This window comes from Paenibacillus sp. FSL R5-0527, from assembly GCF_038008055.1.
GTDB lineage: Bacteria > Bacillota > Bacilli > Paenibacillales > Paenibacillaceae > Fontibacillus > Fontibacillus macerans.
The window spans coordinates 576,714-634,384 of record NZ_JBBOYI010000001.1 but is presented as its reverse complement, the minus strand read 5'-3'; the positions used below and the strand labels follow the sequence as shown (position 1 = coordinate 634,384).

Here is a 57,671-nt window from a genome sequence, read left to right as displayed (position 1 = left end):
TTATTATTCGCAAAACAGGCCCAACGCCTAAAAAATACCCACGCAAAGCAGGAACTCCGATCAAGTCTCCGCTTGTATAAATTGTTTCACCCTCTTAGCAAAATGTTCCACGTGAAACATCTCGTTAAGAGGGGTTCTTTTCTGCAATATTCTTTTAAGTTCTAAAAAGAAGAGAATAGGATTATAGAGGAAAAAGTGGTAGAATAGATATATCGGGGTTGCGTTGAGATCATTCTACATAGATTAGCGCCTATTTCGCCGTTCAGGCTTTATTTGGGCGTTTTGTGGTTCGTGGTGATCTTAACCTTTAAGTATATGTCCAAAAAGTCAGAATTTCAGCACGAAGATTATGCTTATGATGTTTGTTTCTTCAAAACGTTCTTTCTTACATCTTCAAAAGAAGGCTTTTTGAACAACCTCTTAAAAAGCAATTGATTGTAGATTGTACTGCTTTTCCATCCCCATAACGGGATGCTACCCGTAAGGCTTGGCCTTATGTCACTATGAAACTAGGTGGTAATTGACGGAATGAAAGAACAATTTTCTAAATTGTTTGGTTTAACCGAACGGAGCAGCGGTGATGAAGTAAAGCAAATCCCGGTGGGGGAAATTGTCGGCAGTCCTTATCAGCCCCGGACCATTTTTGACGATGAGAAGATCGATGAATTATGCCAAACGATTAAAACTCACGGCGTCATTCAGCCGATTGTCGTTCGCCAGCGGAATGACAAGTATGAAATCATTGCCGGGGAACGGCGCTGGCGCGCGGTCAAAAAATTAGGGTTGGAGACGATTCCGGCCATTTTGCGCGATTTCAACGATTCCCAGGCCGCTTCGATTGCGTTGATCGAGAATCTGCAGCGGGAAGGTCTAACTTCGATTGAAGAAGCTATGGCATACCAAAATTTGATCGATCTTCATCAATTGACACAGGAAAGCCTGGCGCAAAGATTAGGGAAAAGTCAGTCGACCATCGCCAATAAAATTCGTTTGCTTCAGCTTCCGGAAGAAGTGAAAACGGCGCTCATGGAACGGAAAATTACGGAACGTCATGCGCGCGCTTTACTGTCCTTGGACTCCGAGGAACTGCAACTGAAAGTCCTGGCTGAAATAATCAGTAAGGAATTGAATGTGAAACAAACCGAAGCCAGAATTGCCTTTTATAAGGAAGTTTCGAAAAACAAAAAATCGGCTTCCAGGCGGATTTCATTTACGAAGGACGTCAGACTGGCGCTGAATACGATTCGCCAATCGATCGATATGGTTACCGGTTCAGGATTGCAAATTAAAACGGAAGAAAAAGATCACGAAGATCATTATGAAATCGTCATTCAAATCCCTAAGCGTTCCTAGAATGCTTGCTGACCCTTACCGCGAGGTTTGATGGTCAGCTTCTTTTTCGCAAATTCAGCCACATGCTCATGGAATGGAACGCACTTCCTCGCCAATTCATTCGATTGGATCAATCTGTTTCTGTTCCATAAACCAGCTCACGGTTTTAGGAAATCAACACTCGGGTTAGAAATACTTCCGAGGGGCTTTTTGGTCTTTTTGTAGCTGCAACTTGGCGAATTCAAACATCTATATGAACTACAAGAAGATTCTTCTATTATATTGAGGTGAACTGGATTGTCTAAAATCATTGCCATAGCGAACCAAAAGGGAGGCGTCGGAAAAACGACGACTTCTGTTAATTTGGGAGCTGGACTTGCTGCGATTGGAAAAAAGGTGCTGCTGATCGATATTGATCCGCAGGGGAATACGACCAGCGGCGTTGGCATCAATAAAGCGGACGTAGCCAACTGTATCTACGACGTCCTTATTAATGAAGTACATCCTAAAGAAGCGATTGCGCATACCGAAATCGAAAATTTAGATATTATCCCTGCGACGATTCAGTTAGCCGGCGCAGAGATTGAGCTTGTGCCTACGATTTCCCGCGAAGTCCGTTTGAAGAAATCGCTTCAGCCGGTTCGCAGCTTGTACGATTACATTCTCATCGATTGCCCGCCGTCTCTCGGCATTTTGACGATTAATTCGTTAACGGCCGCCGACTCCGTGCTTATCCCGATTCAGTGCGAATATTATGCTTTGGAAGGGCTAAGCCAGCTTTTGAACACGGTTCGTCTGGTACAAAAACATTTGAATACATCACTGCAAATCGAAGGCGTGTTGTTGACCATGTTCGATGCGCGCACCAACCTTGGCATTCAGGTGATTGAAGAGGTTAAAAAATATTTTCAGCAAAAGGTATACAAAACGGTTATTCCGCGCAATGTCCGGTTGAGTGAGGCGCCTTCTCATGGACAATCGATTATTACTTATGATCCACGCTCTAAGGGTGCGGAAGTATATTTAGAGTTGGCAAAGGAAGTGGTCTCTTATGAGTAGCAAACGATTGGGGAAAGGATTGGACGCTCTCATACCGTCGCTTTCTATTCAAGACGATGACAAAGTCATTGAGATTCCTCTCAACCAGCTTCGTGCCAATCCGTATCAACCACGCAAATCTTTCGACGAAGAAGCGATTCGGGAACTGGCTGAATCCATTCGCCAGCACGGTGTGATTCAGCCGATTATCGTGCGCAGTGTGCTGAAAGGTTATGAAATCATTGCCGGCGAACGGCGGTTCCGGGCTTCGCAATTCTGCGGGAACACGACGATTCCGGCGGTAGTAAGAACTTTTTCCGACCAGCAGGTTATGGAAATCGCGCTCATTGAAAACTTGCAGCGGGAAAACCTGAATGCGATGGAAATCGCGGTAGCTTATCAGGGGTTGATGGATCAGTTCCAGTTGACCCAAGAGGAGTTGTCCCTGAAGGTAGGAAAATCCCGCTCCCATATCGCCAACTTTTTACGGCTGTTGACCTTGCCGGATGAAGTCAAAGATTATGTTTCACGTGGAACATTGTCGATGGGACATGCGCGTGCATTAGTTGGATTAAAGGACCCGGCAACGATCAAACAGTTGGCCAAACAATGTATTGATCATGAGTGGAGCGTTCGCGACCTGGAGGAAGCTGTTCAGCAGCTTGATCGCAAAAAACAGGAAAAACCAAAAAGCACCAACAAAAAGCGGGATCCTTATATCGAAGAAGTAGAGGAAACTTTGCGTGAACGGTATAAGACGACCGTTAAAATCAAAGCGAACAAGGAAAAAGGAAAAATCGAGATCAATTATTATAGCTTGCAGGACTTGCAAAGAATCCTTGATATGTTGAGTTAACCGGGCGATGACATATTCATCTTTTCTGTGAAGCGGCTTGCTTTGAAGGGAAGAGGGGTATGTCATTCTTGGTCTGGCGGAAAAGACTTGGGGAGGATGTGGGAGACATATGAGAGACAATCCGGTGGTATACCTGGATCATGCAGCCACATCTTGGCCAAAACCTCCTGGGGTAGGAGAAGCCGTGTTGGAAATACTAACTGGACCAGCTGCCAATGCGGGGCGCGGAAACCATAGTATGGCGCTGCAAGCGGGGCGGGTAATGTACAAAACACGAGCTCAGCTTGCAACTTTGTTTCATATCTCAAATCCCAATGACATTGCATTCACCTCCAACGCAACCTCGGCCTTGAACATGGCAATCAAAGGATGGGTCAAACCGGGGGATCATGTCATCGCCACGATGGTCGAACATAACTCGGTGAGAAGGCCGCTTGAATATTTACGGCGAACTCAAGGCGTGGCTGTAGACTATGCAAAAGTAAATTCCCGGGGCGAAATCGACCTTGATCAAGTCCGGTCCATGTTTCGTTCCAATACAAGACTGGTCGTGTGTACGCATAGTTCAAACCTGCTAGGATGCATTTTGCCCGTAAAGGAGTTAAGCGCCATAGCTCATGAACTAGGGGCGATACTGCTGCTTGACGCTTCGCAAACGGCCGGATCCTATCCGATCGACGTCCAGGATTTGGGGATTGATATGCTGGCGTTTCCCGGACATAAGGGGCTTTTGGGACCGCAAGGGACCGGGGGACTATACATCGATCCGGATGTTGACTTGGAACCTTTGCTGCACGGCGGCACAGGGAGTCAATCGGAGGAGCCCGAGCAGCCGGCGGTTCGGCCGGACCGCTATGAGGCCGGAACGGGCAACGCGCCGGGGATTGCCGGTCTTGGAGCTGGAGTTGGTTATGTGCTTAAAGAAGGAGTCCAAAATCTATTCCGCAGGGAATGGGCTTTAACGCAAAAATTAATGGAGCAACTGCTCGCCGTAAAAGGCATATCCTTATTGGGCCCGGAGCTGGGGAAGCCGCGTACGGGGATCGTGGCGTTTACGATTGCTGGACATGAAGCCTCCGAGCTGGCTTTTACACTGGACCGGGAATTCGGTATCGCCGTGCGGGCCGGTTATCATTGTACGCCGCTTGGACATGAGACGGCTGGAACATTGGAAGGCGGAGCGGTTCGGGTCAGCGTGGGGTACAATACGACAAATGCCGATGTCGAGGCGCTCATTGCGGCGTTGACATCGATCACAAAGTCATCATAGGCATAGGGGAGTAGACATTAGCATGCGGGATTGGAATGATCTCATCTTCGACCAGTTGTTTTTGGTCGTTGGCGTATTTATCATTTTGTTGGTTTGGTTGTTCGTTTGGAACTTGATACAAGGCAGTAAGCTGCGGAAAATGAGAAAAAAATACGATTTGATGATGAAGGGAACCGGCGTTGAAGATCTGGAGAGCCTGCTAATTGATTTGAAAATGCAGCAGGACAAAATCGAAGATGTTCAGGAAACTCAGGCTCGGCAGCTTGACGAATTACAGCGGCTGATGCCGAAGCAAAAAGCGAAAATCGGAATTAAACGCTACAATGCATTCGGTGAACGCGGAAACGACCTGAGCTTCTCGATTGCGTTTATTAACGAGGAACAGGACGGAGTTGTTCTTACCGGGCTTTACAACCGCGACGGCTCCTATGTATATGCCAAATCTTTGTCGAAGGGCGAATCAACGCATGCGTTATCCACGGAAGAACGGGAAGCTATTGCTCTCGCCGCGATAAAGGAGTAAGGTTCCGGTTCCATTCTTTGATTGCGGTGTAAACGCAATTGGCAATGATGTCCGCTAGCCGCATCACAAGACTAAGCCGTGTGTTTTGCAATACAAAATACTCCATGAAGCCGCCGACATTGACGATGCCCGTGAGATGGATATCGCCGACCGGCGGCAGTTCTTTATTTACCCCCGCGCCGGGGCGGAGCGGCCCTTGCACGACCTGGATCGATCCGACGCTCGACGTTTGGCCAAGGCAGGCGTCAATGCCGATAATAAACGGGTCGGCGAAAGTCCGGTCGATGAGTTCGAGCGTGTCTTTGAGATTCATGGCATGAACGGGTTCATCGAGCGTCCCGAATAGATGGAATTCCGGGCTATTATATTTTGCGAGAGAAGTGCCTACCAGGGGGCCAAGGCAGTCTCCGGTCGAACGGTCTGTCCCAATGCAGATGATGACGATCTCCTGTCCGGGAGTGATTTCGGCAAAATGCAGAAGCAGACGATGAATGATGGCGGAATGAATCCCTGGTTCCGTATGGGCGATTTTTAAATACGGCATTGGTTGGCCTGAGATTGACGGTTGTAGCTGTGACATGGAATCTCCCTTTCCTCGAGTAAAATAACGTCAAAGACAGCTCGTAGATTTAGTAGATAGTATATGGAAGAAACGGGGATTATATACTCGGACTAAAGTCATGATTCAAAAAAGGGGGGACGACGGTGGGGGAAGCGTGGCTGGTGATGGCTTTTGATTCAACCCAGCAGGCGTTGCGAGCCGAAATGCTGTTGGAATATGCCGAGGTAGACATCGACCTGTGTCCGACGCCCAAGGAGATAACCGCAGGCTGCGCCTTATCGATTCGATTTCCGTCAGAGGCTTTGGAAAAAGTGAAGAGGATCATTCGCAGCGAAACGGTGGAAATTCGGGGCATTTACTCGCCGCGGCCGATGGGCTATGATAGCATAGAGCTATAATCCGTCAGGGATTGTGCGAAAGGATGATAGATGCAATGTGGTTGGAGATGGCAACGGATGAAATGCTGAATGCCGCCGTTACCTGGAAGGATAAGGTTTGGAACTGGTTTGCGGATATGGATATGTGGCAAGGCGTGCTGATTTCCGCATTAAAAATACTGCTTATTTTTATCTTAACCCGCTTATTTGTAAAAGTGATCTACCGTTTGATCGACCGCTCCTTGGAGCGAAGGGAAAAGAACCGGCTGCAAATGAACCCCCGCAGACTGGTGACCGTAGGGGAGTTAATGAAAAATGTAACGTCCATTACGGCGAATTTTATTTTGTTGATGCTGGTGCTGGGGGAAATCGGTTTTGAATTGGGACCGTTATTGGCCGGCGCCGGTGTATTGGGATTGGCGATCGGGTTTGGCGCACAGGCTTTGGTTAAAGATGTGATCTCTGGCTTTTTCATTATATTGGAGGATCAATTCGCGGTGGGAGACGTCATTCAGACCGGCAGCTATAAAGGAACGGTGGAGATGATCGGCCTGCGTTCAACGCGGCTGGTCAGTTGGACCGGCGAGGTGCACATTATTCCGAACGGTTCGATCATCAATGTGACGAACTATTCGATCGGAAACGCGTTGGCCGTTGTCGATTTGACGTTTAGCCAAACCCGCCGGCTGGAGGAGAGCATGGAGCTGCTGAAAGCCGCGATGGAGAAGCTAAAGCAGAGCCATCCGGAGTTTTCCCAGGCGCCAAACGTGCTTGGCATCCAATCCATGTCCTCCAGTGAATACGTCATTCGGATCGCCGCGGAATGTCCGCCGTCGAAACGTACGGAGGTGGAACGGCTGATTCAAACCTTCGCCAAGGAGGCTTTGGAGGATGCGGAGATGGGGAGAGGGACTGCAGTAAGCCGATAAGTTGGCAGAGTTAAGGCAAGGAACTAATGCATGCAGAAAGGAGCAGGGCCATGGAGCGAAAATCTTTTCAATTGGGCGATATTGTACAAATGAAAAAAAATCATCCGTGCGGGAGCAACGAAATGGAAATCATCCGCATGGGGATGGATATCCGTATTAAATGCGTAGGCTGCAAGCACAGCGTGCTGGTGCCTCGCGCCAAGTTCGAAAAAAACATGCGCAAGGTGCTGCGTTCTGCGGCGGCAGAGCAGGAGACGGGGCAGCAGCCTCCTGAGCAGACGGATTAAGGGCCTTCGGAAGCATAGGGTTACACGTGTAAACCAAATCGTAGAACAGTTCACCCGGCTGCCCGTAGGCATCCGGTTAATCATTAGTTCAACTTATAGAGCTCCCGGCAGAGGTGATTCGACGTTTATGGCGCTGAATGCGCCTCTTTTTTACATAATTTGAACAAAAGGCTCGCATTTCCTTAATATATCGGCAGTATGCTAAGTTCAGAACGGGGAAGAGGTGAGAAGCATGAGTGGCTACCCAATTATCGCCTCCATTACTCAAGACATCATGATCTCTGCTGCAGTTGACGGTAAAGTCGAGCGCGTTATTTTGATGGCGGGCAACATTATGACGCTGGATGAGATCGTCAAGCAATTGCGCAAAAAGAACAAACAGATTTATGTCCACGTCGAAATGGTGGGTGGGATCGGCCGGGATGCCTCGGTGATCGAGTATTTAGCCGAAATGTTCGCCATCGACGGCATTGTCACGACGAAAAGCAACATGGTCGTCGCGGCCAAGCAGGTTGGTATCAAGTCGATTCAACGGGTATTTGCAATCGATTCGGCAGCAGTGGAAACGGCGATTCGCATGATCCAGCATTGCGAGCCGGATGAGGTGGAACTCATGCCCGGACTTATGCCGCGTATTATCCGCGAGTTCAAGCAGAGGATCGGCCAGCCGTTGATAGCGGGAGGGCTAATCCGCAATCAGGAGGAGATTGACACGGCCTTCCGAAGCGGAGCCAGTTATGTGTCGATCGGGAATCCCGATTTCTGGAACGATTTTGCTATCGGCAGCATGCCGAAGCAGCCTTCGTCCCAAAAGTGAATGATGCCTAAGAGTGGAGACGCCTCGGAAAACCCAAAAGCAGCCTTCCTTGCTTAGATGTGCACGGTGTAGGTTGTTTTTTTGTTTTCGGCGGTTTTTGCTGTTTTGGCTGAGGATGGGATTTACATAATTTGGATGTTGTTTGTTTTGCGTTATTCTATTGCATTGGTACAAGATCTATGATATAATAAAATTCGCTGTGGAGAGGTACCCAAGAGGCCCAAGGGGGTTGACTCGAAATCAACTAGGCGTCGCAAGGCGTGCGTGGGTTCGAATCCCACCCTCTCCGCCATAATTATTTAAATATAAGGTAATGAACCGAACTCCTTACGTATAAAGTAAGGGGTTTTTATTTATAAAATTCAACATTTATAGAGACAAAATCAGCTTAGCCGCTGTTGCTTGGCTCGAACAGTTAATTGTAAATCATACAACTAACTTTACATCAATTTATCTGATTATTCGTTTAATTGCATTTCATGCAACTGCTTCGTGTCTTTTTGCCTTTCCTTCGGAAGATAGGCGAGTAATTGCAGGTTTTGCACTTAATCAAGCGTTGTATCAGCATTTCCGGATAAGTAACTGTATACTTTACAACTATTCCCTTAGAACAAAAGAGTACTGAAGAAGAAAGTAGGCACGTATTTCAAGTTGCGAAAGTTGAGATAAAAATAACCCGGAAATTTTTTTCCGGGTTGTCCTACATTTAATTAACCTTGAAACGTGGAGTGTTGAGATGCAGTGTTTGGTTTTTGGGCAGCACTGACCATGAGCAGAATCCCTGTAATAATGTGCATGATCATGCCTACTACAGGAATCCAGCCGATAACCGAGGTTACGATCCCCAGTACCGAACCATAGATGGGTTCATTGTTCTTCTTGGAAAGAACCAGGGTAATAATATGTAGGATGAACATAACAAACAACGGAGTCCAGTATAAACCAAGAATAATAGCTCCGCCCAGGACCGGAATCCCCAGGAAAATTTCAAAGGCCCCCGTAATCCATTTTAAAATGCGAGATGAACTCATTGACAATCCCTCCTGAAATTTGGAACTAGTTCATTGTGGCTATAAAAAACAAAAGAAAAAGGACCCTTGCAGGCCCTTATTGGTTGACGGTGAACTAACTTTTAGAAATCTTTTCACACAAGCCAGAGAAATCATTCGATACTGCCTTAGTATACGTAGGTCTTCGAAGAGAGGGCTTTTCCAACCTGTACTCTTACGCTTTCTTGACTTCAAAGTCAGTTGACCAATCCGTTCATTCGGAGCGAACGGTCCTACATTCCGGAGCTCCAGTATGACGCTAACGGTTGTGATTGAGCTTATTTAGCCGAAAAAGCAGGACTTCAATTTCTAACGGTTGTAATCGCGCTTATTTGGGCAAAAAAGACTCAAATCCGCAGAAATACGGCAAATAAGCTCTGTCGCAACCGTTAAAATTATTTTCCCCTACATTTTAGCGAAATAACGTCGTTCACAACCGTTAGAATGACGACCCCGCTATTTTGAAACGATAAAACGCCAGACTGGCAGAATCTCACTGCAGCTTGGCGTTTTTATGCATTCACACAACTTGTTATCACGCAACTTGTTATCTAAGGAGCTAGCAGGAGGGAGGTCGCGACAAAAAAACGCAAACCCTAAAGCCCCAACCTCCAAAATTAAAGAAGGACCCTTGCGGGCCCTTCCTGGTTGACGGCGAACTGGATTTTTGGAAATCTTTTCACACGAGCCAGAGAACCATTCGATACTGCCTTAGCATACGCGGATTGGAGAAGAGGGGTCTTACCCAACCCGCGCTCTTACGCTTCTACAAGCAGTGACAAGATACTCCTGATGGTTTGTTTCCTGCGGATTGATCCAACGGAACCACACCTCTCTTGCTCGCCGTCTGAGTATATTATGTGCGGGTGGCCGGTTTTTATACGGAGAAAAAAATTGGAAATTCGTGATTAATGAACGCGTGCTTTTTCTTCCTTTTTCCACTTCCGGTTTTTGTTCGTGGTTTCCGGGAATTTGTCGCCCTTTTCAAGAGTTATCCGCTTGGGGTTTTCAATTTGCGTATGGAAGCTGCGCGCTTCGCCGACCTCAACGTATACGCCGGGGTTCGGAGCCCGTTGCCCTTCTTCAAATTCGGTTTGTTCACCCATTGCCGCTTGCCGCCTCCTTTAAGTTCCTTTGAGGAATTTTATGAAACGTTCTTAGGTTATGTGGCGGAATTCTAATTTAAACCCAAAGTCCGATTTACAAATTATAGAAAAAATAGTACTATAAGCAAGGAAACTGGAATATTAAATTGAGTTTCCGTGTGGGTAGAAAATAATTGGTGAATGGAGGGAGGCAGGCTGCGGGAACGGATAATCGAAACAGCTTCTCAGCTTATTGGCCGGCATGGTCTGCGGAGGTTTACGCTTGACGATTTGGCCGCACAGCTTGGCATCAGCAAGAAAACCATATATAAGTACTTTTCGGGCAAGGACGAAATTATTTCTGTCTTTTTCGATGAGGTGTTGGGGAGTGATCGAACCAGTGCGCTTCAGGAAATGGATAAAGCTAAGGAATGGCGGGATCGGTTCCGGGCTGCCGTATTTTCCTACCATAAATATAAATTGCCTTTGCCCGTTATCGAAGAAGCCCGCCAGATCTATCCCCGGGAATGGGAAAAGGTCGAGGCCTACCGCCGCTTTAAAGTGCGGCTGCTTACCGATTTATTGAACGGGGCAGTGCGGCAAGGATTGCTGAGACCGACGATTCGTCCGGAAATTCTCATTTTTATGATCGAGAAGACGAGTTCCATCATCTATGAGCACCAGTTTCTCCATGATCATGGTCTGACCTTGAAACAAGCTTGGGAAGAAGTGTATCAGGTTCTGATGAAAGGAATTTGCGAATAAAGGGATGGTACAAAGATGATTACGAAACAGCGCTTGACCGGGCAATTGTATGAAGATTTCAACGCTTTTCGTGAGTCACTTGCCGACATTGAAATAACACAACAAAATTTACTGATGTCCATCATCCGTAAAAATGAATCGACTGAAGTAGGGCGGAGATACGGGTTTGCCCAAATGCGCGAGGCGGATCAGTATCGCCGGGCCGTACCGGTCAGAAGTTATAACGAATACGCCCCCGATTTGGAAGAGGCGCAGCGGAAGCCGGGGGTGTTAACCCGCGATCCGATCTTTTATTGGGCCAAAACCAGCGGTTCGTCCGGCACGGCCAAGCTGATACCGCATACCCGGGAAAGCCTTGATCAGTGGTCTCGCGCCGCCATGCGGAATTTAATCGGGTATATGGAGTCCGGCGGCGGCTTATTATTGCCGCCCGACGGAAAGGTTTTATCGACGGCGGGGCCGCGAAGGGTCGGGGAAATCAACGGGGTACCGGTCGGCTATATTTCCGGCATCATGAGTTCCTACAACCCAAGGCTGAGGGATATTAATCCGGTCCCCGATTCGGTGATGGAGCTTGAAGATTACGACCGCAGAATGTTTGAAACGGCCAAATACGCGCTAAAGCACAATATTGTCGGCATTGGCGGGATTACCAGCTTCTCGCTGAACTTATTGAATTATATTAAATACCGGAGCGGCAGCTTATTTTCCCGCTTGCCCGAATACCGTGAGACGGTGCGGGCGGCGATGGGAGACGACGGCAGTATCGATTTGCTGAAGCTATGGCCCAACTTCCGGGTGATGTTGTCTACCGGCGTGCTTTACGATACGTTTATTCCGCAAATCCGGCAAGTACTGGGCGACGGTGTATGGGTCAGCGACTTTTATTCCGGCACCGAAGGGGCATATGGTTGCGTTTATTCCGAGCAGGACCCGGGGCTTACGCTGAACGCGGATTTGTATTACTTTGAATTTCGCGATCCGGAAAGCGGCAGCGTGTGTCCTTTGGCGGACGTGAAGCAGGATGTACCGTACGAAATGATCATTACGGGCTCTAATGGGCTGTACCGCTATACGACTGGTGATGTGGTAAGATTCGTGTCGGCTGATCCGCCGCAGATCAAAGTTGTCGGACGGACGGTGTCCATGGTCAACTTAACGGGGGAGAAGCTGAACGAAGCGGAGATTGCCCAGGCCGTTAATCAGGCTGCCGCCCGGCTCAAGCTGAAGGCGGGGCCTCATCTGTTTTTCGGCTGGATGGACCGGGATTGTTTTGTCCACCATTGTCTGGGGATTGAAATGAAAGAGGTTCTATCGCCGGAGACCATGAACGAATTCATGGACGCCTTTGCGGCGGCTTTGAAAGAGGTCCGCATCGCCTACCGCAATTATTCGCGAACGATCATTAAGCCGCCCCATTATGTACAATTCCGGCCGGGGACGTTCGCCGAGTTGGAGCGGCAAAGAAGCGAACAAACGGGAATCACGGGCCATATTAAAGTAAAAGCGGTAGTTACGCCGCAATTTTTCCGCGAGCATATCGATAAATCCTGGATCATCCATCAAAATATGCCGCAAGATTGGGAGCAGACGATGCAATGAACGGCACCGGCAAACACAAGACAGAAGGTTTCACAAGAGCAGGGCTTGCCTTTTTGCTAATCCTTAGTACCGCGGTCAGCATCCGGCAGGTTGCGATGACAATGGTGATGCCGTTTATATCGGTGTATTCCAAATCGCTGAGCGGATATACGCCGACCCTCGCCGGGGTGGCGCTGGGCGTTTTTGGGCTGGCGCAGGCCGTGTTTCAGATTCCGTTCGGATTATGGAGCGATAAAATCGGAAATAAAAAAGTCATATTGATCGGATTTGCCCAGGTCATCGTCGGGCTTGTCCTCGCTTATTACGCCACCAGCATCTACTGGCTGATTGCAGCCCGCGCCCTTCAGGGGAGCGGCGCGGTCATAGCCGTGGTATTTTCCTGGATATCCGCCGGATTGGACGAACGGCTGCGTCTGAGAGCGATGAGCATCGCGAGCGCCAGCATCGGCTTTGCCGCTGCGGCTTCGTTTGCCTTCGGGCCGATGGTGCACCGGATATTGACCGTCAACGAAATGTTTCTGGCGTGCGCCTTCATTATTACTGTAAGCTGGCTGCTCATTTTGTTCTTTTTAAAGGAGCCGGAGAGGGAGCCAGGAGGGGCGGCGGCAGGCCGGCCCGCGGGGGAAAACGTTCCGTCCGGTTTAAAACCGCTGATGAAGAGTTTACTGAAAAATACGGCCTACTTAAAATTAAACGCGGCTGCTTTCATCAACAATTATGTTATGGTGGCCGTGTTTTACATCGTTCCGATGGATCTGCAGACCATTACGGGAACGGACGGAATGTGGAAGGTGTTTATGCCTGCGGTGGCCGTAGCGATTATTGCTTTGAAATTTTCCGGCCGAATCGCGGCCAAAGGGTACCGCTTTATTTTGCTGCAAGCTGCTTTTTTGCTCTGCGCCGCCGGCATCGCTTTGTTCTACAAGCCGAGCTACGGGTTTATTTTGGCGGGCAGCGTATTGTTTATGGTTTGTTACATTTGCGTATCCACGATCGCCCAAAGCTGCGTCAACGATATGGCCGATGCCGGTTATCGGGGGACGACCAACGGAATATTCAACAGCATCCAGTATCTGGGGTCATTTATCGGCTCGCTCGTTACGGGCGCCGCTTGGGAAATCGGACCCCATCTCGCGCTGGCCATTACGCTGGCGGTCGCCGTCTTGGGGATTGCCGTGATGCAGGGGACTTACGGCACGAAGTCCAGTAAATTCAAAGATTTGACGGCTGCGGGGAAAACGGAAAGCCAGGGCGGCCGTTAAAGCGCCGCGTTCTATATCCCGGGGCCGTTTGGGCTCTCTTTAGGCTTGCACTTGCAGTGGCCCGGGCAATTTGGTATATTAATATGGTGCGAGTTTACGCTCGCTCCTTGCTCCTAAGCGCAGCAATTTAGGGGCCATAGTCCAAGAGGAGGTGAATCAGATGCGCAAATATGAAGTGATGTACATTATTCGTCCTGACGTTGAACAAGAAGCTGTTCAAGCTACAGTCGAAAAATTCCAAGGCATCATCCAAAACGGCGGTGAAATTACCAAACACGACGTGTTGGGCAAACGCCGGCTTGCGTATGAGATTAACAAGGTTCGCGACGGAATTTACGTGCTCGTAAATTTCACGGCTGCCCCTGAAGTGGTTGCCGAGCTTGAGCGGATTTTGAAGATTTCCGACGAGGTTATCCGTTATCTCATCACGAAAGACGTAGCCTAATTGTTCAAGTTTGAGTAAACACTTCCCGAAGGAGGGGATTTGATTGTTGAACCGTGTCATTCTAATCGGACGTCTTACCCGGGATCCCGAGCTTCGCTATACGCCTTCCGGCGTGGCGGTGACTCAGTTTACGATTGCGGTGGACAGACCGTTCACCTCGCAGGGAGGAGAACGGGAAGCGGATTTCATTCCGGTGGTCACCTGGAGGCAGCTCGCTGAGACTTGCGCGAACTATTTGCGCAAAGGACGGCTTACCGCGGTGGAAGGACGTATTCAAGTACGGAATTACGAAAATAACGAAGGCAGACGTGTGTACGTCACCGAAGTTATTGCCGACAATGTCCGTTTCTTGGAATCGAACCGCGAAGGCGGCTCGGGTGGCGGAGGCGGCATGCGGGAGGAGTCTCCGTTCGGAGGCGGTGGCAGCGGCAGCGGTGGCAACAACCGTGGCGGCGGCGGATTCTCGCGCAGCAATCAAGATGATCCTTTCTCCGATGACGGGAAACCGATCGACATTTCGGATGACGATTTGCCATTTTAATTACGGAAAGGACTGAAAAGCATGAGCTTCAAACAAAGAGAAGGCGGAGACGACAAGAGACCGGCTCGCCGCGGCGGCCGCAACAAACGTCGTAAAGTGTGCTACTTCACTGTGAATAAAATTACTCACATTGATTATAAAGACACCGAGTTGCTGAAGAAATTCATCAGCGAACGCGGCAAAATTTTGCCGCGTCGTGTAACGGGCACCAGCGCGAAATACCAACGCCTTTTGACGGTTGCCATCAAGCGCTCTCGTCAAATCGCATTGCTTCCTTACACTACGGAGTAATCGGCAAGCTGAAAACGGCAGCCGGAACCTACATGGTTCCGGCTGCTTTTTTTGTGAATATACATTTTCCGGCGGAGTAGAGGGCGATACCTGGATATGTCGGATTCAGCGGCAATATTGAAGTTGTTAATCTGGGACCCGTGAAGAATGTGACTGTCCATTACACGACAGATGACACAAATTGGTATGATACGAGTGCGTATTATGTAGGTCCGACAGATGTAAACCATGAGAAATGGCGTTTTAGCATTTCCACAAATGATTCCACAACAGAACATTCTGAGTTGAAGAATCTGAGATTCATAAAATTCTCAATCAAATACGAAGTGAATAACCAGAGCTATTGGGATAACAACGGGTCAGCGAATTATTACAATGAAGTGAATAGTACAGTTCCCCTTAGATCCGTGATTTTGGGATCACCAAATGTGCTTAACGCCAATAGTACTCTGAGCAATGGTGAATTTAGCGGAAATATCTATGTGAAAAACCTGGATCCTACGAAAATCATGAAGATACGGTACACAACGGATGATTGGGCAACGACTCAAGAGGGCTACGCCACTTATAATGGCTCCTTGAATAATCTCAATAGTGTTGAAAATTGGAACTACAGTTTCAATGTTCCGGGTGCTACCAATGTTAAATATGCGATTTCGTATACAACCGGTGGGCAAACGTATTGGGATAATAACTATGGCCATAATTACGAGGTATTCTAATTCATTCTATATACAACAAAAGCAGGATCACAGGCGGATTATTGTTCCGCTCTGTGATCTTTTCTTTTCTCTATGCCCCAGAAGGGCGGGGGAAATTGGCCAGGTTTTCTAACATACTTACCCTAAGATTGAACGATATCAATCGATGCGATACGACAAAATGTGATTATTTTATAGACAAGCCTAGTCGTATCTTGTCATATTTATGTAATATGTGTCAGAAATAAATAATTGGTTATGTTAGTTTCGTGTAATAATAGATAACTCAATAAACTTTGTAAGCGTTTTATACAAACTTTTAATTTATATTTTTTGAAAAATATGATAATTAAGGAACCAACAGTTTGCTAAAAAAGATATTGACGTAAGATATTTTCACATGTATTATGATCAATAATTCAACTGTGATTTTTTCCCATAAGAGGATCGGTTTCAATTACATAATTCAAAAGGAGGAGTCATTGCATCATGGGCAGAAGGGGCAAATTGTGGTCGGTTTTACTTATTTTATCGCTGGTCGGAATCTTGTTTACGGGCTGCAGCACGGACAACACGGCTTCCAAAACGCCTGCGCCAGAAAACAAGGCGCCAACCGAAAATTCGTCCGAGCCGGGAACGGATAAGGCGGCCAATGAACCGGTGGACGGCGGAACGCTTACGCTCAGTTCGTTTTCCGATATCGTCAATGTAAATCCGATTTTAATAAATGACACGTCTTCGGGGGATGTGGAGCAGTTTATTTTTGCCAAGTTGTATGATTTGGACCGGGAAGGAAATGTCGCCGCCGAACCGTGGTCATTGGCCGCGGAACTTCCGCAAATTTCCGAAGACAGCAAAACGTACACCGTGAAGCTGAAGGATACGGCGAAGTGGAGCGACGGACAGCCGGTGACCGCAGACGATATCATTTATACGTTCGACACGATTCGCAACCCGGATACCGGGGCTCCCGGAATAGGTTTATATGACAAAATCGACAAAATGGAAAAGGTCGATGACCATACCGTTAATATTACGCTGAAGCAGGTTTACGCTCCGTTCCAGTATTCGCTGGTCCAAGAATTGGCTCCGGCCCATATCTTGAAGGACGTTCCGGTGAAGGAACTGCAGAAGAACGCCTTCGGCACCGATCCGGCCAAGACGGTCACGAGCGGGCCGTGGAAGTGGACGGCGTGGAAACAGGGCGAAAGCCATACGCTGGATGCGGACCCTAACTATTGGGGGGCGGTGAAACCGCATATCGCCCAAGTCGTTTACAAAATCTACGCCGATCAAAACACCGAAGTACAGGCGCTTCTGAAAGGCGATACGGACCATATCAGCGCGATACCTGTGACTCAGGTGGAAGCTGTAAAAGCGAACAAGGATATCGCGATCATTCAAAAGCCGGGGGCTCAGTACGAATACGTCAACTTTAATTTTGACCCGAAAAACTTCAAGGACAATTACGGATTGTTTGCAGGGCAAAAGACGAGACAGGCGATCGCGTATGCCCTGAACCGTCAAGGCATGGTCGACAATGTGCTGAAAGGCGTCGGCGCGCTGATGAATGCGCCGTTCCTGCCGGATACGTGGGCGGACCCGAAAGACGCGGCCGTAAACTATCCCTATGATCCGGAAAAGGCCAAACAACTGCTGGCCGAAGACGGCTGGGTGGCCGGCAAGGACGGCATTCTCGAGAAGGACGGACATCGCTTCTCCTTTGAACTGCAGTACAACGCCGGAAACAGCCGCCGCGAGCAGATCTCCGCGGTCATTCAACAAAATTTGAAAGATGTCGGCATTGAAGTGGTTCCGAAGGCAATCGACTTTGCGGCATGGATCGACCAAAACGTAACGCCGGGCAAATACCAAGCCATCCTCCTCGGCTGGTCGCTGAATACGCCGGATCCGAATTCGGAGAACGTCTTCTCCTCCAAATACTTCCCGCCGGCGGGCCAAAACAGCGGCTGGTACAAAAACGAGAAGCTGGATCAGCTATGGGTTGATGGATACTCGACGGTTGATCAGACGGAACGCCAGGCGATTTATAAAGAAGTGGCCAAGGAGATCTCCACCGATTTGCCTTACGTGTTCCTGTATCAATACGGGCAGGCGATCGGAACGGGACCTCGGGTGCATTGGGCGGAAGAAGACCGTCCGGAACCGTCGCTTGGTTACGGTCAATACTTCCATGTCATCAAATGGTGGGTAACCGACTAGAAAAGACGGGTACGGGATATAGAATCGCCGGAGGGGAAAGGGAGCACTCTCTTTCTCCTTCTCTTTAATGGAAAGGGTCCGGTGGTTCTATCGCCTGCTGCCTCGGGAGGGTAAACAATGACAGAATATCTGATCCGTCGTTTGCTGCAATCGGTGCTGGTCATATTTTTGATTACGGTCGTCACCTTTCTGCTCATCCACGCTGCTCCGGGCGGTCCCACCCAGATGATGCTGGCTCCGGGCATGTCACCGGAGACATTCGAACAGCAGAAACGTAATCTTGGACTTGATCAGCCGATCCCCGTCCAGTACGTCCGCTGGGTGGGGGACTTGCTGCGGGGCGACCTCGGTTATACGTTTAAAAATCATCTTCCGGTCGGGGATCTGCTGTGGCCGCGGATCGCCAACACGCTGATTTTGATGGGGGCGGCCTGGCTGGTTACGCTCGTTATCGCTTTGCCTTGGGGCATCTATAACAGTACGAAGGAATACGGTTTGTCCGACCAGACCGCGTCCTTTATCTCTTATTTGGGGTTTGCCATGCCGACGTTCTGGTTCGGCATTTTGCTGCAGCAGTGGCTTTCCTTGGGACTCGACTGGTTTCCGCTTTCGGACATGCACAGCCGCGGCAAGGAAGGCAGCATCGCCGATTTATTTATGCATCTGGTGCTGCCGGTCTCGGTGCTGTCTTTGGGGTTCCTGGCTTCATATATGAAATACGCGCGCGCGAGCATGCTTGAGGTGCTGGAGCAGGATTACATCCGCACCGCACGGGCCAAAGGCGTTAAGGAACGCAAGGTGGTGTTCCGGCATGCGCTGCGCAACGCGCTCATTCCGATCATCACGATCATCGGCCTGGACCTGCCGCTGCTGGTCGGGGGAGCCGCACTGACCGAAAACGTGTTTAACTGGCCGGGCATGGGCCGATTATATGTCGAGATGGCCACGGCGCGTGAATATTCCGTGCTGATGGCAATTACCATCGTTACCGCTGTCGTGGTAGTTATCGGCAGCCTGCTGGCGGACATTTTGTACGCGATCGTGGATCCGCGGGTCAAATTGGGGCAGAAGGGGGGAACGGCGGCGTGAGCGAGCTGAAAGTTCCGTATCCGTCCGGCCCTTCTCCGGAGCCGCCCGTTCCGAAGCCGGCGGAATCTTCCGTAACCGGCGGCAAAGCCGAGCCGGCGCTTTCGTCCAAAAAGCCGCCCGGCCCATGGAGAATGCTCTGGAGCAAATTTTCGCATAATCCGTACGCCATGACGGGTCTGGGCGTGCTGTTGTTTTTCATTATCGCCGCTGTATTGGCACCGCTGATTTCAAGGCATGATCCGGCGAAAATCGATCTGTTGTACGCCAATCTTCCGGCCGGTTCGCCAGGGCATCTGCTCGGCACCGATGAGTTGGGACGGGATATTTTTACCCGGCTGCTGTACAGCGCCCGCATCTCCTTATTGATCGGCTTTTCTGTGGCTTTGGCGTCGGTTGTGATCGGATCGGTCATCGGAGCGTTGTCCGGGTACTTCGGCGGCTGGGTCGACACGGTGTGCATGCGCATCGTTGATGTGATGAATTCGGTGCCCACCTTGTTTCTCAATATCCTTGTGCTTGCCATCTTCGGGTCCGAAATCCGGTACATGATCATGATTTTGGCCTTGACGAGCTGGATGAGCATCGCCCGTCTGGTCCGGGGCAACTTTCTGCAGCTGCGGGAAATGCAGTATGTGGAAGCGGCAAGGGCGATCGGGGTATCGGATATGGGGATCATTTTCCGCCATCTGCTGCGCAATTCCAGCTTTCCGATTATCGTCAATGCGACGTTAATGGTAGGCACGGCCATTTTGAGCGAATCGGCTTTGTCCTACCTGGGGCTCGGCATCCAGGCGCCGGCGACGAGCTGGGGGCTTATGCTCAGCAATGCGCAGGAATTTATGCTGATCGATAAAATGCAAGCCGTTTATCCCGGGCTGTGCATCCTGATCGTCGTGCTGGCGGTGAACTTTATCGGCGACGGCATTCGCGACGCCCTGGATCCCAGACAGAACATCAGCAAATCGCGGAGGAGGCTGACGAAGTGGCGGAAAAATTACTCGAAATCCGCAAATTGACGGCAGGGTTTCTTGCGGAGCAGGGCGTCGTCAAGGCAACCGACCGCATCTCGCTTAGCCTGGACAAAGGGCAAACGCTGTGCCTGGTCGGCGAGTCGGGCAGCGGAAAAAGCGTCACCTCGCTGGCCATTATGCGGCTGCTTGATTATGCCGGGGGGATGATTTTGGAGGGAGATATCAGGTTCCGCGGGCAGAATCTGTCGCAGATGAGCCAGGAGGAAATGCGCCAAATCCGCGGAAATCGGATTGCCATGATATTCCAGGATCCGATGTCGGCGCTAAACCCGGTATTTACGGCCGGGGAGCAAATTGCCGAAAGCTTAAAGCTGCACCAGAACAAAAACGGGGAGGAAGCCTGGAGCATGGCGGTCGATTTGCTGCGTCTGGTCGGGATTCCGGCTCCGGAGATCCGCGCCAAGCAATATCCGCACGAGCTGTCGGGGGGCATGTGCCAGCGCGTCGTGATCGCCATTGCCCTGGCTTGCAATCCGGAGCTGCTGATCGCCGATGAACCGACGACGGCGCTGGACGTGACGGTGCAGGCGCAAATTCTCGATCTGCTGCGGAAGCTGCAGGCCGAGCTGGGGATGTCTATTTTACTGATTACGCACGACATGGGCGTGGCCGCGGAAATGGCCGACCGGGTCGCCGTCATGTACGCTGGAGCGATCGTGGAGGAAGGGCCGGTGGAGGAAATCTTCGCCCATCCGAGCCATCCATATACAGTGGGGCTGCTGCAATCGATTCCGGGCTTTGAAGGGGAGCGCGGAGGCGAGCTGTATACGATCCAGGGGACGATTCCGCCGATCGGACAGCTGCCCTCGGGGTGCCGGTTTCATCCCCGCTGTCCGCATGCTAAGGACATTTGCCGGCAGAAGGAGCCCGGCGAATTTCTGGTTGGGGACGATCATCGCGCGGCTTGCTGGTTGTATGAGGATAAGCCGGTGTTCGCGGCGGGAGAGCCTAGCGGAAGAAGCGGGGTGAAACCGGCATGATCATCAACACGGCGCCTTTGCAGTCAACACCGAAGGCGGAGAGCCAAGATTCCGGGGAGATTTTGGTGGATATCCGCAACGTAAAGAAATATTTTCCGATTCAAAAAGGATTGTTAAGCCGGGTCGTTGGGCATGTGAAAGCCGTTGACGACGTTTCATTGGCCATTCGCCAAGGAGAGACCTTCGGGCTCGTCGGTGAATCGGGATGCGGCAAATCGACATTGGGACGCGTTATATTGCGGCTTCAGGGCGCGACGGACGGGGAGGTCGTGTTCCGGGGGCGGGATATTCACACGTTAAAGGGCCAGGAGCTGCGAAAATTGCGCGAGGAAATGCAGATCATTTTTCAGGATCCGTTTGGCTCGCTGAATCCGCGTTTTCTGGTTAGGGATATCATCGGCGAACCGCTGCGCGTTCACCGCAACATGTCGGCCAAACAGATCGATGAGCGCGTTGTTGAGCTGATGGAGCTGGTCGGGCTGGATGCCAGCCGGCGCAACCGGTACCCGCACGAATTTTCCGGGGGACAGCGGCAGCGGATCGGTATTGCCCGGGCAATTGCCCTGAACCCGAAATTTATCGTCGCGGATGAGGCCGTTTCGGCGTTGGACGTCTCCGTGCAATCGCAGGTCATCAATTTGCTGATGAAGCTGCAGCGTGAATTGGGGTTGACGTTTTTGTTCATTGCCCACGGTTTGAATGTCGTCCGTCACATATCGGACCGGGTAGGGGTGATGTACCTCGGCAAACTGGTGGAGGTGGGGGAAACCGAAACGTTGTTTGCCGCGCCGCTTCATCCTTATACGGCCGCCTTGCTGTCGGCGATTCCCAAACCTGCGCCGGGACGCCGCAAGGAGCGCGTCGTGCTGCAGGGGGATGTGCCGTCGCCGGCAAATCCGCCATCCGGCTGCCGGTTCCACACCCGCTGCCCGTTTGCCGGGGACAAATGCGCCCAGGTGGAGCCGAAGCTGACGGAAGCCGGGCCCGGCCGCCAAGTGGCTTGCCACTTCCCGCTCGGCGCGGATAGCGGCTTGGTATAAGGCTGGAAATCGGTAGCGATGGAATAATAGAAAGAACAGGGGGCTGCTCTCATATGAGGAACAGGCCTCTGTTTTTTTGGATTCGGAGCCTCGGTTTCCTGATACCGCAAGGAAAACTACCGCTAAACGCGGTCTGGCTTCTTTATGGAATTTTCGGCAGGGTAGGGAGGTTGCGCAGCTAGAGAAGGGAGGAGAAGAGGAATCTGGGGCTAAGGAACACCAGGGTCGTTATTCTCGGAAATACGGGGGTTTGCAAAATGTACGGACACAGATGACCTTATTTACCTCAAATCGGCTTGGGTGAACTGGTTTAGAGCGAAATAGGGTCATGTGGGCCCGTTAGGGCACTGGCGTTGCATTAACGCTTACACAAAATCTCTGGTACACCTTGCCCGCTATTCCATTTGAGATCACGTCAGAAATCTAACGGTTGTATTAGTCGCTATTTTGCATAAAAAGACCCTTTCTAAATTTTAACGGTTGTGAACGCGGTTATCTGCTCTAATCTGAGCCCAAATCGCCGGGTTTTAGCTAAATAAGCGCTATGGCAACCGTTAAAATATGAAAACGGCGATATTGGAGCAAATAGCGGCTGTGGCAACCGTTAGATGTGGTGACAGAATGTGGTGACGAGAAAATGTATCTTGTCGGACTAATAGAACGGAAGAGGAAACGGGTATGGGGTGAAAACCTATACCCATCCCTCCTCAATACTCTAACGTAGAAGCCAAGCGGTTCTCTTGCGCTGGGAGATGTTTTACCAGAGACCTAAGCGACCTGTCCGGCGGGAGGTATGTCGGTTATTGTTGTACCGTAATTCCTCAATGTGTTATAGTACGAAACGATAGAGATATTTTTGCCGGCAAGTTGGGAATGGTATTTTTACTATAAAACGGAAATCTAAATCTATGAATTAAAAACGGAGGCATCATATGATAGAAAGGCAGAAACGCAGCTCGAAGCGTAAAAAGAAAAAGCTAGGTAAAAAGTCGTGGATTGCAATCATCGCCATCGTGCTGATCATCGGGGCGGGAGCCTACGTGTTCCGCAAGCCGCTGGCCATCATGGCGTTTGACTTGTTCCTCTCCGGACAGGTGGAGAAGCAATTGCAGGAATCCTATGCTCCGCTGGGGGGCGAAACGGAGCCGCAGCAGGTTGCACAGGAGCAGGGACTGGAGCCGTTCACCATGCTGCTGCTTGGTGTCGATCAACGGGATAAAGAACCGGCCCGATCCGATACGATGATTTATGCGGTGGTGCGCCCGGAAGAGGAAAAAGTGCTGCTCATTTCCATTCCCCGCGATACGTATACGGAAATTGTGGGTAAAGGCAGTATGGATAAGATCAACCACGCGTATGCTTTTGGCGGCGAGAAAATGGCGAAGGACACCGTGGAAAACTTACTCGGTTATCCGGCCGATTATTATGCGGCGATTAACTTTCATGGGCTGAGGGAAATTGTAGACGCCCTGGGCGGCATTGAGCTGCCGATCACCAAGGATATCGTGAATAAGGAGAAATACCACGAGAAATTTACGATTAAGGCCGGTAAACCGCTGTATAGCGGGGAAGAAGCGCTTAATTACGTCAGATACCGGGAGGACAGCGACTTTGAACGGACGAAACGCCATCAGATCTTTTTGAATGCGATGGTAAACCGGATGCTGAAGCTGGACCAGGTGACGAAAATTCCCGAATTGATGAACATGATGGGGGAAAACTTCAAAACCGATCTTGCCCCAAGCAAAATCATCGACCTGTCGAAGCAGGTGCTGCTCGGCAGCCAGCAGCCGCAGATCAGCGGGTTCACCATTATGGGCGAAGGGATGCGCATCAAAGGAGTTTATTATGACAAAGCCAACGAAGAGGACGTCGCCTTCGCCAAAGAGATGATCGGGAGCTGGATCGATCCGGAAACGGAGCCGGATAAATTGATTACGCCGGAATCGCGCGACGCGGAAAAGGCCGAGACTGAAGCCGGGGCTTCAAACGGAAGCGATTCGGGAACGTCCGCGGCGCAATAGCGGGAGCGGGAGAGCGATAGGAGCATGAGCCGTAGAATCCCGTCATATTTTAAAATATAGTGAAAAAATTCGGCAGTCCGGTTTCCGGCTGCCGATTTCTCGCGGGATGGGCGGAACAACTCCCGTTTTGAAACGTAACAAATAGGGGAGCCTGAAGAAAGGTGAGGAGGATTTCGATCCGATGAATATTGCGTTTTTTTTATTGCCCAAAAACGATGTCGTCACCGTCACGCTGGATTCCACACTGCGGCAGACGCTGGAGCGGATGGAGTTTCACCGTTATACGGCGGTGCCGATTATCAGCCAGGACGGGGCCTATGTCGGAACGGTGACCGAAGGCGATTTGCTGTGGCATATGAAAAACTCCGGCGGCAAAATAAACTTTGAGACCGCTTCAAAATTTTTGCTGAAGGATGTTCCGCTCAAGATGGATATCAAGCCGGTGCGCATCGATGCGGATATGGAGGATTTGATCAATTTGGCAAAGGTGCAGAACTTCGTGCCGGTAGTGGACGACCGGGGGCGGTTTATCGGTATCGTCCGCCGCAGCCAAATTATCGAATACTGCGAAAAGTTCGTCACCAGAAACGTGCTGGAATCCAATAAATAGAAGGCGTTTGCGTCCCTTGGCGCATTTGCTATATGCTATAATGAAGAATAAGTTTTTTTCGGGGAGGGTGGAAGCTGTCCGCCATGCAAAGGGAAATGGATGTGGCCAAACGCGCCAAGGTGATTGAATGGCTTAAAACCGAAGTTGTCGATCACGTATCCCGTTTGTTTAAGGCACTTTGGGAAGGCAGCACGACACGGGTAACGGACAGTCTTGCCAGTCTGATCGTCAGCAGCTATATTTTGGGGCGCAGACTTGGTGTTTCCTATCGGGATATGGATGACAGTATTCTGGAAAAACTAAGGAAGCATCAGCAGGAGGGTCACCAGTTGGAGGATTGGTATCAGGATATTTCTGCACTTGAAGAACATATGCGTAAGAGGTGAACCCATTTGAAGTTGCGCTGGACATCGGTGGCCTGGAGCGCCGTTTATTTGCTGCTTCTGCTGTCACTTGCTACTCCGCTGACCGTTGTTACGATTTTTTTTCTAATGGTACCGGGCGTCTTGCTCTACACGACGTTGTCCACCAGAGCGTTTATCGCGCATACGGCGGCCGTTTGGCTGATTGCGGCGCTTGTTTTCGGGCCGTTCCTATTGCTGGAGGCTGTGTTTTTCATCATCCCCGCGATCGTGATGGGTTATTTATATAAAAAAAGAAGCCCGGCCTTTCGGATCGTGATGTCCGGGACCGGGACGCTCCTGCTGGAATTTATTCTGGTGCTGCTGATCAGCACGGTGTTCTTCAACTTCAATCTGGCCACGGCCATTGAAGATATGATCAATGCGGCGGTTGCGCCTTTGCAGGACGTGGCCGACAGCTCCATGTCGGGCGGGTTGGTCTGGTCGCCGGAGTTGAGCCAGCAGTTTTCCAGCCTGACCGTGCGGATGGTGCCGTTCACGATGATCGTCTGCTCGCTGCTGATGGCCGCCGTGGCCCATGCCGTTTCCCGGCCGACGCTGGCCAGTCTGGGGCATGCCGTTCCGAAGCTGGCGCCAATCCGGGACTGGAAGCTTCCGCGCTCGCTGATCTGGTACTATTTGATCGGGCTGCTGATCCAATTGTTTGCCGGCGGAGTCATACAAAATGGGTTCCTCGGCACGATCGTGCTCAACCTGATGCCGCTGCTGCAGTTTTTGTTTATGGTACAAACGGCAAGCTTCTTCTTCTTTGTGGCTTATCATCGCAGGTGGAACCCGGTCTTCCCGGTGCTGCTCTTGGTGGCGCTCTTGTTCATTCCGCCGCTGCGTATCGTGGGGATTCTGGACATTGCTTTTCCGCTGCGGGATATGATTACTAGACCAAGACGATAGGGTGAGAAGGCATGCCAAATCTTTTGCAAAAACGTTGGTACGGTTATCAAACCGTGTGGATGTTCATGCTTCAGCTGCTGCTCGTCATCTTCGTCTCCTATTACAACTGGATTCTGGGACTCGTCAGCCTTTGCCTGGTCGGGGTGCTGACCTATAACATGCTGCAGGCGGAACGCCGGTTCCGCAAGGAACTGGTCCGTTACGTCACGGATCTGAACTATCGCGTCAAACGGGTGGAAGGCCAAGTGGTCGGCAGTCTTCCGTTTGGGCTAATGCTCTACAGTGAGGACCGGACCGTGGAATGGCACAACCGGTTCGTCGGCGGGATGTATGGCAGAGATTCGGTCGTCGGTCAGCCGCTCGCCGAGCTGCTGCCGCAGCTGCAGCTGCCGCAGCCGGGGGGACGGGACAAGAAGGAAGGACACGGCGGAAAAACGAAAGCGGAAGCGATGGTGGATGATCGTTATTACGAGCTTACCGTTGATCAGGCGGAGCGGCTCATTTACATTCACGATATGACGGAGCTGGCCGTGCTGCGCGAGCGCTACGAAGACGAACGCGCCGCGCTGGGCATCGTTCTGCTGGACAATCTCGACGAGGCGACGCAGGGGATGGACGACCAGCAGCGGACGGCTTTGATCGCCCGGGTCGCGACAGCGATCACGGAATGGGCCAAACAGTACCGCGTTTATCTGCGGCGGCTGTCTTCCGAGCGGTATCTGATGATCCTGAATCAGAGATCGCTGAGCGAACTGGAGCAAAGCCGGTTCGTCATCCTCGACGAGGTCCGCGAGATGACCGCGGACCTGAAGGTGCCGATTACGCTCAGCATCGGCCTCGCTTTCGGCACCGAGCGCTTCAGCGAGCTGGGCGAACTCGCCCAGTCCAGCCTCGATATGGCGCTCGGGCGGGGGGGCGACCAGGCCGCGGTGAAGGCCGGTCAGCGGTTGTCTTTCTATGGCGGCAAATCGGGCGCCATAGAGAAGCGGACGCGCGTTCGCGCCCGCGTCATCGCGCACGCTTTACGCGACCTGATGCAGGAGAGCGACCGCGTCATCATCATGGGCCATCGCGTCCCGGACTTCGACGTGATCGGCGCCTCCATCGGCGTGCTGAAAGCCGCCGATATGTACAAGGTCGAAGCCCACATCGTCCTGGATGGCCCGAACCCGGGCATCGGCAGCCTGATGGAGCATATCGGCAAGGACGACGCCTTGATGCGGCGGTTCATTACGCCCGAGCAGGCGCTCGGTATGATGACGCAGCATACGCTGCTCGTGCTCGTGGACACGCATAAGGCGTCGATCACGATGGAGCCGCGGCTGGTGGAGGAGGCGAGCCGGGTAGTCGTTGTGGACCACCATCGGCGGGGCGAGGAATTCGTGAGCGACGCGGTGCTCGTCTATCTGGAGCCGTACGCCTCCTCCGCCTGCGAGCTCGTAACCGAGCTGTTGCAGTACATTCACGAGAAGGTAGAGATCAGCCCGCTGGAGGCGACGACGCTGCTGGCGGGGATGACGGTCGATACGAAGCATTTTGCGCTGCATACCGGGTCGCGCACGTTCGAGGCGGCGGCGTTCCTGCGGCGGAACGGGGCCGACACGGTGCTGGTGCAGCGGCTGCTGAAGGAAGACCTGAAAGAGTATATCGCCAAGGCCGATATCATCAAGCATGCGCGGATGATTCACGGGCATATTGCCGTAGCCGCGGCGGAGCCGGGCCGCAAAGTCCCGCAGCTGCTGATCGCCCAGGTGGCCGATACGCTGCTGAACATGACGGGCGTGCAGGCTTCGTTTGTGATCTGCGAGCGGCCGGACGGCCTGATCGGCATCAGCGCCCGCTCGCTCGGCAGCATGAACGTGCAGGTTGTAATGGAGCGGCTGGGCGGCGGGGGGCATCTGACCAATGCCGCCGTGCAGCTGGAAGGAACCCAGGCGGAAGCGGAGAAGAAGCTGCTCGCCGTGCTGGATGAAATGGAGAAGGAAGAGGGGTTGTTCGAATGAAAGTAATCTTTTTGCAGGATGTCAAAGGTCAAGGCAAAAAAGGGGAAATCAAAAACGTATCGGAAGGCTACGCGCAAAATTTCCTGATCCCGCGCGGATTGGTCCGTCCGGCGACGGAAGGCAACGTGAAAACGCTGGAGCAGCAAACGGCGGCGGAGCTAAAACGAAAGGCACAGGAGAAGGAAGACGCGATCCAGCTGGGCAAGAAGCTCGAAGAGATCACCGTCGAACTGAAAGCGAAAGCCGGTGAAGGCGGACGCCTGTTCGGCGCGATTACCAGCAAGCAGGTGGCGGATGCGCTGGAGAAAGCCGGCGTGAAGCTGGACAAACGGAAAATCGAAATGCCCGAACCGATTCGTTCGCTTGGCGTGACCCAGGTTTCGGTGAAGCTGCATCCGGAAGTAAAATCGACGCTGAAGGTTCACGTGGCGGAGGAGTAAATGAGCGGCGATCTGTTTTTCGATCGGATCCCCCCGCAAAATCTGGAAGCGGAGCAGGCGGTGCTTGGGGCGATCCTGCTTCAGTCAGAGGCCCTCATCACCGCGATGGAGCGGGTGCGGACCGAAGATTTCTATGACAAGCCCCACCAGTTGATATTTGAAGCGATGGTTCAGCTTGGCGAGGAAAGCAAGCCGATCGACCTTGTCACGCTGACGGCCAAATTGAAGGATCGCGGCGAATTGGAGGATATCGGCGGGGTCAGCTATTTGGCGAAGCTAGCGCATGCTGTGCCGACGGCCGCGAACGTGGATTATTACGCGCGGATCATCGAGGAGAAGTCGATGCTGCGGCGGTTGATCCGCACGGCGACGCAGATCGTCAGCGACGGTTATGCCGGCGGCGAGGACGTCTCCGGCATGCTCAGCGACGCCGAGCGGAGCATCCTGGAGATTTCCAACCGCAGCTCGGGCAGCGGGTTCGTGGCGATCCGCGATGTGGTGATGGAGGTGTTCGACCGCGTCGAGCAGCTCCATCAGAACCGCGGAACGACGACCGGCATTCCTTCCGGCTTCGTCGATTTGGACCGAATGACGGCGGGGTTCCAGCGCAGCGATTTGATTATCGTGGCGGCCCGGCCGTCGGTAGGCAAAACGGCGTTTGCGCTGAATATCGCCCAGAACGTAGCGGTGCGCGCCAAAGAGACGGTCGCCATTTTCAGTCTGGAAATGTCCGCGGCGCAGCTGGTGCAGCGGATGATCTGCGCCGAGGCCAACCTCGACGCGGGGATCATGCGGACCGGCGATTTCAAAAACGACGACGATTGGGCGAAGCTGACGATGGGCATCGCCGCCTTGTCGGAGGCGGAGATTTACATCGACGATACGCCGGGCGTGACGGTCGCGGATATCCGGGCGAAATGCCGCCGCTTAAAGAAGGAAAAGGGCCTCGGCATGATTCTGATCGATTACCTGCAGCTTATCCATGGCCGGGGCAAACCGGGCGAGAACCGGCAGCAGGAGGTATCCGAAATCTCGCGGACGCTCAAGCAGATTGCGCGGGAGCTGGAAGTGCCGGTCATCGCCTTGTCCCAGCTTAGCCGGGGCGTCGAGCAGCGGCAGGACAAGCGGCCGATGATGTCCGACTTGCGGGAATCCGGTTCGATCGAGCAGGACGCCGACATCGTGGCGTTTCTGTACCGGGACGATTACTATAATCAGGAGACCGAAAAGAAGAACATCATCGAAATCATCATCGCCAAGCAGCGTAACGGCCCGGTCGGGACGGTCGAGCTGGTGTTCCTGAAGAACTTCAACAAATTCGCCAACTACGAGCGGGCGCATACCGACGCGTTTGCCGGTTAAAATTATAAAGACACTGCAAAACACGCAGGAAGGAACTAATTGTCCTTATTATTTAGCTGCTGATTGAAGCATATGATACGAACAAGATACAAGAGCTGACGTTTATCGTCGGCTCTTTTTTTGTTTACGGCAATGCGGGCAACGGGAACGAACGGCCGAAAGTCTAGCGGTTGCAGCAGCCGTTATTTTGCAATTAAAAAGCTGTTTCTGCACTGGCGTTGCATTAACTTTTGCTCAAGCTGTCCCGTAAAAGCTATCCGAAATCTAACGGTTGCAGCAGCGGTCGAGCAATTTAGCAGACATTTAACTTGAAGAAAATCAAAACCTGCCATTTCATGGCATATATGTCTTCATCTTATCTGTACTTGGATGGATAAGTTGTATAATCTAGGGTCGAAAGGAATGAAAGTAAATGGAAGGGAGTCTGATGCGATTTTCAATAAACCGATCTGGAAGCTTCTTCAACTGCAGTATCCAAAGAGAAAGATCACTCAAGCGGGAGCAAAAAGGAGAGGATACAGATGGAAATTAATGGCAAGCCAGATGTGAGGGATTGGTTTCCGAGCGAGGACGGCAATCCGGCACAGCGCGAGCGGATGATGGAGTTGATCGAGCAGCTGGTCCGGGGCGTGGACGAGTTGAAAAATCCCGAAGGAGTCAACCTTAAAGGGGAGAAGACGAGAGATTCCAATTTTTATGGCGGGCTGGCAGAGCAAAGCGTCATTCCGGGAGAAGGCGCCCCTATGCAGGAGGTAAATGCGGAGCTGCTCAAGCTGTTGCATGGCCACCCGTATCATACCAAGTACTTTTTTACGAATATACTGCCCATGGCTTCGATTCCCGGAATGCTGGGCATGCTGACGGCGATGCTGGTAAACGGGAACAATCTGTGGGATGTTTACGGCCCGGCCGGGGCCGAAGCCGAGGTTAGAGTCATAGCGATGATGTCCAAGCTAGTCGGTTACGATGCCCGCCTGAGCGGGGGATATACGACCTGGGGAGGGCAGGGTGCCGTTTTTTCCGGACTTCGAATCGCCATCGCCAAATACGATCCGGGCGCCCTGAAACATGGGGTTCCGAACAATCTGTATGCTTTTTGCTCGGAGGCGGCGCATTACAGCCTGCTCAAGTCGGTGGAAGCGGCCGGGATCGGCAGCGATCATCTCGTAAAAGTGAAAACATTGGCCGACAGCTCGATGGACGTGGCAGATTTGCGAAGCAAACTGGAAAAAGTCGCTTTATCGGGAGGCATTCCTGTTTATATCGTTGCGACGACGGGCACGACGGACGCCATCGGGATCGATGATCTCGCCGAGATTCGCGCCGCCGCCGAGGAAACCTCCGAACGGTTCGGCTTGCCATGCCCGCATATCCATGCGGACTCGGCTTTGGGCGGTTTCTTTGCCTTTTTCAACGATTACGATTTGCAGGAAAATCGGCTGCACTTCAGCGCGGGAGTTGTCGAAATGCTAAAGGGCATTCAAAGAAAAATGCGGCTGCTGCCGCTTGCCGACTCGCTGTGCTTCGATTTCCAGAAGCTCGGACAAGCTCCTTACGTTTCCAGCTTGTTCCTGCTCAAAAACGCGGCCGATCTCCGATTGATGGATCTGGAAGCGGACGAAACTCCGTACGTCGGGCACCGCGGTTATGGCGAATACCACACCGGCTATACGCTGGAGTGCTCCCGGATGGCCAGCTCGATCAGCATGTACAGTCTGCTGTTGTCCTTCGGCGCGGAAGGTTACCAGCGGCTGCTGGCGCAATTCCTGGAGGTAAATTTGCGGTTCCGGGAGCGGCTTGCCGCCGAAATTCCGCAGGCCGACATTGCCAACCCGGACAATCCGGGCATTTCGACGCTGTTTCGGATCTATTTGCCGGGAAGCCCGCGGTTTTCCGCGGAGGTCGGCGGGACATGCTCCGCGCGGGATATGGAGCGGACCAATCTGTTGAATGAACGGCTGTTCGAGAAGCTTGGGGAGCGCCGCGACCGGATGTTTTTCGGGGATACGAAGAAGCATTTGCTGGCAGGCTCCGCCGAAGGCCGGGAAATTCCGCTGTACGTCAGCAAGTTTTTTGTCATATCGCCTCATACCCGGCCGGAGCTGGTGCCCGAAATCGTGCGGTATTTGAAGGCGTGCATATCCGAGGTATGCGAAGAGTTCAGCGTCTCGCTGGCTTAATCATGACTATCAGACGATTCATTAACTAAACATTCCAGGAGATGAAATTGAACGTGAAGGAAAAGATCAAACGCTTGCTTTTCGGCCGTATCTCTTCGAAGATTATGCTGGGTACGACCATCGTACTATTAGTGGCCGTTCTCTGCTTTATTGGCCTTACCAGCGCAGTGAACTCCACCTTGAGCGGGGAGCTGCGGAGCGAGCTCGATAAACGTCTGCAGAGCAATATTCACGTCGTCCAGAACGAGCTTAACCGGATCGAGGGTAACAAACTGGGGATTACGGGAACGGACAGCCCGGTGTATCAGGAAACCCGGAAAGCGCTGGACGAATTGAAGAAAGAGTACAATTTGGAAAATGTCTATATTTTATCGAATGAAGGAGGAAAGGAACGTATCATTGCCTTATCTGAAACGGAGGGGGATTTCAATCAGGAATATCCGTTCTCCGAAGAGATGAAGCAAACTGTTGCCCAAGGAAAGGAGACCATTAGCGATATTTATGTTGATGAGTACGGGACGCATAAATCGATTTTCGTTCCGCTGAACAATATGGACGGCGTAGCTTCGGGACTGCTCGGGATCGATCTTGACGCGTCGGTCATTCCGGCCACCGCGTCGCGGGTATTCTGGATGAGCTTGGCCATTACGCTGGCCGTACTCATCATCGGCATGCTCATTGCCTATTTGCTGGGCCGGATGATCGCCAAACCGATCAAAACGCTGGTGCATGCGACGGAACGGATGGCCACGGGCGATTTGTCCGAGGAAGTCCGGGGGTTAGAAACGTGGACGAAGTCGGCCGGCTGGCGGACGCTTTCCGCGCGATGAGCGACAGCATGAAGCGGCTGATCGGCCATATTTCGACCTCATCGAAAGAGGTATCGGGCACCAGTTCCCAGCTGATGCACGTAACCAAGGAATCTAGCGAAAGCGCCCAACAGGTAGCGGTATCGATGAACAACATGAGCGAGGGGATCAACGAGGTGGTGGAATCGATCGCGCATAGCTCCGCGTCGGTCATGGAAATCGAGCGGCAGCTATCCGGGGTCGTGGCGGATGTGAACGAGATGCAGTCCATCGCCGGGAAGGTCAGCCAGCAGTCGGCGGAAGGGCGGAACATGGTCGATCATACTTTGAGTCAAATGAATACGATTGAAAAGGTAATGCGCCATTCGGTGACGACGGCCGGGCAATTGGAAGAACGGTCCAAGGAAATCGGCGACGTCATCGGCATGATCACCGATATTGCCCAGCAGACCAACCTGCTGGCGCTGAACGCTTCCATCGAAGCGGCGAGGGTCGGCGAAGCGGGCCGGGGTTTTGCCGTGGTCGCGGGCGAGGTGCGCAAGCTTGCCGAACAGTCGGCCGCCGCAGCGGCGTCGATTACGGAGCTGGTAGCGGGAACGCAGGAGAACAGCCGCTTGGTGATCGAGAGCATCGGTGAAGGCAACCGTGCGATTGAAGAGGGACAAAAATGGATGGGGCAGACGTACCAGAACTTTCAGGATATTTTCCAGGGTATCGGCGATTTCTCTGCCCGCACCGATCAGCTGCTGAAATCCTTGGTGCTGGTAGAAAATTCCTATCAGAACATCTCGGCCTCGGTGCAGCAAATCTCCGGCGTGACGCAGGAGCAGGCGGCTTCTTCCGAGGAAGTGGCGGCGGCGAGCGAGCAGCAAAGCGCGGCGATGGGGGAAATCGCTGCGGCGATCCGCCAGCTGTCGGCGTTGTCTGAAGACCTGCAAAAGGCGGTGGCAATCTTTAAACTGTAAGCAGGGTCAAGGTTCAGGAGGGGGGGGATGTCCGCGTGAGTCTATTTTTGACTTCGGCGGCGGACATCCCTTTTTTTACGGAAAACTTTCGGTTTCGGAGTGCCGCAATCACATTATTTCCGAACAATCATAAAATACCGTATATAAATCGTTCGTTTTTTAATTTGACTTTGAAAATGGAGACTGTTAAACTGGTATTGCTGCGTTAAAGCGGCAGATGAGCCGCCGCCATTGTAAGTGTGTGAGCGCGTTCAAACGGCGGCAGCAGTAGTGATGTTGGTCAGGTTTTTACTGTCATCGGCCTACCGATTTGGGGAAAGTGAATCGAGGCTGCATTTTGGAGTGCTTAAATACAGGTGCCGGACGCACCGGGCGGGGGAATGTACATGTCAACGGTAGTCGTTGTGGGAACGCAATGGGGAGACGAAGGTAAAGGTAAAATCACGGATTTTCTGGCGGAGAGCGCAGATGTGGTGGCCCGTTATCAAGGCGGCAACAACGCCGGTCACACCATACTTATCGACGGCAAGAAGTACAAACTCACCTTGATTCCGTCAGGCATCTTCAATAAAGATAAATTGTGCGTCATCGGGAACGGCGTGGTCATCAATCCGGCCGCTCTGATCGAAGAAATCCAGTATGTGGAAGAGAACGGGTTCAGCGCGAAAAACCTGGTCATCAGCGACCGGGCCCACGTTATTTTGCCTTATCACTTGGTGCTGGACGCTTTGGAGGAAGACCGCAAGGGGGAGAACAAGATCGGAACGACCCGGAAGGGAATCGGACCGGCTTATATGGATAAAGCGGCGCGCAGCGGGATTCGGATTGCCGATCTGCTGGACCCGGGAGAGTTCGAAGCTAAGCTGCGCCATATCATGAAAGAGAAGAACCATGTGATCCAGAACGTCTACGGAGGACAGCCGCTCGACGTGGAAGAGGTTCTGAAGCAGTATCTGGAGTACGCGGAAATCATTCGTCCTTACGTTGCCGATACGTCGGTAATCTTGAACGATGCGATCGATGCGGGCCGGAAGGTGTTGTTTGAAGGCGCCCAGGGGGTTATGCTCGATATCGATCAGGGCACCTATCCGTTCGTAACGTCTTCGAATCCTTCGGCGGGCGGCGTCTGCAACGGCTCCGGCGTAGGACCGACGAAGATTCATCAGGTTATCGGCGTGGCCAAAGCGTATACAACCCGCGTTGGCGACGGCCCGTTTCCGACGGAGCTGAACGATGAAATCGGCGATTTCATCCGCGAAACCGGGCACGAATACGGCACCGTCACCGGCCGTCCGCGCCGCGTCGGCTGGTTCGACAGTGTTGTGGTTCGCCATACGCGCCGCGTGAGCGGACTCACCGGCTTGTCGCTCAACTCGCTGGACGTGCTGACCGGTCTGAAAACGGTGAAGATCTGCACCGGCTACAAATACCGCGGGGAAGTGATCACTCACTATCCGGCCAGCCTCAAGATGCTCGCTGAATGCGAGGCGGTATATGAAGAGATGCCGGGCTGGTCGGAGGATATTTCGGGTGCCAAAACGCTGGAAGACTTGCCGGAAGCGACCCGCAATTACGTGCGTCGCGTCTCCGAGCTGACCGGCGTGCCGATCGCGATTTTCTCGGTGGGCCGCAACCGCAGCCAAACGAACCAGGTTTTGCCGATTTACGAGTAGGCTGCAAATGTTATCGAGGCCCTGGTAATACAGAATACGCTTAGGTCATGAGCGTTTGAAAAAAGCGCGAGTGCAGGAGTTGTAAAGCCCTGTTACTTGCGCTTTTTTTGTTTAGCTTACACTTCTAGCAAAGGATAGACGATAGGGGGGCCAGGTGTACTTTTGAATTTTAAACTTTATCTAATTCAATATGGCTCAAGACTAGAATCAGTACTTGACAAAATAAATGATGACATAGATAGGGGGCGGGTTATCTCTCCAAACCACTTTGCATGATTATCCCTTTGCTTCAGGACGCCAATTCACCTGGTCAAACGGGATAATCGTGCAAAGCCTCCAGATATAGCGAGTCTCGCCCCAGGCCCCGATCTGTTGCTGACTTGACTGTCAAGCACTGATGATTAGGTTGAACCTTCAATATACCATCTCAATTCTTTTCGAAAGAAAGGAACCCCTTCAGTATTTTCGTAATCATAAACCATTAAATAGAGTTTGCTAACCTGATTTGCTAACTGAAGTACGAGCTGATCATTTTCTATTTCTTCCATTTTCAAACCACTAACATCGAGATATGCAGGATAAACAGCCGTGGACAAAGATGAACTTTTGATCAAATAAGTAAAAAACTCGTTTTCAATAACCTCTCTGCCATCACCTTCTATTTCAAAACATCCTAACTGGCGATAATCATTCTGAAATTTTCTGCCTAGAATAAAGTGGCCAATTTCATTGTTAACCTGTTTTTCTTTAATCATTCTTTCCAAAACCTTATAAGCTATATCTTTGGCGTTATTAACTTGGAGACCGCATGGTTGCCCGTATCTGGTCTTTGTTACAGTAACGGAATCAAAAATCATGCTAAACATTAAAGCTTCATCATCCACTTTATTAGTGATAAAGAAGGAGTAATCTTCTATATTGGAGCTTCCTAGTTCTCTTTGATAAAAATAATGCCTAGCCAAGATCCCTTGAATGTTGATCATGTTGATCAGGATTTCTCTTATTTGCTCTTCGTCAGTCGTTGAAATAACAGGCAGTTTACGAACAACGAGCTGGCTTGGAGAAAAAAAGGAAGTGTGGTTTTCTTTCATTTCGTTAAAGCTTATCTTTTTCATACTCTCACCATTTTCTTAAAAAATGGAAATAGGTGAACTAACTACTTAGTAGTTAATTCACCTAAGTCCTCTCTCTTTTACTTGTGCTACCTTTACATTAACACGTTATAGGGAGCCATTCAAAAAGTGATGGGATTGAAACCGGAGTGGGCTACGACTCAGTTAAGCAAATCAACTGCAAAAGTGCATTTGATCTTCCTGAAAATCGGCATTTTGGGGTGATGAAGTGCAAAAGTGCATCTGTTTTGGGGCTATGGGAGAAAAAAGTATCTTTTGAGCGGAAATAAAATGCACTTTTGCACTTGCTGGGCTAATTTCGGGGCATTTGAGTGAAAATGAACTGCATTTTTGCATTTGGTTGGGATTCGGCATGGCTTCATGTCCATGTACCGGATATTTGCAAGAAACTATTCTAAGCCGATGCAGATTGAATCTTTCTTCTGCTGTCCATACTAGAGCTAGATGAGCTGTAAGGAGCAAGGATAGAAGGAGGAAATCATTCATGAAATGGATCGGCTGGCTGCTGAAATTATGCGCGACGATCGTGGCGGTAAGCCTGATCAGTGTGGTGACAACGGGTTATGTGGTAAATATGTATATCGGATCACTGCTAAGCAGTTTCAATCTTCCTATGGTGGGCCAGGCGCCAAGTGTGGGCAGTATCGTGAAGGGGATGCTAGGTTTGGGCGGAGGCAACAGGGGCAGCGGAGACGGAGAGCAACGTAACAGCGGGACCGGGGCAAACGGGAACGGGAATGCGAGCGGGGAAGGATCTGACGGAGCCGGGAGTGCCGTAGGGGGAGGGCACAGCGGCAGCGGTGGCATTGCGGGCGGCGGAACCGACGGAACCAATGGAAGCGCCGGGCAAGGCGGGAGCGCCTCCACAGGCGGCAACAGCCCCTCGACAGCCGGCACGTCCACAGGCGGCTCTGGTGACGCGGCCACGGGCGCTAACGGCTCCTCCGGCCAGGCCGGCTCCGGTTCCCCAGGCACGGGGCAGGGAACCGGCGACAACGTCCCGGAAGACGCGCTGCCGGTCATGGGCGGGATGTCTTCCAGCCAGGCCGGACAGGGGGCATCGAACCAGGACCAACAGGTCGTGGTGACGCCGGATGATCTGATAGCGAAAAAGGACGAATTGCCGGACAAAGACAAGGAAGAGGTGTTCAAAATCCTCATGTCCAAGCTGCCGCAGGAGGATATGCAGTCGTTGACCGCAGCGCTGGAGGGCGGGTTGACGGAGGAGGAGTTGATCAATATCGAGCAAATTTTATCGAAACATCTGGATAAAACGGAATATGCCAAAGTGATGGAAATCCTCAAAAAATAGAAGTTTAACCTGCGCTGGGCCGGGCACGCCAGTGCTTTCCGCGCACGCGGGTTGTAACCAAACGAAGGGTAAAAACGTTATTGATATATGGGCCAGGCCCGCGCGCTGCGCGGGTTTTTTGCATATTGGCCCAAAGTTGAAATTCTTTGTCGGACTGTGTTAAAGTAATCATTGGCGGTAAAAAGGTTAAAATTTTGAAACCATTTTTGGTCGAAATGAGTCGATGGAAAAAAGGAGATCAGTATGAGAGGTTTCACGGGGAAACTTTGGCAGCTATGGCGCGGGGAGAAGTCCCAGACGCAGGAAAGTGAAGGCCGCCCGGAAAATGATCTGGAGATATCCGAACAGACTGGAGAGACGGAAGCCACCAAGGCCTTATCCAATATGCTTAAATCCCTCAAAACCGCTATAACGGCGGCAGCGGTCGTACTGGTTGCCGGATCGATTTACTTGGCGGTCCAGCAATACGTCAAAGCCAATACGGTGTCCTATTACAGGGTTTATATAGGCGGCAAGGAGATTGGCACCATCGCCAGCCAAGCGGAATATGAATCCGTTATCGAACGCAAAAAACAGGAATATGGACAAAAATATCCCCATGCGGAAATGGCCGTACATACCGAAGGCATTACTTTGAAGCCGGAACAAGCTTATAAAGCGAAGGTGACTTCCGAGGAAACGCTGGACGAGCTGTACAGTATGCTGACCGGATACGCCAAAAGCGTCGAACTGAAAGTGGACGGAAAAGTCATTGCCATCGTGAAGGATGAGGCGGCGGCGCAGGCGGTCCTGGAACGGGTTAAAGAAAAATATGTTCCGCAAACCGACCGGAAAACGCTGGCTTCCAAAGTGAAGTTGACCGGCGGGGCCAAATCCAAAACTTCGCAAGTAAAATCCAAGGGCGCCAGCGTCACGCTGGAGTCGGCCAAAATCACCGAGGAAGTGGCGCAGGGGGCCGTAGAAGCGGACCCGAACAAGGTGCTTACCGTTGACGAGGCGGTGCAAAAAATCGTGCGGGGCAACGAAGAAGCACTTGAGTATGAAGTGCGGGAAGGGGATACGATATCCTCTATCGCCGCCCGGTTTGACGTAAGCCAGGCCGAATTGTTCGCCAATAACCCCGACGTCGAGGAGCGGACGATGCAAATCGGCACGGTGCTGAACGTAAAAGCGCTGCAGCCGGCTCTGACCGTCAGAACGGTGGAGAAGGTGACGGAAGAAATCGTGACCGAACCGCAGTTGATCATCCGTAAAAGCGATAACCTGAAGGCCGGCGAATCCAAGGTCGTCGCGAAAGGGTCGAGCGGCCTGAAAACGATGGAATACCGCATCACCAAGGAAAACGGTATGGTCATTGCCGAGCAATGGCTCGGTCAGGAAGTATCGAAAAAGGCGACGCCGCGAATCGTGCTGAAGGGGACGAAGGTGGTTGGCGAAGGAACCGGGCAGTTTGCCTGGCCGGTTTCGGGGGCAAACATTTCAAGCAGTTACGGGTCACGCTGGGGGCGTACGCATAAAGGGGTCGATCTCGTATCCTCGGACCGCGATATTCTTGCGGCGGACGAGGGTGTGGTCTCTTTCACCGGGACGAAAACCGGATACGGCAACGTCATTATTATCGATCATAAAAACGGCTACGAAACGTTATACGGACATCTGAGCAAGATCAGCGTCAAGGAAGGCGAGATCGTCGAGAAAGGTGCGAAGATCGGGGTTATGGGCAGCACGGGCCGTTCCACCGGCACTCATCTGCATTTTGAAATCCATAAAAACGGGGGCGTCCAAAACCCGATGAAATACCTGTAACAGAGATCAATAAAAAATCGGTTTAACCGTTGATGCTATCGAACGATGTGCGAACTTACTCTCAAAAGTAACCGGACCGCGTTTAAGCATGTGCTATCTGCACCAACAATTTAGAAAGGCTGCTTTTCCAATTAATTTTCGGAAAGGCAGCCTTTCTCACGTGGCAGGCATTAAAGTTTCCCGGATGGCTGATGCCGCCGAGGATATGGTAAGATAGAGGGAGATGGAAGCCATGACCGAGAGTTTGGGGGTGAACCTGTGTCATGCAAGGCAAAATTTTGGTAGTGGACGATGAGAAACCGATTGCGGATATTTTAAAATTCAATTTAGAAAAAGAGGGCTACGAGGTCATTCTCGCTTTCGACGGCATCGAGGCGGTGGAGCTGGCGTTTTCCGAGCAGCCGGACCTCATTTTGCTCGATTTGATGCTGCCCGGCAAAGACGGCATGGATGTATGCCGCGAGGTGCGGGCGAAGCTGGAAACGCCGATCATCATGCTGACCGCCAAGGACGGGGAGATCGACAAAGTGCTGGGGCTCGAGCTTGGGGCGGACGACTATGTGACCAAGCCGTTCAGCACGCGGGAGCTGCTGGCCCGGGTCAAGGCGCAGATGCGCAGACGGCAGAAGCCGGCGGTGCAGGACGGGGCCGAAGATACGAAGCAGGGCATCAGCCTGTTCGAGCTGTACATCGACACGGACATGTATACGGTGCATAAGAACGGCGAGCCGCTGGATTTGACCCACCGGGAATTCGAACTGGTGCATTACCTGGTCAAAAACGCCGGCAGAGTCATGACCCGCGAGCATTTGCTGCAAGCGGTGTGGGGGTTCGAATATTTCGGCGACGTGCGCACGGTCGACGTGACGATCCGGCGGCTGCGCGAGAAGATCGAGAAAGACCCGAGCAAGCCGGAGTATATTTTAACGCGGCGCGGGCTCGGTTACATGATGCGGAGCTCCAAGGCGGGTGGATTCTAAGCGATGAATCTGCCCTCCTTTTTTCGCACGATCCAGGCCAAGCTCATCATTATTTACGTACTGCTGATCCTGATCGCGATGCAACTGATCGGGGTCTATTTCGTGAGCGCGATGAAAACCTCGCTGACCAGCAATTTCAGCAAAGATCTGAATGAGCGGGCGGAGCTGATCTCCGTGCTGGCGGCGCAAAACCTGGGCGTGTCCGGGGAGTCGGCGGAGGAATCGCTGGAAAATCTCCGCGTGCTCGTCAACAATCTGTTCAGCATTAACGGGGCGGAGATTCAAGTGCTTGACGCCAGCGGCAAGGTGCTCACGACGTCCAAACCATCGCACGCCGATTACGTCGGCACGAAAAACACGCAAACCGTGGTCAGCCGGGCGCTGCAAGGTATCCGGGACAACGAGGAATACATCATCGACGACGACAACGTCCGCAAGAAAGTGGTCGCCAAACCCGTCGTCAGCGGCGGGAAAATCGTCGGCGCGATCTATATCGCGGCTTCTATGACCGAGCTGTACAGCACGATGGAGCGGATTAATAACATCTTTATTTCCGGGATTTTGCTGGCGCTGGGCCTGACGGTGGTATTGTGCGTCATCCTGGCGCATACGATCACGTCGCCGATCAAGGAGCTGACGCGGCGGGCCACGGCGGTGGCGGAAGGGGAGTTTCACCAGAAAATGGCCGTGCTCGGCAACGATGAAATCGGCCAGCTCAGCAAGGCGTTTAACTATATGACGAGCCGGCTGCGCGACGCGCTGGCGCAAAACGAAGAGGAGAAGGAGAAGCTCGCTTCGATTCTGACCAACATGAGCGACGGGGTGATCGCGACCGACGAGACCGGCCGGGTCATTCTGATGAACCGGCGGGCCGGCGAGATGCTGCAGGTCGAAGACGGCCTGGCCCTTGGGACGGACATCATGTCGCTGCTCCATTTGCCGCCGGAGGAGCAGGGCGTACTGGAGCAGGGGGCGATGCATTCGACGATTCTGGAGAACGGCGGACCGGACGGCAACGTGTACCTGATCCGGGTGACGTTTACGCCGATTCACCGGCGGGAGTTCGGGATCATCGGCACGATCGCCGTGCTGCAGGATGTCACGGAGCAGGAGAAGCTGGAGGCCTCCCGGCGGGAATTCGTGGCCAACGTGTCGCACGAGCTGCGCACGCCGCTGACGACGATCAAAAGCTACACGGAGGCCTTGGAGGACGGGGCCCTGCAGGACCCGGAGCTGGGTCCGCGGTTTACCGCCGTCATCCAGAACCAGACGGAGCGGATGATCCGCCTCGTCACCGACCTGCTGCACTTGTCGCGGCTCGATTCCAAGGAAGCGCAGCTGCGCAAGCAGCCGACCAGCGTGATGGAGATGCTGGAGGAGGTGGCCGACCGGTTTTCTTTTCAAATGCAGGAGAAAGAGATCAAGCCGACGCTGTTTATCGCCAGCGATGTGGACACGGCTTGGCTGGACCGGGACCAAATCGACCAGGTGCTGGACAACCTTATTTCGAACGCGATGAAATATACGCCGGAAGGCGGAACGATCGCGCTGGAGGCCCGCAAGAGCGAAGACGGGCAGCTCGCCGTCTCGGTGCAGGATAACGGGATCGGCATCCCGAAAAAGGACCTGGACCGGATTTTCGAGCGGTTTTACCGCGTGGATAAGGCGCGTTCGCGGAATATGGGCGGTACGGGCCTCGGCCTGTCGATTGCCCGGGAAATTGTGAAGGCGCACGGGGGGACGATCTCCCTGCAGTCGGAATTCGGCAAAGGCACGAAAGTGACCTTTACGCTGCCGATGGAACCCCAAGGAGGCGAAGCGAGATGAAAGAGAAGGTTAAATCGCTGACCTTGGCCTTGCTGGTGGCGTGCAGCCTGATCCAAAGCTATTTTCTGATTTACCAGCTGCCGGGGAGCAATCCGGTCGTCAAGTCGGGAAGCGACTATATCCGCACGGAAAACATGGGAACCGCCCTGAAAAGCGAGGATATGCTGTATCCGGCGCAGATTGCGGTGCATTTGGGCAAGGAGCGGCATACCGTTTTTTATCCCGATTCGACGTTTTACAATTTGATTTATTCGCGGCTGAAGGTCCGGCAATTTGACGGTTTTCAGCGCCACGCGGTGCAAAACTTCGATTGGCCGGCGATCCGCGGCGAACATGTCGGCATCGAGCTGGAGTTTGGGGACGGCATCCCGGTCGAACTGCTGCAGAAGGTGATGCAGATCGCTCCCGATCCGCTGTTCGACGCGGAAACGGTCAGCCGGCTGCTCATTTACAACACGGGAACCGAGGACCAGGTGCGGGTGTTTTTCTTCAGCTCGCAGGGGGATGTCGTTTATGAGGCGACCAAAGCCGACCTGACGGTGCAGGACGTGCAGCAGCAGGCCGATTTCGGCAAAAATTGGGTGCCGTACTCGCTGACGGCGGACGGCTACTACCTTCCCGAGGAGCCGGTCGAACTGGTGGAAACGGGCCTGAACATCGGGGTGTATTCGACGGAACAGATGCAGCGCAGCCTCTTTTTCGACCCGAGCATTACCCGGTACATCCGCGAAAAGGACGGTTCGGAAATTTATACGGACAGCAAGCGCAGCCTGCAGGTCAAACAGGACCGGAACTGGATCAACTACACCGATCCGGCGGCCCCTTCGGGAGGCGAAAACAGCCCGAGCAAAAACGTGCTGTCGGCGGTGGACTTCGTCAACCAGCACGGCGGCTGGAACGGCAAATACCGGCTGGAGCAGGCCGACGGGCTGAATGAAGACGAGCCTCGGGTTGTTTTTCAGCAGTATTACGGAATCGGACAGTACGGCGCTTTTCCGATCCTCGACCTGCCTTCGTTCCATTATGGAGCGATTTCCCTGGTCATGCGCCAGGGGACGATCACCGCCTACGAACGGTCGCTGATCTACAGCGCGGGCGGCAACTGGGAGAAGAAGGTCGTCGCGCTGCCCGGCGGCAAAACGCTGCGGGAGCAGATCGCCAAGCTGCAGACGGGGGCGGACATCGCCCGCCTGTACCCGGCCTATCTGCCGTCCTTGTCCGAGGACGGGCTGCTGCTTGCGCCGACCTGGGTGGCCGAGCTGAGCAACGGGGCGATCCGGATGCTGAGGTAGAGGCGGGGACGCAAATATAGATTTACGACTTTAGCGAAGGGGGGATGAATCATGGATTGGGGCCGGGCGAAAAATGTGCTGATTTACGCGTTTTTGCTGCTGAACCTGGTGCTTGGCTATCAGCTGTGGAACGGTGTGCGGGAGCAAAGGGACTCCAATCTGGATATCACCTCCCTGGATAACAACACGCAAAGGATCATGGATGAGAAGCAGATCCGCGTGCTGGCCAAAATTCCGACGGAGACGCCGGAGCTGGCTAAAATCGCTTACCGCTTCGTGGATGACGAGCAGCAGGGAAAAACCGTGGATTTGCCGGCGCCGGTGGACAGCAAGCTGATTTTTTCGCCGCGCGAGCTGGCCTTGGCGTTAAAGAACACACTGCCGGATATCGATCAATACCGGTACGACGAGGTGGCGAGCAGCGCGGACGTGTTTGTTCTGCATCCGCTCGTCGACGGCAAGTGGCCGCTGTTTAAAATCGAGATGAAGCTGTTGGGCAGCAATCAGAAGATTGTTTCGTACCAGCGCCAGGCGATCGAAATCAGCCACCCCGGGGAAGAGAAGCCGCAGCGGGTGCTGTCGGCGTCGAAGGCGCTGGGCAATCTGATCGAGAACTTCCTGCCGGAAGGATCGGTTGTGACGGAAATCGAATTGGGTTACTATGGCGAAGTGTTCGATTCCGACGCGCACCTGCCGGCCGCGCCGGCCTGGCGGTTTATGCTGGAGAGCGGCAAAGAGTACTACGTACAGGGCATCAGCGGGGACGTTATCAGTCCGAACACAGAGAAGACAAAGGAGTAATGGGAGATCATGGGGATACGTTTTTCGGTGCTGTCGAGCGGTTCGACAGGCAATGCAACGCTGGTCGCGAATGGGGAAGTCACGCTGATGATCGACGCGGGCTTCAGCGCGAAGCGGATCGACGAGCTGATGATGGAGCGGGGAGTGACCGGGCAAGAGCTGTCCGGCATTTTGGTTACGCATGAGCATTCCGACCATATCAAAGGCTTGGGCGCGGTAGCCCGGAAGTACAATCTCCCGGTATACGCCAACGAAAAGACGTGGGCCGCCATGGACAAAGCGATCGGGGCGATCCCGGACGAGCAGCGCTGTGTGCTGGGGACGGGGGAAACACGCGACTTCGGCTCGCTGCGGGTGGAGTCGTTTGCAATTTCGCATGACGCCGCCGAACCGGTGGGCTACAACTTTTACGACGGCAAAGAGAAGCTGAGCGTGTGCACCGATCTCGGGTATGCCAGCGACAAGGTGAAGGAAGCGATCTGCGACGCCGACGTGCTGGTGCTCGAAGCGAACCACGATATCGAGATGCTGCGGATGGGACGTTACCCGTGGAACATTAAGCGGCGCATCCTTGGCGATCTGGGACATTTGTCCAACGAAGCGACCGGCGAGCTGATGAGCGAAATTCTGAACGGCCGTCTAAAGCGGGTGTACTTGGCGCATTTGAGCCGCGAGCACAACATGCTCGACCTGGCCAAAATGTCCGTGCGCAGCGCCATGGAGGACCGCGGCTGCTTCTACAAGGACAGCGAGTTCAAGCTGTGCGACACGTATTACGACCGCCCGACGCCCTGGGATGTGCTGAAGGAGCGGTGATTGTTGGCAGTGAAACCGGGCATGATGGTTATTATCTACATTACCTATACGTCATGGCGATCCATTTAATTTATATTGAGAGGGGATTGTGTCGTGGATAGGATGAATGTATTCAATTCAGGAAAGGACAAGGCTCGTGAGCGGGTATTGTTTAAGTTTCGTTTGTTTTATAACGCAGTTGAAATGCTGGAAGACGCCTGTGCGCAACCTTACAATGTGTATATTCGGGATTCGGTTATAAAAAGGTTCGAATATACATATGAAATGGCAAAGGGGCTGCTTCATTCAATTTTTCAAGAACGATTGGCCAATATTCCGCCTTACCCTAAAGATATTTTTCGTGAAACTCTGTCTAGAGGCTGGATCGAAGATGCCGTTCTATGGGAAGATATAGTATATGATCGTAATACCACTACGCATCAATATTTTGAAGCAAAAGCCGATTCCGTGTATGGACGCATCACCAAAATATATCTGGAGGAATTTAAAAAATTGCGGCAAGTTCTGAAGGAGTATGTGGAAAATGCCCTTTGATATCCCTGATCGGATTCATCGCAGGTTGTTGGAAGTTTGTAAGTCTAGCGGATTATCGAACGTTTATATTTTCGGTTCCAGGGCCAGAGGCGACAGTACAGCAAGTTCGGACATCGATTTGTCGGTAGAACAAGAGCTTCCTCCCCATGTTAAAAGCGCTCTTGATGATGCGGCAGGTTTTCTCAAAATAGATATCGTCGAATTGCCTTTCGTCGACAATGAGTATTTATTGGAGAGTATTAGCAAGGACAAGGTGTTATTTTATCCGGAAAAATAGAAAAACACGGCCTCCCGTACGTCATTGCAAATGACAGGGGGGCCTTTTTGGCTTCTGCGCTAACGGTTGGTAGTGATAACGCTTATTGAGCCTCTATGACGGTGTTTCTTTTTCTACCTGTTGGAAAATTCCAAATTTAGTATTGACTTGTCCTGATCGGGAATGGTATTTTTAGGAAAGAAACCGGTTTCCTTGAATTGTGTAAGCGTTTTATTGTTGCGTCTGCCATTCTGACTCCGGCGGTTGCGCACCCGCCTTAGGCAGGTTCAGGCAGGCTCGACTCCCAAAGATCGGCAGAACATTTGAGAGGAGAGGTAGGACAATGAAATCGCGGTACAAACGTTTGACCTCCCTGGCGCTTTCGCTAAGCATGGCGTTGGGGATTTCACTGCCCGCATGGGCGTCGCCCGATACGAGCGTGGACAACAAGGTCAATTTCAGTACGGACGTCATTTATCAGATTGTGACCGACCGCTTCGCGGACGGGGACAGGACGAACAATCCGGCGGGGGATGCGTTCAGCGGCGACCGATCCAATTTGAAGCTCTATTTCGGGGGAGACTGGCAGGGGATTATCGACAAGATTAACGACGGTTATTTGACCGGCATGGGCGTCACCGCCCTCTGGATATCCCAGCCTGTGGAAAATATCACCTCCGTCATCAAGTATTCCGGCGTTAACAATACGTCTTATCACGGCTACTGGGCGAGGGATTTTAAGCAAACCAACGACGCTTTCGGGGATTTTGCCGATTTTCAAAATCTGATTGATACGGCTCACGCTCATAACATCAAGGTCGTGATCGACTTCGCCCCCAACCACACGTCTCCGGCCGACAGGGACAACCCCGGCTTCGCCGAGAACGGCGCGCTGTATGATAACGGTTCGCTGCTCGGCACCTACAGCAATGATACGGCCAGCCTTTTCCATCATAACGGGGGCACCGATTTTTCCACGATTGAAGACGGCATTTACAAGAACCTCTACGACCTGGCGGACATCAACCATAACAACAGCGCGATGGACGCTTATTTTAAAAGCGCTATCGACCTTTGGCTCGGCATGGGTGTGGACGGGATTCGTTTTGACGCGGTGAAGCATATGCCTTTCGGCTGGCAAAAAAGCTTCGTTTCCTCGATTTACGGCGGCGATCATCCGGTATTTACGTTCGGGGAATGGTATCTTGGCGCGGATCAAACCGACGGAGACAACATTAAATTCGCCAACGAAAGCGGGATGAACCTGCTGGACTTTGAATACGCGCAGGAAGTGCGCGAAGTGTTCCGGGACAAAACGGAAACGATGAAGGATCTCTATGAGGTGCTGGCCAGCACGGAGTCGCAATACGACTACATCAACAATATGGTGACCTTCATCGACAACCATGATATGGACCGGTTCCAGGTTGCCGGTTCCGGTACGCGGGCGACTGAGCAAGCGCTTACGCTGACGCTGACTTCCCGCGGCGTGCCAGCCATCTACTACGGCACGGAGCAGTACATGACCGGCGATGGCGACCCCAACAACCGGGCGATGATGACCTCGTTTAATACCGGGACGACGGCTTATAAAGTGATCCAGGCATTGGCGCCGCTGCGCAAATCGAATCCGGCCATCGCTTACGGGACGACTACAGAGCGCTGGGTCAACAACGATGTGTTGATTTTTGAACGCAAATTCGGCAGCAGCGCCGCTTTGGTGGCGATCAATCGGAGCGCATCCGCCTCTTATCCGATTTCGGGTCTGTTGAGTTCGCTGCCGGCGGGCACTTATTCGGATGAACTGAACGGACTCTTAAACGGCAACTCCATTACCGTAGGCAGCGGCGGCGCCGTCACCAACTTTACGCTGGCGGCCGGCGGCACGGCAGTATGGCAGTACACAGCGCCGGAAACGTCGCCGGCGATCGGCAATGTGGGTCCCACCATGGGCCAGCCGGAGAATACGGTGACGATTGACGGCCGCGGCTTTGGCGGCACGGCGGGCACGGTTTATTTCGGGACGACGGCGGTGACCGGCTCCGGCATCGTAAGCTGGGAGGATACGCAGATTAAGGCGGTCATACCGAAGGCCGCGGCGGGCAAAACGGGCGTATCGGTCAAAACGTCGTCCGGCACCGCCAGCAATACATTCAAAAGCTTCAATGTACTGACGGGGGATCAGGTCACGGTCCGTTTCCTGGTCAATCAAGCCAATACCGATTACGGAACAAACGTCTATCTTGTCGGCAACGTCGCCGAGCTCGGCTCCTGGGACCCGAACAAAGCGATTGGGCCGATGTACAATCAGGTGATCGCCAAGTACCCGTCCTGGTATTACGATGTCAGCGTGCCGGCGGGGACAAAGCTGGAATTTAAATTTATTAAAAAGGGCGGCGGTACGGTAACTTGGGAAGGCGGGGGCAACCATACGTACACGACGCCGGCCAGCGGCATAGGGACGGTGACGGTGGACTGGCAAAATTAAGCGGCTAAGCGGCCGGCCTGAACGAGAGGCATCCGGCAAAAAACTGCGGCGGCCGGCAGTTCAAGTTGACGTGCAAACGTGCGGGGAGGATTGTGAAATACAGGTGCGGGATCTCTGCTGCCGGAGGGCAAGCGGAGATCCCGTGTTTTCTTTGTATGCGCTTAAATTTCCAGCTTTTGTGAAGGACGAAAAACCGATATAATTGTTGATGGGGTTATAAAATGATTGTCTATTTTGAAGAGGGTCCAATACGATGAAGGTGACGATTAACGACATTGCCAAGGCCGCGAATGTGGCCAAATCAACGGTGTCGAAAGTGCTGAACGACGCGCCGAGCATTTCGGAAGCGACCAAGGCCAAGGTTAGGGCCGTCATGCGCGAGATGAATTATGAACCAAGCAGCTTGGCCACGCGGTTAGCGAAACAAAAAGGCTATAATGTCGGACTGGTTATCGATCTGTCGCGCAAAAGCGATTTTTTGAACGCTTCCTTCTACGATATTATCGGCGGCGTGGAGAGCGTCATCGGGCCGCTTGACTACGAACTGACGATCGGCAATATCGAACATGTCGGAAGAGAGCGGTTTGTCAGCCGTTTTGTGCTGGGGCGCAAAGTGGACGGGCTGATTATGGACAATTCCATCTTGACTCCGGAACTGGCCCGGGAGCTGAACGAGTTGAGCTTTCCTTATATTTCGATCGGCGAAATCCCCGGGGTGGCCCCGCTGTGCTGGGTCGATATCAATAACCGCCGCGGGGCCGCAATGCTGGCCAGCCATTTGTTTGCCCGGGGATACCGCAATCCCGCCTTTATTGGCGGGGAGCGGGGCGATCCGATGTTTGAAGCGAGGGTGGCGGGGTTCCGCGACGCGCTTGCCGCGGTGGAGAGCGCAAAAGACTGGGCGAACGAACCCGGATTCAAGCCGCAAGAACGAGCGGCCGTGGCCGGAGCCCTGCGGGAAGAAGAGATCGAAGCGGCAGCCCGGCAAAAGGAAAAGGCGGCGGAAGCAGGCCCTTTCATGGCGTCCGGCACTGTGCTGCCCGGCTATGCCAACGAAGCCAACGGGCGCAGGCTGGTGCGTGAACTGCTTGCTCTGCCAAGCGTTCCCGACGCGATCATCTGCATGAGCAATTTGGTCGCTTTCGGGGCCTTGGAGGAGCTGCGCGAGCAAGGGGTATCCATCCCGGACGAGATGGGCGTCGCCACTTTTGACAACAGGCCGCTCGCCCCCTTCACCACTCCGCCGCTTACCTGCCTGGACATGGATACTTTTGCGCTGGGAGCCGCGGCCGGCGAAATGCTGATGGCGCAGATCAACGGGTTGGAGACGGCGCCGTCCGGCAGGCGCCGGTGGGTGGAACCTGAGCTTGTAGTACGGCGCTCCACGGAAAAGAATGCGACTTGATCTATACGCAGGTTGACAGCATGTAATTAGGCGGATTATAATTTTTAATTAATCTCAAAACGGACTATTCCGATATACTATTTGAAACCAGTTTGGCAAGAGTGAGGCAGATCGCAGGTAGTGGGGTGGACAAAAGAGTTGCTCTTTGGGCTGGTTCTTTTGTGTTTTAGCGCGGCAATGTGGTAGGTGCAAGGACGTTAGCGTCTCATGATTGAAGGGGTCACGCCCGGCTATACTATTCGGAAGGCGAGCCGCGGCGGCCGGGAGGGACAATCCCGGCCCATTATTCATTTTGGGCGGCTTTGCTCCTTCCGGCCGAAAGCTTCCGGCTGGCCCATTGTTATTAATTGCAAAAGGAGATGTGCATATGACTACGATATCGAACTTCTTCAAGGAAGAAGCTGCATCGCTTCAGCCGAAGCTTGTCGAAATGCGTCGGGAGCTGCACCGGCATCCCGAGCTTTCTAATGAAGAATACGAGACGACGAAACGGATTCGCTCCTGGCTTACGGAACTGGGCATTCATCAGCTCGATTTGAATTTGCCGACCGGCGTGCTGGCCGAGGTGAAGGGGGCGCATCCGGGACCGACGATTATGCTGCGGGCCGATATCGACGCGCTGCCGGTCAAGGAGGAAACGGGACTGCCGTTCGCTTCGACCGTTACCGGGAAAATGCACGCCTGCGGCCACGATTTTCATACGGCTTCGATGATCGGAGCGGCGGCGCTGCTTAAGGAGCGGGCCGGCGAGCTGCATGGCACGGTGCGCATTTTGTTCCAGCCGGCGGAAGAACTGGCGGTCGGCGCCCGCGCGGTGATTGAAGCGGGGGCTTTGGAGGGCGTGACGGCGATTTTCGGCATGCACAACAAACCGGATCTGCCCGTCGGCACGGTTGGGATTCGGACCGGCCCGTTGATGGCGTCGGTGGATCGCTTTGAAATCGAAGTCAAAGGCAAGGGAGGCCATGCGGGGATGCCGGAAGCGGCGATCGATCCGGTGGTGGTCAGCAGCGCCATTGTGGGCGCGCTTCAAACCTTGGTGAGCCGCAATGCCTCTCCGAAGCATTCCGCCGTGGTCAGCGTATGCAAGCTGCAAGCCGGATCGACCTGGAACGTGATCCCGGACACGGGAGTACTTGAAGGTACGGTGAGAACGTTTGAGCCGGAAGCGCGTATAAGAATTCCCGACCAGATGAAACGGGTCGTCGAAGGCGTGGCTGCCGGATACGGGGCCGAGGCGGTACTGAACTGGATGGGAATGCTGCCTGCGGTAAATAATGAGGCTAACATGGCGGAAATCATGCGTGCGGCGGCGGAAGCGCAGGGGCTTCAAGTGGTGGAAGCGGAGCCGACGATGGGCGGCGAGGATTTCGCCCTGTACCAGGAGCATGTGCCGGGTTGTTTTATATGGATGGGGACCGGCGGGACGGAACAATGGCACCATCCGAAGTTTACTTTGAAGGAAGAAGCGCTGGGGATTAGCGCGGCCTTGTTCGCGGAAACGGCCGTACAGGCGCTGAAGGCGCTTGGATGAGTACGGGGAGGACGCTTACCCGGCAGCTAGCGGAGCGGATCGCCGGCTCCGAACCGCTGAAGGATACGCGGGCCGTGGAGGCCGCCCGCGCCGGAGTGCTGGACTGGCTGGCGTCGACGCTGGCCGCTAGAGACGATGCGGGAGCGGCTGGCATCATCGCGGCGCTTGGGATCGGTGCGGGCGGTACAGCAGGCAACGGCCGCTCGTCCGTGCCCGGAAGGCCGGAACGGCTTGCGGCGCTTGATGCCGCGCTGGTTAATGGCTATTTAAGCCATGCGCTCGATTACGACGACGTCCACGAAAGCGTCCGGGGCCACCCGAGCGCCGTGATTTTGTCCGCGCTGCTGGCGGAAGCGGAGGAGCGGGGCGCGGCCGGCGCCGATTTCCTGGCGGCCTATATCGTCGGCGTTGAGGCGATGTGCAGGCTCGGGCTGGCGCTTGGTCCCAAGCCCTACGGGGCCGGCTGGCACAGCACCGCCATTCTCGGCGCGCTGGGGGCCGCCGCTGCGTGCGCCCGGCTAATAGGGCTTGACGCCGGCACGACGGCCCAAGCGCTTGGACTTGCGGCCACGCAAGCCGGCGGGCTAAGAGTGCATTTCGGCACGCAGGTTAAGCCGTTGCATGCGGGTCTGGCCGCCCGCTCGGGCTTGCTGGCGGCGCGGCTTGCGGAGGCGGGAATCGCCGGGGCGGAGGAGCCGCTGGAGGGGCCGCTCGGCTTCTTTGCGGCCCTCGGCGGGGGCGCGGCGAAGCCGGAGAAGATGACGGAAGGCTGGGGCGAGCCGTGGCAAATCGCCGAACCCGGTCTATGGTTCAAACGGTATCCGTGCTGCTCGGCGTCTCATCATGCCGCGGATGCCGCGCTGGCGATCCGTGCCGCCCGCAGGGCGGCGGACATCACGGCCATCGACCGGGTGACCGTCACTTTTCCGCCCGGGGGAGACGCGGCCCTCATCGTCCGCGAACCGAAAACGGGCGTGGAGGGGCGCTTCAGCGTCGAATACGTGATTGCGGCGGCGCTGGCGGACGGGGAGCTTGGCATCGGCACGTTTGCCGACGAGCCGATCCGCCCCGATTTGCTGGCGCTGGCCGCCAAGGTAGAGCGGCGTTACGACGCCGCTGTTGTTCCTGCGCCAAACGCGATGCCCAAGGGGCGGTTTACGATCGTCAGCGTCGCGTACGCCGATGGATCGACGTATACGGAGCGGGTAGATTGCCCGCGTGGTGCGCCCGGGCGGCCGCTGACTGCGAAGGAGCGAATGGACAAGTATGCGGACGCCGCGCGCGGCCTTTCCGCCGCTTGGCAGGAGCTGCCCGGCAAGGTCGGGCGGCTGGAGGAGCTAACCGATATGCACGTATTGATTCCCAACACCTAGTAGACGATTCTGGAAATAACGTTAGCATAATGGTAAATGAAGACTTGAGAAAACGGCAAAATGAGTCTATTGAAGATCTCGGGTGACAACATAAAGGAAAAAAGGGCGCTATTTCAGCGCTATCCCCCATGTTGTGTGAAATAGAAGAATTTTATGGCGCTATTTTCACGATTTAGTGGCGAAAGGCCGCCTTTCGACCTGTTCATCGAAAAATAAGACCCTAAAGTTCCCCTATGGTGATGAATAGGCTCAAATTCGAAAAATAAGACCCTAAAGTTCCTCTATTTTTATGGGGGAACGATACTGAGCACAAGACTAATATAGAACAAAGTGATTCATGGCCCCTGTCCGCAGATAAACCATATTATTTCCGGATCATTCTACTAGATGTAGTTCAAAAAGCCATTGAAAAAACGCACTTCGAAAGCAAACGCTTCGGTGCTGAAAAGCCGACTTTTTGAATTCGCATTTTGAGCACACACTTTTGAACTCGCTTTTTGAACTTGCACACTTAGGAGGTACACATCATGCCGTCACATGTTATCGATATGATTATGCTGCAAAACAATTTTGGAACCGCGGAAATGCGCCAGGTCTGGTCGGACGAGAACCGGCTGCAGAAGCACCTGGACGTGGAAGCGGCTCTGGCGCTTGCGGAAGCGGAACTTGCGCTCATCCCGGCTGAATCGGCGGCCGTCATTGCCGACAAGGCGAAGGTAGAGCTTATGAATATAGAGGAAATCGCGCAGGAAGTGCTGAAGGTTAAGCATTCGCTGATGCCGACGCTGAAGGCCCTGCAAAACCTGTGCGGCCCGGAGCACGGGGAATGGATTCACTATGGTGCGACCACGCAGGACATCGTCGACACCGGGATGATGCTGCAGCTTAAGGAAGCCCACCGGATTATCGTTCGCGATCTGCGCGCGGTCGCCCGCGAGCTGGCGCGGCTGGCGCGCAAGCATCGGGAGACGCCGATGGCGGGACGCTCCCACGGCATGCAGGGCCTGCCGACCACGTTCGGCTTTAAAATCGCAGTGCTGCTGGACGAGACGATCCGCCATCTGGACCGGCTTCGCGAAGCGGAAGCCCGGGTATTCACCGGCGTGATGGGCGGCGGTGTTGGCACTTACGCCTCCTTCGGTCCGCACGGGCCGGAGGTGGAGCGGCTGACAATGGAGCGGCTTGGCCTGCAAGCGCCGAATATTAGCTGGCACTCGTCCCGGGACCGTTCGGCGGAATACGCCGGCCTGCTCGGCATGATCAGCGGCACGCTCGGCAAAATGGGCAACGAATTTTACAATTTGATGCGCACCGAGCTGGATGAGGTGGAAGAGCCGTTTACATCGGGCAAAATCGGCTCCTCGACGATGCCGCATAAACGGAACCCGGCAGCGCTGGAAGGGATCGCGAGCCTCACCAAACCGATCCGCTACAATGCCGCGCTCGTGCAGGAGTCGATGATCGTCGAGCATGAGCGGGACGCGATGTCCTGGCGCGGGGAATGGATCGCGCTGCCGGAAAGCTGCATTTATTTAGCGGCCCAGCTGGCGTCCACGAAAGCGGTTCTGGCCGGACTGGTCGTCAAGCCCGACCACATGCTGCGGAATTTGAACAAACTCGGAGGATTGCTGCTTTCCGAGCGCGTTATGTTTGCACTGGCGAAGCCGATGGGCAAGCAGACTGCGCATGAAGTCGTTTACGAGCTGTGTATGAAAAGCGTGGAGGAGGACATTCCTTTCCGCGATATTTTGATGGCTGACACTCGCATCCGGCAAGCGGTCGCCGTGGAAGAGCTGGAGCGGTTGATGGACCCGTCCACGTATCTGGGTTCGGCTCCGCAAACGGTAGACCGGGTGCTGGCCGCCGCCGAGGCGAGCGGGTGGCTGCGGGAAGAACAAGCGTAAATACGGGGACAGCGGCACAGAACATCTACATTAACGTTCCCCGATAGAACCCGCCCGTGAGGCACCTGAAATCGGGCGATGTTCATCGGCATTGAACGGCAGGAGGACGGAGAACGACATGACTAATTTTCGTATGGCAACCTTGAACGACGCGCCTGCTTTGCTCGATTTATCGCTGCGCGCTTATGAACCGATTCGCCAACTCGGTATCAACTTTGCCGCCGCCACGGCCGACCTCGCCCTGGTGGAAAAAAATATCCGGGAAAACCTCTGTTTCGTGATGGAGGAGGACGGAAAAATCGTGTCCACGATTTCGGCCAGAATGCCGTGGGGACCGTCGCCGGGACCGTTCGGGGTGCCGCACCTGTGGTGGTTTGCCAGCGAACCGGATGCAGGACGGAAAGGGATTGGCCGGGAAATGATCTCCTGGTGCGAGGAAACGATCGTTCGCGATACCTTGAAATCTCCGGCCGTTTCGCTGGGCACGGCGGACAAGCATCCTTGGCTGATCGACATGTACAAGCGGCGCGGGTACGAAATTGAAGGCTCCAAGGATCTGGGCAAAGGCCATATTACGATTTACATGAAAAAAATCCTCATTCCGGGTATGCTAAAGCAAGACGGCGAAAAACGACATTAAGTTGACTAGTCTGATAGGAATATATATAATGAAACTCATTAAATTGTCGAATTTGTCGATATAAGTGAATAACATCATGAATGAGGGGGAAAACACAAAAATGAAGAAAAGATATCTATTTACCTTAATCTCTATACTTTTAATCGGCTTGCTCGCTACCGCTTGCTCTGGTTCAAATTCCGGGGCAACAGACGGGAAGAAGGTGCTTCGCGTCGGGGCGACAGGACAATCTTTTCCTAACAGCTATAAAGATGGGGACAAGCTGGTTGGCTTCGATGTGGAAGTCATTGAAAAAGTTGCCGCCAATCTCGGTTACACCGTCGAGTGGACCAATTCGGATTTCAGCGGTTTAACGGGACAACTGGAGACGGGCAAAATCGACACCATCGCTAACGCGGTTGCGGTAACGGACGAGCGGAAGGCCAAATACGATTTCACGACTCCGTATTCCTACGCCGGGGTGACGATTGTTACGCATAAAGACAACACGAATATCAACACATTGGACGACCTGAAGGGCAAAACTGTAGCCGGCGTATTCGGTTCGCAAAACGTGAAAAACCTGGAGAAATTCGATACGAAAGGCGAGATCAAGGTCCGGACGTATGAAACTCGCGACGGCGCGCAGAACGATGTGCTGAACAAGCGCGTGGACGGTTACGTGAATTCCAAGGCGTCCCTGCTGGCGGAAATCAAAAAGCAGGACTTGCCGTTGAAGTTTGTCGGTGAACCGTTCCATTACGAGGATGTTGCGTTCCCGTTCATGAAGAACGACAAGAACACCGCTTTGATCGAGCAAATCAACGCCGAGATTCAAAAATTGAGAGACGACGGAACGCTCAAGCAAATTTCTGATAAATATTTCGGAGAAGATATTACGGTAAAACCGGAGTAATGGCTCAGGTGAATGGAGAGCAGGCGATTCGATATGAATTTTGATCCTTCTTATATTTTAGTGGCGATAGCCAATGCGATGAAATACATTCCGATTGCCTTGTTTATGGCCGTCCTGGCGATGGTCATCGCCGTGGTGGTCGGGCTCCTGATGGCATTCCTGCGGAACAGCTCCAACCGGGGGCTGCGGGGGCTGGCTAGCGTATATATTTCGTTTTTCCGCTCCATCCCGATGCTGGTGCAACTGTTCTTGTTATACTACGGGTTGCCGCAGTTGTTTCCCTTTTTCTCGAAAATGGATGCGGTCACCGCGGCGATTATCGGGCTCGGGATCAAGCAGGCGGCTTTCCTTGCGGAAATCTTTCGCGCTGCGCTTCTGTCGGTGGACAAGGGGCAGATGGAGGCTTGTTTAACCGGAGGAATGACGAAGGTGCAGGCGTACTGGCGTATCATCTTGCCTCAGGCGGCGCGCAATGCTCTTCCGGGTACGGGCAACGTGTTTATTTCGCTGCTTAAAGAAACCTCGCTCGCCTTCACTTTGGGCGTCGTGGAAATCTTTGCGGAAGCGAAAATGCAAGCGGCGGAATCGGCCCGGTTCTTTGAGGCTTACTTGGCCGTGGCCTTGATCTATTGGGCGATGATTATCGTGTACACTTATTTGCAACAACTGCTGGAAAAATACTTGGAGCGTCCATACCGGACGTAAAGGTTGAATGGGATATGATTAGAGTCACGAATTTAACCAAAAGCTTTAAAGGCTTGGAGGTTCTCAAGGGCATCGATCTGGAACTCAAGGACGGGGAAGTACTCTCGATTATCGGCCCATCCGGGTCGGGGAAATCGACGCTGATCCGCTGTTTGAACTTTCTGGAGAAACCGGATACCGGGATCATTGAAATCGGAAACGCCAAGCTGGACGCGGAAAACTGCACGCGTAAGGAAATTCAGCAGTTGCGTTCGCAAACCGCCATGGTTTTCCAAAATTATAATTTGTACAAAAATAAAACGGCATTGCAAAACGTGACGGAATCTTTGATCGTCGTGAAAAAGATGCCGAAAAAGGATGCGGACGAGCTTGGCATGCAATTACTGAAGCAGGTTGGGTTGGAGAGCAAGAAGGACAATTACCCCGCGACATTGTCGGGGGGCCAGCAGCAGCGTGTCAGCATCGCTCGGGCGCTGGCCATGCGCCCGCACGCCAT

The 57,671-nt window shown here is 53.1% G+C and carries 55 protein-coding genes and 1 tRNA gene (2 of these 56 cut by a window edge); 52 read left to right on the top strand and 4 right to left on the bottom strand.

Features of this window, described 5'->3' with window-relative positions; translation table 11 throughout:
* The 6 genes from rsmG to NYE69_RS02895 form a co-directional block, all read left to right on the top strand.
* On the top strand, nt 1–80 hold the end of the coding sequence (gene rsmG / locus NYE69_RS02920) for a 16S rRNA (guanine(527)-N(7))-methyltransferase RsmG (RefSeq protein ID WP_328271540.1). It extends 643 nt beyond the left edge of the window; only the last 80 of its 723 coding nucleotides appear in the window; the start codon falls outside the window, past its left edge; its stop codon occupies nt 78–80.
* Nucleotides 81–528: 448 nt separating this feature from the next.
* Complete coding sequence (gene noc / locus NYE69_RS02915; protein WP_328271539.1) at nt 529–1,353, top strand: nucleoid occlusion protein; 825 nt, start codon at nt 529–531, stop codon at nt 1,351–1,353.
* A gap of 276 nt (nt 1,354–1,629) precedes the next feature.
* Entirely contained in the window at nt 1,630–2,391 is a 762-nt protein-coding gene (locus NYE69_RS02910) for a ParA family protein (RefSeq protein ID WP_036618232.1), read from the top strand.
* The gene (locus NYE69_RS02905; protein WP_036618233.1) at nt 2,384–3,226 is read left to right on the top strand and encodes a ParB/RepB/Spo0J family partition protein; all 843 of its coding nucleotides are present in this window, start codon (nt 2,384–2,386) and stop codon (nt 3,224–3,226) included. Before NYE69_RS02910 ends, NYE69_RS02905 begins: the two co-directional genes overlap by 8 nt.
* 109 nt (nt 3,227–3,335) lie before the next feature.
* Nucleotides 3,336–4,496 carry an aminotransferase class V-fold PLP-dependent enzyme gene (locus NYE69_RS02900; RefSeq protein WP_328271538.1) on the top strand — a complete coding sequence of 387 codons (1,161 nt, stop codon included), beginning with the start codon at nt 3,336–3,338 and terminating at the stop codon, nt 4,494–4,496.
* A gap of 22 nt (nt 4,497–4,518) precedes the next feature.
* A complete protein-coding gene (locus tag NYE69_RS02895) occupies nt 4,519–5,019 on the top strand; it encodes a DUF4446 family protein (protein ID WP_036618235.1) in 501 nt (166 codons plus the stop codon).
* On the opposite strand, the gene yyaC is transcribed toward NYE69_RS02895, so the two are convergent.
* Nucleotides 4,991–5,599, bottom strand: coding sequence for a spore protease YyaC (yyaC, locus tag NYE69_RS02890; protein WP_036618236.1), 609 nt, complete (start codon nt 5,597–5,599; stop codon nt 4,991–4,993). The genes NYE69_RS02895 and yyaC overlap by 29 nt on opposite strands.
* Nucleotides 5,600–5,745: 146 nt before the next feature.
* On the opposite strand from yyaC, the gene NYE69_RS02885 reads away from it, so the two are divergent.
* From NYE69_RS02885 to NYE69_RS02865, 5 genes are all read left to right on the top strand, one after another.
* The gene (locus NYE69_RS02885) at nt 5,746–5,979 is read left to right on the top strand and encodes a DUF3343 domain-containing protein (RefSeq protein ID WP_036627213.1); all 234 of its coding nucleotides are present in this window, start codon (nt 5,746–5,748) and stop codon (nt 5,977–5,979) included.
* 35 nt (nt 5,980–6,014) lie between these two features.
* Entirely contained in the window at nt 6,015–6,887 is an 873-nt protein-coding gene (locus NYE69_RS02880) for a mechanosensitive ion channel family protein (RefSeq protein WP_328271537.1), read from the top strand.
* Between the two features lie 50 nt (nt 6,888–6,937).
* On the top strand, nt 6,938–7,174 hold the full coding sequence (locus NYE69_RS02875) for a DUF951 domain-containing protein (protein WP_316560444.1): 237 nt from the start codon (nt 6,938–6,940) through the stop codon (nt 7,172–7,174).
* A 232-nt stretch (nt 7,175–7,406) separates the two neighbouring features.
* Nucleotides 7,407–7,991 (top strand): glycerol-3-phosphate responsive antiterminator, encoded by a 585-nt coding sequence (locus NYE69_RS02870; protein WP_340923712.1) that lies wholly within the window; start codon nt 7,407–7,409, stop codon nt 7,989–7,991.
* A gap of 201 nt (nt 7,992–8,192) precedes the next feature.
* Nucleotides 8,193–8,283, top strand: a tRNA-Ser gene (locus tag NYE69_RS02865).
* A gap of 418 nt (nt 8,284–8,701) precedes the next feature.
* Here the strand turns inward: NYE69_RS02865 and NYE69_RS02860 are convergent.
* Together NYE69_RS02860 and NYE69_RS02855 are read right to left on the bottom strand one after the other, a co-directional pair.
* On the bottom strand, nt 8,702–9,022 hold the full coding sequence (locus tag NYE69_RS02860; RefSeq protein WP_340923708.1) for a hypothetical protein: 321 nt from the start codon (nt 9,020–9,022) through the stop codon (nt 8,702–8,704).
* A gap of 926 nt (nt 9,023–9,948) precedes the next feature.
* Entirely contained in the window at nt 9,949–10,146 is a 198-nt protein-coding gene (locus NYE69_RS02855; protein WP_036618241.1) for a YjzC family protein, read from the bottom strand.
* Between the two features lie 180 nt (nt 10,147–10,326).
* On the opposite strand from NYE69_RS02855, the gene NYE69_RS02850 reads away from it, so the two are divergent.
* The 23 genes from NYE69_RS02850 to NYE69_RS02745 all read left to right on the top strand — a co-directional run bounded on the left by NYE69_RS02850 (nt 10,327) and on the right by NYE69_RS02745 (nt 35,474).
* Nucleotides 10,327–10,890, top strand: coding sequence for a TetR/AcrR family transcriptional regulator (locus NYE69_RS02850; RefSeq protein ID WP_340923703.1), 564 nt, complete (start codon nt 10,327–10,329; stop codon nt 10,888–10,890).
* A 15-nt stretch (nt 10,891–10,905) separates the two neighbouring features.
* Nucleotides 10,906–12,492: a GH3 family domain-containing protein gene (locus NYE69_RS02845; protein WP_340923699.1), complete on the top strand. Its 1,587-nt coding sequence runs from the start codon at nt 10,906–10,908 to the stop codon at nt 12,490–12,492.
* A complete protein-coding gene (locus NYE69_RS02840; protein WP_340923694.1) occupies nt 12,489–13,754 on the top strand; it encodes an MFS transporter in 1,266 nt (421 codons plus the stop codon). Before NYE69_RS02845 ends, NYE69_RS02840 begins: the two co-directional genes overlap by 4 nt.
* 160 nt (nt 13,755–13,914) lie before the next feature.
* Entirely contained in the window at nt 13,915–14,199 is a 285-nt protein-coding gene (rpsF, locus tag NYE69_RS02835; protein WP_036618247.1) for a 30S ribosomal protein S6, read from the top strand.
* 43 nt (nt 14,200–14,242) lie between these two features.
* The gene (gene ssb, locus NYE69_RS02830) at nt 14,243–14,740 is read left to right on the top strand and encodes a single-stranded DNA-binding protein (protein WP_340923689.1); all 498 of its coding nucleotides are present in this window, start codon (nt 14,243–14,245) and stop codon (nt 14,738–14,740) included.
* A 21-nt stretch (nt 14,741–14,761) separates the two neighbouring features.
* Nucleotides 14,762–15,031: a 30S ribosomal protein S18 gene (gene rpsR / locus NYE69_RS02825; RefSeq protein WP_082207605.1), complete on the top strand. Its 270-nt coding sequence runs from the start codon at nt 14,762–14,764 to the stop codon at nt 15,029–15,031.
* A gap of 86 nt (nt 15,032–15,117) precedes the next feature.
* Nucleotides 15,118–15,753: a hypothetical protein gene (locus tag NYE69_RS33610; protein ID WP_445744813.1), complete on the top strand. Its 636-nt coding sequence runs from the start codon at nt 15,118–15,120 to the stop codon at nt 15,751–15,753.
* A 468-nt stretch (nt 15,754–16,221) separates the two neighbouring features.
* Nucleotides 16,222–17,955 carry a peptide-binding protein gene (locus NYE69_RS02820; RefSeq protein ID WP_340923683.1) on the top strand — a complete coding sequence of 578 codons (1,734 nt, stop codon included), beginning with the start codon at nt 16,222–16,224 and terminating at the stop codon, nt 17,953–17,955.
* Between the two features lie 117 nt (nt 17,956–18,072).
* Nucleotides 18,073–19,044: an ABC transporter permease gene (locus tag NYE69_RS02815; protein ID WP_328271528.1), complete on the top strand. Its 972-nt coding sequence runs from the start codon at nt 18,073–18,075 to the stop codon at nt 19,042–19,044.
* 5 nt (nt 19,045–19,049) lie between these two features.
* Complete coding sequence (locus NYE69_RS02810; protein ID WP_445744812.1) at nt 19,050–20,060, top strand: ABC transporter permease; 1,011 nt, start codon at nt 19,050–19,052, stop codon at nt 20,058–20,060.
* On the top strand, nt 20,027–21,055 hold the full coding sequence (locus tag NYE69_RS02805; RefSeq protein ID WP_328271526.1) for an ABC transporter ATP-binding protein: 1,029 nt from the start codon (nt 20,027–20,029) through the stop codon (nt 21,053–21,055). Before NYE69_RS02810 ends, NYE69_RS02805 begins: the two co-directional genes overlap by 34 nt.
* Nucleotides 21,052–22,095, top strand: a complete 1,044-nt coding sequence (locus NYE69_RS02800) for an ABC transporter ATP-binding protein (RefSeq protein ID WP_328271525.1) — start codon at nt 21,052–21,054, stop codon at nt 22,093–22,095. The genes NYE69_RS02805 and NYE69_RS02800 overlap by 4 nt, the downstream gene beginning before the upstream one ends.
* A gap of 932 nt (nt 22,096–23,027) precedes the next feature.
* Nucleotides 23,028–24,119: an LCP family protein gene (locus tag NYE69_RS02795; RefSeq protein WP_340923676.1), complete on the top strand. Its 1,092-nt coding sequence runs from the start codon at nt 23,028–23,030 to the stop codon at nt 24,117–24,119.
* Between the two features lie 181 nt (nt 24,120–24,300).
* A complete protein-coding gene (locus NYE69_RS02790) occupies nt 24,301–24,729 on the top strand; it encodes a CBS domain-containing protein (protein WP_036618263.1) in 429 nt (142 codons plus the stop codon).
* An 83-nt stretch (nt 24,730–24,812) separates the two neighbouring features.
* The gene (locus NYE69_RS02785; protein ID WP_036618264.1) at nt 24,813–25,115 is read left to right on the top strand and encodes a MazG-like family protein; all 303 of its coding nucleotides are present in this window, start codon (nt 24,813–24,815) and stop codon (nt 25,113–25,115) included.
* A 6-nt stretch (nt 25,116–25,121) separates the two neighbouring features.
* Nucleotides 25,122–26,042 carry a DUF2232 domain-containing protein gene (locus tag NYE69_RS02780; protein ID WP_340923673.1) on the top strand — a complete coding sequence of 307 codons (921 nt, stop codon included), beginning with the start codon at nt 25,122–25,124 and terminating at the stop codon, nt 26,040–26,042.
* Between the two features lie 11 nt (nt 26,043–26,053).
* Nucleotides 26,054–28,045, top strand: a complete 1,992-nt coding sequence (locus tag NYE69_RS02775) for a DHH family phosphoesterase (RefSeq protein ID WP_326047428.1) — start codon at nt 26,054–26,056, stop codon at nt 28,043–28,045.
* Nucleotides 28,042–28,485 (top strand): 50S ribosomal protein L9, encoded by a 444-nt coding sequence (rplI, locus tag NYE69_RS02770; RefSeq protein ID WP_328271321.1) that lies wholly within the window; start codon nt 28,042–28,044, stop codon nt 28,483–28,485. The genes NYE69_RS02775 and rplI overlap by 4 nt, the downstream gene beginning before the upstream one ends.
* Nucleotides 28,486–29,847, top strand: a complete 1,362-nt coding sequence (gene dnaB / locus NYE69_RS02765; protein ID WP_036618272.1) for a replicative DNA helicase — start codon at nt 28,486–28,488, stop codon at nt 29,845–29,847.
* A 521-nt stretch (nt 29,848–30,368) separates the two neighbouring features.
* Nucleotides 30,369–32,027: a pyridoxal phosphate-dependent decarboxylase family protein gene (locus tag NYE69_RS02760; protein WP_328271322.1), complete on the top strand. Its 1,659-nt coding sequence runs from the start codon at nt 30,369–30,371 to the stop codon at nt 32,025–32,027.
* A gap of 53 nt (nt 32,028–32,080) precedes the next feature.
* Nucleotides 32,081–32,857, top strand: coding sequence for a HAMP domain-containing protein (locus NYE69_RS02755; protein WP_328271323.1), 777 nt, complete (start codon nt 32,081–32,083; stop codon nt 32,855–32,857).
* Nucleotides 32,815–33,801 (top strand): methyl-accepting chemotaxis protein, encoded by a 987-nt coding sequence (locus tag NYE69_RS02750; RefSeq protein WP_340923660.1) that lies wholly within the window; start codon nt 32,815–32,817, stop codon nt 33,799–33,801. The genes NYE69_RS02755 and NYE69_RS02750 overlap by 43 nt, the downstream gene beginning before the upstream one ends.
* A 386-nt stretch (nt 33,802–34,187) precedes the next feature.
* Complete coding sequence (locus tag NYE69_RS02745; protein WP_328272300.1) at nt 34,188–35,474, top strand: adenylosuccinate synthase; 1,287 nt, start codon at nt 34,188–34,190, stop codon at nt 35,472–35,474.
* A gap of 401 nt (nt 35,475–35,875) precedes the next feature.
* Here NYE69_RS02745 and NYE69_RS02740 read toward each other — a convergent pair whose 3' ends face one another.
* Nucleotides 35,876–36,589 (bottom strand): hypothetical protein, encoded by a 714-nt coding sequence (locus NYE69_RS02740; protein ID WP_328272301.1) that lies wholly within the window; start codon nt 36,587–36,589, stop codon nt 35,876–35,878.
* Nucleotides 36,590–37,091: 502 nt separating this feature from the next.
* Here NYE69_RS02740 and NYE69_RS02735 point away from each other — a divergent pair.
* The 18 genes from NYE69_RS02735 to NYE69_RS02650 all read left to right on the top strand — a co-directional run.
* A complete protein-coding gene (locus tag NYE69_RS02735; RefSeq protein ID WP_340923655.1) occupies nt 37,092–37,919 on the top strand; it encodes a hypothetical protein in 828 nt (275 codons plus the stop codon).
* Between the two features lie 243 nt (nt 37,920–38,162).
* Nucleotides 38,163–39,725 carry a M23 family metallopeptidase gene (locus tag NYE69_RS02730; protein WP_328273493.1) on the top strand — a complete coding sequence of 521 codons (1,563 nt, stop codon included), beginning with the start codon at nt 38,163–38,165 and terminating at the stop codon, nt 39,723–39,725.
* A 263-nt stretch (nt 39,726–39,988) separates the two neighbouring features.
* Nucleotides 39,989–40,705, top strand: coding sequence for a response regulator YycF (gene yycF, locus NYE69_RS02725; RefSeq protein WP_328273492.1), 717 nt, complete (start codon nt 39,989–39,991; stop codon nt 40,703–40,705).
* Between the two features lie 3 nt (nt 40,706–40,708).
* Nucleotides 40,709–42,532, top strand: coding sequence for a cell wall metabolism sensor histidine kinase WalK (gene walK / locus NYE69_RS02720; RefSeq protein ID WP_328273491.1), 1,824 nt, complete (start codon nt 40,709–40,711; stop codon nt 42,530–42,532).
* Nucleotides 42,529–43,824 (top strand): YycH family regulatory protein, encoded by a 1,296-nt coding sequence (locus NYE69_RS02715; RefSeq protein ID WP_328273490.1) that lies wholly within the window; start codon nt 42,529–42,531, stop codon nt 43,822–43,824. The genes walK and NYE69_RS02715 overlap by 4 nt, the downstream gene beginning before the upstream one ends.
* A 51-nt stretch (nt 43,825–43,875) precedes the next feature.
* Nucleotides 43,876–44,625, top strand: coding sequence for a two-component system regulatory protein YycI (gene yycI / locus NYE69_RS02710; protein WP_328273489.1), 750 nt, complete (start codon nt 43,876–43,878; stop codon nt 44,623–44,625).
* A gap of 9 nt (nt 44,626–44,634) precedes the next feature.
* Nucleotides 44,635–45,441, top strand: coding sequence for an MBL fold metallo-hydrolase (locus NYE69_RS02705; RefSeq protein WP_328273488.1), 807 nt, complete (start codon nt 44,635–44,637; stop codon nt 45,439–45,441).
* Nucleotides 45,442–45,543: 102 nt separating this feature from the next.
* Nucleotides 45,544–45,975, top strand: a complete 432-nt coding sequence (locus NYE69_RS02700) for an HI0074 family nucleotidyltransferase substrate-binding subunit (RefSeq protein WP_340930252.1) — start codon at nt 45,544–45,546, stop codon at nt 45,973–45,975.
* Nucleotides 45,965–46,252 (top strand): nucleotidyltransferase family protein, encoded by a 288-nt coding sequence (locus NYE69_RS02695; protein ID WP_340923646.1) that lies wholly within the window; start codon nt 45,965–45,967, stop codon nt 46,250–46,252. The genes NYE69_RS02700 and NYE69_RS02695 overlap by 11 nt, the downstream gene beginning before the upstream one ends.
* A gap of 322 nt (nt 46,253–46,574) precedes the next feature.
* Nucleotides 46,575–48,719 (top strand): alpha-amylase family glycosyl hydrolase, encoded by a 2,145-nt coding sequence (locus NYE69_RS02690; protein WP_340923643.1) that lies wholly within the window; start codon nt 46,575–46,577, stop codon nt 48,717–48,719.
* Nucleotides 48,720–48,972: 253 nt separating this feature from the next.
* Complete coding sequence (locus NYE69_RS02685) at nt 48,973–50,124, top strand: LacI family DNA-binding transcriptional regulator (protein WP_340923640.1); 1,152 nt, start codon at nt 48,973–48,975, stop codon at nt 50,122–50,124.
* 367 nt (nt 50,125–50,491) lie between these two features.
* On the top strand, nt 50,492–51,658 hold the full coding sequence (locus NYE69_RS02680; protein ID WP_340923637.1) for an amidohydrolase: 1,167 nt from the start codon (nt 50,492–50,494) through the stop codon (nt 51,656–51,658).
* Nucleotides 51,655–53,031 carry an MmgE/PrpD family protein gene (locus NYE69_RS02675; protein ID WP_340923634.1) on the top strand — a complete coding sequence of 459 codons (1,377 nt, stop codon included), beginning with the start codon at nt 51,655–51,657 and terminating at the stop codon, nt 53,029–53,031. The genes NYE69_RS02680 and NYE69_RS02675 overlap by 4 nt, the downstream gene beginning before the upstream one ends.
* A gap of 527 nt (nt 53,032–53,558) precedes the next feature.
* Nucleotides 53,559–54,935 carry an adenylosuccinate lyase gene (gene purB, locus NYE69_RS02670; protein ID WP_340923631.1) on the top strand — a complete coding sequence of 459 codons (1,377 nt, stop codon included), beginning with the start codon at nt 53,559–53,561 and terminating at the stop codon, nt 54,933–54,935.
* A gap of 118 nt (nt 54,936–55,053) precedes the next feature.
* Nucleotides 55,054–55,575, top strand: a complete 522-nt coding sequence (locus tag NYE69_RS02665; RefSeq protein ID WP_340923628.1) for a GNAT family N-acetyltransferase — start codon at nt 55,054–55,056, stop codon at nt 55,573–55,575.
* A 100-nt stretch (nt 55,576–55,675) separates the two neighbouring features.
* Complete coding sequence (locus NYE69_RS02660; RefSeq protein ID WP_340923625.1) at nt 55,676–56,470, top strand: amino acid ABC transporter substrate-binding protein; 795 nt, start codon at nt 55,676–55,678, stop codon at nt 56,468–56,470.
* Between the two features lie 33 nt (nt 56,471–56,503).
* On the top strand, nt 56,504–57,175 hold the full coding sequence (locus NYE69_RS02655) for an amino acid ABC transporter permease (RefSeq protein WP_340923622.1): 672 nt from the start codon (nt 56,504–56,506) through the stop codon (nt 57,173–57,175).
* 14 nt (nt 57,176–57,189) lie between these two features.
* Nucleotides 57,190–57,671: the 5' portion of an amino acid ABC transporter ATP-binding protein gene (locus NYE69_RS02650; RefSeq protein ID WP_340923620.1), read on the top strand. It continues 256 nt past the right edge of the window; only the first 482 of its 738 coding nucleotides appear in the window; it begins with the start codon at nt 57,190–57,192; the stop codon falls past the right edge of the window.

Excerpts from the sequence above, each read along its gene's own strand:
- rplI (WP_328271321.1), top strand. The coding sequence starts at position 28,042 with ATGAAAGTAATCTTTTTGCAGGATGTCAAAGGTCAAGGCAAAAAAGGG.
- NYE69_RS02785 (WP_036618264.1), top strand. The coding sequence starts at position 24,813 with ATGCAAAGGGAAATGGATGTGGCCAAACGCGCCAAGGTGATTGAATGG.
- NYE69_RS02880 (WP_328271537.1), top strand. The coding sequence starts at position 6,015 with ATGTGGTTGGAGATGGCAACGGATGAAATGCTGAATGCCGCCGTTACC.
- NYE69_RS02680 (WP_340923637.1), top strand. The coding sequence starts at position 50,492 with ATGACTACGATATCGAACTTCTTCAAGGAAGAAGCTGCATCGCTTCAG.
- NYE69_RS02855 (WP_036618241.1), bottom strand. The coding sequence starts at position 10,146 with ATGGGTGAACAAACCGAATTTGAAGAAGGGCAACGGGCTCCGAACCCC.
- NYE69_RS02815 (WP_328271528.1), top strand. The coding sequence starts at position 18,073 with ATGACAGAATATCTGATCCGTCGTTTGCTGCAATCGGTGCTGGTCATA.
- NYE69_RS02875 (WP_316560444.1), top strand. The coding sequence starts at position 6,938 with ATGGAGCGAAAATCTTTTCAATTGGGCGATATTGTACAAATGAAAAAA.
- yycF (WP_328273492.1), top strand. The coding sequence starts at position 39,989 with ATGCAAGGCAAAATTTTGGTAGTGGACGATGAGAAACCGATTGCGGAT.
- NYE69_RS02800 (WP_328271525.1), top strand. The coding sequence starts at position 21,052 with ATGATCATCAACACGGCGCCTTTGCAGTCAACACCGAAGGCGGAGAGC.
- NYE69_RS02735 (WP_340923655.1), top strand. The coding sequence starts at position 37,092 with ATGAAATGGATCGGCTGGCTGCTGAAATTATGCGCGACGATCGTGGCG.
- rpsR (WP_082207605.1), top strand. The coding sequence starts at position 14,762 with ATGAGCTTCAAACAAAGAGAAGGCGGAGACGACAAGAGACCGGCTCGC.
- NYE69_RS02685 (WP_340923640.1), top strand. The coding sequence starts at position 48,973 with ATGAAGGTGACGATTAACGACATTGCCAAGGCCGCGAATGTGGCCAAA.
- NYE69_RS02905 (WP_036618233.1), top strand. The coding sequence starts at position 2,384 with ATGAGTAGCAAACGATTGGGGAAAGGATTGGACGCTCTCATACCGTCG.
- NYE69_RS02675 (WP_340923634.1), top strand. The coding sequence starts at position 51,655 with ATGAGTACGGGGAGGACGCTTACCCGGCAGCTAGCGGAGCGGATCGCC.
- NYE69_RS02700 (WP_340930252.1), top strand. The coding sequence starts at position 45,544 with ATGAATGTATTCAATTCAGGAAAGGACAAGGCTCGTGAGCGGGTATTG.
- NYE69_RS02690 (WP_340923643.1), top strand. The coding sequence starts at position 46,575 with ATGAAATCGCGGTACAAACGTTTGACCTCCCTGGCGCTTTCGCTAAGC.
- yycI (WP_328273489.1), top strand. The coding sequence starts at position 43,876 with ATGGATTGGGGCCGGGCGAAAAATGTGCTGATTTACGCGTTTTTGCTG.
- NYE69_RS02715 (WP_328273490.1), top strand. The coding sequence starts at position 42,529 with ATGAAAGAGAAGGTTAAATCGCTGACCTTGGCCTTGCTGGTGGCGTGC.
- NYE69_RS02740 (WP_328272301.1), bottom strand. The coding sequence starts at position 36,589 with ATGAAAAAGATAAGCTTTAACGAAATGAAAGAAAACCACACTTCCTTT.
- NYE69_RS02660 (WP_340923625.1), top strand. The coding sequence starts at position 55,676 with ATGAAGAAAAGATATCTATTTACCTTAATCTCTATACTTTTAATCGGC.
- NYE69_RS02795 (WP_340923676.1), top strand. The coding sequence starts at position 23,028 with ATGATAGAAAGGCAGAAACGCAGCTCGAAGCGTAAAAAGAAAAAGCTA.
- NYE69_RS02730 (WP_328273493.1), top strand. The coding sequence starts at position 38,163 with ATGAGAGGTTTCACGGGGAAACTTTGGCAGCTATGGCGCGGGGAGAAG.
- NYE69_RS02870 (WP_340923712.1), top strand. The coding sequence starts at position 7,407 with ATGAGTGGCTACCCAATTATCGCCTCCATTACTCAAGACATCATGATC.
- NYE69_RS02760 (WP_328271322.1), top strand. The coding sequence starts at position 30,369 with ATGGAAATTAATGGCAAGCCAGATGTGAGGGATTGGTTTCCGAGCGAG.
- NYE69_RS02745 (WP_328272300.1), top strand. The coding sequence starts at position 34,188 with ATGTCAACGGTAGTCGTTGTGGGAACGCAATGGGGAGACGAAGGTAAA.
- NYE69_RS02840 (WP_340923694.1), top strand. The coding sequence starts at position 12,489 with ATGAACGGCACCGGCAAACACAAGACAGAAGGTTTCACAAGAGCAGGG.
- rpsF (WP_036618247.1), top strand. The coding sequence starts at position 13,915 with ATGCGCAAATATGAAGTGATGTACATTATTCGTCCTGACGTTGAACAA.
- NYE69_RS02695 (WP_340923646.1), top strand. The coding sequence starts at position 45,965 with ATGCCCTTTGATATCCCTGATCGGATTCATCGCAGGTTGTTGGAAGTT.
- NYE69_RS02860 (WP_340923708.1), bottom strand. The coding sequence starts at position 9,022 with ATGAGTTCATCTCGCATTTTAAAATGGATTACGGGGGCCTTTGAAATT.
- dnaB (WP_036618272.1), top strand. The coding sequence starts at position 28,486 with ATGAGCGGCGATCTGTTTTTCGATCGGATCCCCCCGCAAAATCTGGAA.
- NYE69_RS02895 (WP_036618235.1), top strand. The coding sequence starts at position 4,519 with ATGCGGGATTGGAATGATCTCATCTTCGACCAGTTGTTTTTGGTCGTT.
- yyaC (WP_036618236.1), bottom strand. The coding sequence starts at position 5,599 with ATGTCACAGCTACAACCGTCAATCTCAGGCCAACCAATGCCGTATTTA.
- NYE69_RS02885 (WP_036627213.1), top strand. The coding sequence starts at position 5,746 with ATGGCTTTTGATTCAACCCAGCAGGCGTTGCGAGCCGAAATGCTGTTG.
- NYE69_RS02775 (WP_326047428.1), top strand. The coding sequence starts at position 26,054 with ATGCCAAATCTTTTGCAAAAACGTTGGTACGGTTATCAAACCGTGTGG.
- NYE69_RS02845 (WP_340923699.1), top strand. The coding sequence starts at position 10,906 with ATGATTACGAAACAGCGCTTGACCGGGCAATTGTATGAAGATTTCAAC.
- NYE69_RS02655 (WP_340923622.1), top strand. The coding sequence starts at position 56,504 with ATGAATTTTGATCCTTCTTATATTTTAGTGGCGATAGCCAATGCGATG.
- noc (WP_328271539.1), top strand. The coding sequence starts at position 529 with ATGAAAGAACAATTTTCTAAATTGTTTGGTTTAACCGAACGGAGCAGC.
- NYE69_RS02705 (WP_328273488.1), top strand. The coding sequence starts at position 44,635 with ATGGGGATACGTTTTTCGGTGCTGTCGAGCGGTTCGACAGGCAATGCA.
- NYE69_RS02850 (WP_340923703.1), top strand. The coding sequence starts at position 10,327 with ATGGAGGGAGGCAGGCTGCGGGAACGGATAATCGAAACAGCTTCTCAG.
- NYE69_RS02790 (WP_036618263.1), top strand. The coding sequence starts at position 24,301 with ATGAATATTGCGTTTTTTTTATTGCCCAAAAACGATGTCGTCACCGTC.
- NYE69_RS02820 (WP_340923683.1), top strand. The coding sequence starts at position 16,222 with ATGGGCAGAAGGGGCAAATTGTGGTCGGTTTTACTTATTTTATCGCTG.
- purB (WP_340923631.1), top strand. The coding sequence starts at position 53,559 with ATGCCGTCACATGTTATCGATATGATTATGCTGCAAAACAATTTTGGA.
- NYE69_RS02900 (WP_328271538.1), top strand. The coding sequence starts at position 3,336 with ATGAGAGACAATCCGGTGGTATACCTGGATCATGCAGCCACATCTTGG.
- walK (WP_328273491.1), top strand. The coding sequence starts at position 40,709 with ATGAATCTGCCCTCCTTTTTTCGCACGATCCAGGCCAAGCTCATCATT.
- NYE69_RS02665 (WP_340923628.1), top strand. The coding sequence starts at position 55,054 with ATGACTAATTTTCGTATGGCAACCTTGAACGACGCGCCTGCTTTGCTC.